This window comes from Streptomyces seoulensis, assembly GCF_004328625.1.
Classification (GTDB): Bacteria; Actinomycetota; Actinomycetes; order Streptomycetales; family Streptomycetaceae; genus Streptomyces; species Streptomyces seoulensis.
Window position 1 is genome coordinate 1,861,186 of the sequence record NZ_CP032229.1, and the last position, 56,212, is coordinate 1,917,397.

Below are 56,212 nucleotides of genomic sequence, written 5' to 3' on the forward strand. Positions count from 1 at the left end.
GGTACTGGCCGCCCTCCCCCCGCGTCCCACCACCCCCGAAAGGCCAGCATGACCCTCCGTTCCCGCATCCTGATCCTGGTATCGGCGCTCGTCGTCCTGGTAGGTGTCGCGGCGGCGTCCGTGCTGCACGCGTCCGCGCGGGCCGACCGGCGGGACGAGGCCCGTCCAGGCGGTCCCAGGATCACCGCCGGACGGGTCACGCTGACCGGAGGCGCCCGCCGTGTGGTCTTCCGGAACATGGCGTGGGGCCCGCACCGCGACGAGTTGGTGTCGGCCCCGGCCGCCGACCCGTCCGGCCCCCGTACCGCGTCCGGCGTCAAGTGCCTGCGTTTCTATGCCGCTTCGGGCACCGGGGTGTGCCTGCGGGCGGTGCACGGGCCGGTGCAGGACACCTACCGCGCGGTGATCCTGGACGCCCGGCTGAAGGAGCGGGCCCGCTACGACGTGCCCGGCATTCCCTCGCGCGCCCGGGTCTCCCCCAGCGGCCGGTTCGCCGCCTGGACGGCGTTCGTGGGCGGCGACTCGTATGCCGGTATCGCCTTCTCCACCCGGGCGGCGATCGTCGATACCCGTACCGGTCGGCTGACCCCCACCCTGGAGGCGTACCGGATCGTCAAGGACGGACGGCCCTACCAGGCGGCGGACGTGAACTTCTGGGGCGTCACCTTCGCGGCCGACGACCGCACCTTCTACGCCACCATGGCGACGCGCGGCAGCACCTACCTGGTCCGCGGCGACCTGAGCGCCCGCACGCTCACCACGGTGCACCCGAACGTCGAGTGCCCCTCACTCTCCCCGGACGGCACCCGCATCGCCTACAAGAAACGCGTCAAGGGCGCCCCGAAGGACGCCCCCTGGCACCTGTACGTCCTGACCCTGAGCACCGGCCACGAAACACCTCTCGCCGAACCCCGCAGCGTCGACGACCAGTTGGTCTGGCAGGACAACCACACCCTGACCTACGCCCTCCCGGGCGACTACGGCGCCGACCTCTACACCGTCCCGGCCAACGGCACGGGCGCAGCCCACCGCGTGACAACGGCGGCGGTGTCTCCGGCGTACGTGGACTAGACGTACGCCGGGTACTGGTTGCGGGCGGTTGAGCTTCAACGGGAAACCCACGGGCACACGAGCACGGCAGTAGGCGACTGCACGGAAGGGGCCCTGGATGGAGACATTTACTCGTCTGGCAAACAGTAGACCCGACGGACCTTCCTGGTCACCGTACTTAATGATCGGGATATTCACGGTCGTCGCCATCATCATGGCCACTCGATACATCAAGGACAAGAAGAACAAGTAGCCCTTAGGGGTGGGCGCCCGTTTCAGGCATCCGCCCCTAAGAATCCAAGGACTTCCTATGCGGCGAAGGAGGTCCGTGCTCCGGGTTTTCCGGCCTTGGTGGTGATGTCGCCCGGCTGGGCCGCGCCGAAGGCGGTGCAGTGACTGGTCCGTCAGGAGCCGGCACGCGCACCTGGCAGTCCGGGCAGCGGGCGGGGCCTCACACTCGCTGTGCGGACCCTTCGGATCGCATCGCTACTTTCGGACGGCCCATTCGATCGGCGAGCTTCCTCCAAGCTCATACGAGATACGGTCCGGCGTCTTCTTGCCGGGCACCGGAAAGGAAATCAGGCCGGCCGCGCATCGGCCGGGGCTGAGGGTCTTCTCCACGGGGAACTCCGGCTTCGGCATGTCCCCTCCGTTCAGGCCGGTCGTGGCAATGCTGGTGCCATCGGCATAGCTCAATGACCAGACAGACTGGTCCACGATGAGCGGTCCCCCGCTGCCGTCGCAAACCTTGGCCTTGACCGTGGCCCAGGTGTCGCCGCCCAGGCTGGCGTCCGGCTTCTCCGGCTGCGGTCCCTTGAAGGGCTGCTGGTACTCCAAAGCCTGCACGGTGAAGGTGACCCCCTGATCGTCCTGGAGAGTCTGTTCGGTGCCCATCTTCAGTGCGACGCCTTCGTCCTGAGCCGGCGGGCTGCTTGGGGCTGCGGTCACGGTCTGGGTGGTGGTTACGGTGACACGAGGTGCTGGCTCGCTGCTGCCGCACGCGCCGGCGGTGGCCGCAACGAGCAGGACTGCACCGGCTGCTGCGATTGCTCTGGTGATGTTCATGGTTCCCCCCTGGGCTCCTCCGAGCCAGGGAGATCATTCCGGTAGCTGGGCGGGGATGTGAACGCAGACGCAGGAGGGCGCCGTAATGCAGTCGGGCTACAGCCGGCCGCACTCCAGGCTGGTCTCGCCACCCAGCGGCGCATGCACCTCCCTCGCCAGTTCCGTTCGCAAGATCGCCGCGCGCCGTCCTCCACAGCCAAGGTCCCCAGCACGACGGTGAGCAATGACAGAGGCTCAGTCGGCGCGCGCAGCCGGAAGTTGCTCCTCGCTGTGCCGGTGCCCTCCCCGACGGGGGCTCGGCCGTGGGACCGTCACCCGACTCTTCCACGACACCGGGGTAGGAAAACCACAGGTCACAGCCGCACAGGTGGCATCCCGGGCGCATCTGAGCCGCCGTCTACCGCACAGCGTGCGGCGAGTACCGCATGCTCCGCACCCGCAAAAACCACGTTCCCGCAGGTCAAGCCACTACTACAGGTGGGGCGGGTGGGACTCGAACCCACGGCCGACGGATTATGAGTCCGCTGCTCTAACCGGCTGAGCTACCGCCCCTCGCGGCGTGTCGCGTACAACTGTGCGCGCCGTCTGCCGCAGCATAGCCGCTCATACGATCTCCTGCTTCGGATGGTCGGCTTCCGCGCTGCTTCCCTGACCTGGCACGACTCCCCGGATCCGGGACCGGACATGAAAAAGGACCCCGCAGGGTCCTCGTCCACCGTCTCGTCCAACGCGCTCCCCCGACTGGACTCGAACCAGTAACCTGCCGGTTAACAGCCGGCTGCTCTGCCAATTGAGCTACAGGGGACCGAAGCTCCCCCGACTGGACTCGAACCAGTAACCTGCCGGTTAACAGCCGGCTGCTCTGCCAATTGAGCTACAGGGGATCGCTTCGTCTGCATCGAACGCATCCACCTGGGTATTCGCCAGGGGGCGGGCGCTCGCTGCGACACATACATTAGCGCAAGCAGGGGGGTGCTCCGCCAATCGGTTCGCCTCCGGCGCCGGCACAGCACCACAGACCCCCGTCAGGGACTACGCAAGGAAGGGTGGCCCACATGCGCTACCGGCTCACGTTCGTCGCCGGACTGGCCGTCGGATACGTACTCGGAGCACGCGCCGGTCAGCAGCGCTACGAGCAGATCAAGAAGGCCGCTCGCGGGATCGCGCAGAACCCCGCCGTGCGCAACTCCGCCGAGACCGCCGCCCAGCAGGGCAAGGTCTACGCGGGCAAGGCGCTGCACACGGTGAGCGAGAAGGTCGGCGATCACGTCCCCGAGTCGTTCACCGACCGCGTCCGCGCCCGGCTCGGCCGCGGTGGCCACGGACGGCCGGCCGAGGACGACTGGGGCACCAGCCACCCCTGAACCGGCCACCCCGTACATGTGCCCCCTGAGCAGGCGCTCCAGGGGGCACAGGCGTCCCGGGCGGAGCAGCCCGCACTCTGCGGCAGAATTTGAGCCATGGGGATAGTCGCCGGGTTGGACAGTTCGCCCGCATTCACTCGCATCGTGGTCTGCGACACGGACACGGGGGCCGTGCTGCGTCAGGGGTATGCCCCGCATCCACTGGACGTGCCGGACGGCGCCCCGCGCCCCAGCGACGTCGATCCGCAGGCGTGGCTGCTCTCCCTGGGGGAGGCCGCGGGCGGCGGGCTGCTGGAGGGCGTGCAGGCCATCGGCGTCTCCACACAGGCCAACGCCGTGGTCCCGCTGGACGCGCAGGGCAACACCGTGCGCCCGGCGATGGCCGGGGCCGACAAGCGGGCCCAGGTGGCCGCGGCCGATCTGATCGACGCGCTCGGCGGCCGGGAGGCGTGGGCGCAGGCGGTGGGCTGTGTGCCGCAGGCCGCCCGGCCGGTGACCAAGCTGCGCTGGCTGGCGAAGAACGAGCCGGAGAACGCCAGCCGTACCGCCGTACTGCTCCAGGCGCACGACTGGCTCGTCTGGCAGCTGCTGGGGCGGCCGGTGCGCCGGACCACCGACCGGGGCGGCGCCTCGGGCACCGGGTACTGGTCCGCCGCGACCGGTGCCTACCGGCCCGACCTGGTCGAGCTGGCGCTCGGCCACCAGGTGGCGCTGCCCGAGGTGATCGGCCCCGCCGAGGCGGCGGGCACCACCCCGGAGGGGCTGCTGATCTCGGCCGGTACGGGCGAGACGATGGCCGCCGCCTTCGGCCTCGGGATCGGCCTGGGCGACGCGGTGGTCTCGCTGGGCGCGTCCGGGTCGGTGATGGCCGTGCACACCGAGGCGCTGGCCGACCAGACCGGGATGATCACCTCCCTCGCCGACGCCACCGGCATGCACCTGCCGGTCGTCACCACACTGAACGCGGTACGGGCCCTGCGCGGCACCGCCGAACTGCTGGGCCTGCCCGGCCTGGAGGCCCTCTCCGAGCTGGCGCTGACGTCCACTCCCGGCTCGCACGGCCTGGTGCTGCTCCCCTACCTGGAGGGCGAGCGCACCCCCAACCTGCCGCACACCGCGGGCACCCTGGCCGGTCTTCGCCGGGAGTCGATGAAGGCCGCGCACCTGGCGCGGGCCTCGTTCGAGGGCATGCTGTGCGGGCTCGCGGACGCGCTGGACGTGCTGCGTGGCCGGGGGGTCGCGGTGCGCCGGATCTTCCTGCTGGGGCAGGCCGCCGAGCTGCCCGCCGTACAGGCCATGGCGCCGTCGCTGTTCGGGGTGCAGGTGGTCGTGCCGCAGCCCGCCGACTACGCGGCGATCGGCGCCGCCCGGCAGGCCGCGTGGGCTCTCGGGGCCGCGCAGGGCACCCTGGACCCGCGTACGCCGCCCGCCTGGCACGGGGCGGCCGCGCAGGTGCTGGAGCCGGGCGACGACCTGGCCGTGGGGCAGGCGGTGCGCCAGCAGTACGTGGCGGTGCGGGAGCAGACGCATCCGGGGGCGTTCCGGGCGTAACGGTACGTACCGGACGGAGGCGACGGGGCACCCGATGGGTTAATCGGTTGAGGTAACACCGGTGGAGTGTCCGACGATAGGGCCATGGGCGGTTTCACCGTCCCACCGCCGACTCCGAGAGACAAGCGTGCTCATACGACTTCTGCGGACCTGTCTCAGGCCCTACAAGAAACCCATCGCCCTGCTGGTGGTGCTCCAGCTCCTCCAGACCAGCGCCACGCTGTACCTGCCCACCCTCAACGCGCACATCATCGACAACGGTGTCGTGAAGGGTGACACGGGTTACATCCTGTCGTTCGGCGCCCTGATGATCGGCATCTCGCTGGTCCAGGTCGTCTGCAACATCGGTGCCGTGTACTTCGGCGCCCGTACCGCCTCCGCGCTCGGCCGGGACCTGCGCGGCGCGGTCTTCGACCGGGTGCAGTCCTTCTCCTCGCGGGAGCTGGGCCACTTCGGCGCGCCGTCGCTGATCACCCGCACCACCAATGACGTGCAGCAGGTCCAGATGCTGGTCCTGATGACGTTCACCCTGCTGGTGTCGGCGCCCATCATGTGCGTCGGCGGCATCGTGCTGGCCCTCGGCCTGGACGTGCCGCTGTCCGCCGTGCTGATCGCGGTGGTGCCGGTGCTGGGCATCTGCGTGATGCTGATCGTGCGCCGGCTGCGGCCGCTGTTCCGGGCGATGCAGACCCGGCTGGACACCGTGAACCGGGTGCTGCGCGAGCAGATCACCGGCAACCGCGTGATCCGTGCCTTCGTCCGCGACGAGTACGAGCACGGGCGGTTCGGGAAGGCCAACGGCGACCTGACCGAGATGCAGCTCGCCACCGGCCGGATGCTGGCGTTGATGTTCCCGATGGTGATGACCGTGGTGAACGTGTCGTCCATCGCGGTGGTGTGGTTCGGCGCACACCGGATCGACAGCGGCGGGATGCAGATCGGTGACCTGACCGCGTTCCTGGCCTATCTGATGCAGATCGTCATGTCCGTGATGATGGCCACCTTCATGTTCATGATGGTGCCGCGCGCGGAGGTGTGTGCCGAGCGCATCCAGGAGGTGCTGGGCACCGAGTCCAGCGTCGTGCCGCCGGTGGCCCCGGTCACCGAGCTGCGCGGGCGCGGACACCTGGAGATCCGGAACGCCGGCTTCCGCTATCCGGGGGCCGAGGAGCCGGTGCTGCGCTCCATCGACCTGGTGGCGCGCGCGGGCGAGACCACGGCGGTGATCGGCTCGACCGGCAGCGGCAAGTCGACCCTGCTCGGCCTGGTCCCCCGGCTGTTCGACGCCACCGAGGGCGAGGTCCTGGTGGACGGCGTGGACGTCCGCGAGGCCGACCCGGCCCTGCTGGCCCGCACCGTGAGCATGGTCCCGCAGAAGCCGTACCTGTTCGCCGGCACCGTCGGCAGCAACCTGCGCTACGGCAAGCCGGACGCCACCGACGACGAGCTGTGGGCGGCGCTGGAGACCGCGCAGGCCAAGGAGTTCGTGGAGCGGCTGGAGGGCGGTCTGGAGGCGCCGATCTCGCAGGGCGGCACCAATGTGTCGGGCGGTCAGCGCCAGCGCCTGGCCATCGCCCGCACGCTGGTCCAGCGCCCGGAGATCTACCTCTTCGACGACTCGTTCTCCGCGCTCGACTACGCCACCGACGCGGCGCTCCGCGCGGCGCTCGGCCGGGAGACGGCGGACGCCACCGTGGTGATCGTGGCCCAGCGGGTGGCGACCATCCGCGACGCGGACCGGATCATCGTGCTGGACGAGGGCCGGGTGGTGGGCTCCGGCCGCCACCACGAGCTGATGGCGGGCAATGAGACGTACCGGGAGATCGTGCTCTCCCAGCTGACGGAAGCGGAGGCCGCCTGATGGCCGGTCCCATGGGACGCATGATGGCCGGGGGCGGCCCCGACCAGCGGTCGATGGACTTCAAGAACTCGGGCAAGCGGCTGGTGTCCCAGTTCCGGCCCGAACGGGTCACCATCTACGGCCTGCTGGCCTGCGTGGTGATCAGCGTCGCGCTGAACGTGATCGGCCCGAAGATCCTCGGCCAGGCCACCGACCTGGTGTTCGCCGGCATCGTGGGCCGGCGGATGCCCGCGGGGGCGTCCAAGGAGCAGGTGCTGGACTCGCTGCGCGCGCGGGGCCAGGGCTCGGTCGCGGACATGCTGCGCAGCACCGACTTCACGCCGGGCCAGGGCATCGACTTCGACGCGGTCGGCCGGGTGCTGCTGCTGGCGCTCGGGGTCTTCCTGGTCGCGGGTCTGCTGATGGCGGTGGCGACCCGGCTGGTGAACCGGGCCGTGAACCGCACGATGTACCGGCTGCGCGAGCAGGTGCAGGCCAAGCTGTCGCGGCTGCCGCTGTCCTACTTCGACAAGCGGCAGCGCGGCGAGGTACTCTCCCGCGCCACCAACGACATCGACAACATCGGGCAGACCCTCCAGCAGTCGATGGGGCAGCTGATCAACGCGGTGCTGACCATCATCGGCGTGCTGGTGATGATGTTCTACGTCTCCTGGCTGCTGGCGCTGGTCGCGCTGGTGACGGTGCCGCTGTCCTTCGTGGTGGCCACCCGGGTCGGCAAGCGGTCCCAGCCGCACTTCGTGCAGCAGTGGCGCGTCACCGGCACGCTGAACGCCCACATCGAGGAGATGTACACCGGGCACACCCTGGTGAAGGTGTTCGGCCGCCAGGAGCAGTCCGCGAAGCAGTTCGCCGAGCAGAACGACGAGCTGTACGAGGCCGCGTTCAAGGCGCAGTTCCACAGCGGGGTCATGCAGCCGCTGATGATGTTCGTGTCCAACCTGAACTACGTGCTGGTCGCCGTCGTCGGCGGGCTGCGGGTGGCCTCGGGCACGCTGTCCATCGGTGACGTGCAGGCGTTCATCCAGTACTCCCGCCAGTTCTCGATGCCGCTGACCCAGGTCGCCTCCATGGCCAACCTGGTGCAGTCCGGGGTCGCCTCGGCGGAGCGGGTGTTCGAGCTGCTGGACGCCGAGGAGCAGGAGGCGGACCCGGTGCCGGCGACGCGTCCCGCCGAGCGGCGCGGCCGGGTGGAGCTGGACCACGTGTCCTTCCGGTACGACCCGGAGAAGCCGCTAATCGAGGATCTCTCGCTCACCGTGGAGCCGGGTCAGACGGTGGCCATCGTCGGCCCGACCGGCGCGGGCAAGACCACGCTGGTCAACCTCCTGATGCGGTTCTACGACGTCACGGGCGGCCGGATCTCCCTCGACGGGGTGGACATCCGCACCATGTCCCGCGACGACCTCCGCGCCGGGATCGGCATGGTCCTCCAGGACACCTGGCTGTTCGGCGGCACCATCGCGGAGAACATCGCCTACGGGGCCTCGCGCGAGGTCACCCGGGGCGAGATCGAGGAGGCCGCGCGGGCGGCCCACGCGGACCGGTTCGTCCGTACGCTGCCCGAGGGGTACGACACGGTGATCGACGACGAGGGGACGGGGGTCAGCGCCGGTGAGAAGCAGCTCATCACCATCGCGCGGGCGTTCCTCTCCGAGCCGGTGATCCTCGTGCTGGACGAGGCGACGAGTTCCGTGGACACGCGGACCGAGGTCCTCATCCAGAAGGCGATGGCCAAACTGGCCGACGGCCGCACCTCGTTCGTCATCGCCCACCGTCTCTCCACGATCCGGGACGCGGACACGATCCTGGTGATGGAGAACGGCGCGATCGTCGAACAGGGCACGCACACCGATCTGTTGGCGGCGGACGGGGCGTATGCCCGGCTGTACAAGGCCCAGTTCGCGCAGGCGGTCGCCGAGGTCGACTGAACCGGGGCGGGGGTGGGCGCACTTGCCCGCGTCGGCGGGGTGCCGCTGCGCCCACCCGTGCCGCCCCTGCGGCACGACTGCCCGCAGTCCAAGGGGGGGTCAGTCCAGGTAGCCCCGGAGTTGGTCCGCGTACGCGTGATCCCGGAGCTTGCTCAAGGTCTTCGACTCGATCTGCCGTATCCGCTCGCGGGTGACCCCGAAGAGGCGACCGATCTCCTCCAGCGTGCGCGGGCGCCCGTCCGCGAGGCCGTACCGGAGCTGGACCACCTTCCGCTCGCGCTCCCCCAGCGTCGACAGCACAGCCTCCAGATGCTGCCGCAGCAGCAGAAACGCGGCCGATTCCACGGGACTTGCCGCGTCCCCGTCCTCGATCAGGTCACCGAGGGCGACCTCGTCCTCCTCCCCCACCGGGGCATGCAGGGACACCGGCTCCTGCGCCAGGCGCAGCACCTCCCGCACCCGCTCCGGCGGGAGTTCGAGCTGCGCCCCCACCTCCTCGGGCGTCGGCTCGTACCCCCGCTCCTGCAGCATGCGCCGCTGCACCCGGACGACCCGGTTGATCAGCTCCACCACATGCACCGGCACCCGTATCGTGCGGGCCTGGTCGGCGAGGGCACGTGACATCGCCTGCCGGATCCACCACGTCGCGTACGTCGAGAACTTGTACCCCCGCGCGTAGTCGAACTTCTCCACCGCGCGGATGAGTCCGAGGTTGCCCTCCTGGACGAGGTCGAGCATGGTCAGCCCGCGCCCCACGTACCGCTTGGCGACGGAGACGACGAGGCGGAGGTTGGCCTCGATGAGGCGGCGCTTGGCCATCCGGCCCATGACGACGATCCGGTCGAGGTCGAGCGCGAGCCCGCTGTCCAGCACCGGCGTGGTGCCGAGCTTCTCCTCGGCGAAGAGGCCGGCCTCCACCCGGCGGGCGAGTTCGACCTCCTCGGCGGCGGTGAGCAGAGGGATGCGGCCGATCTCGCGGAGGTACTGGCGGAACAGGTCGGCGGAGGGGCCGCCGCTCTCGGTGCGGGAGGCGCCGCGCACGGGGGTCACGGGCTCGTCGTCGCCGGTCAGCGCCTCGGCGGGGGGCTCGGCGGCGTCCGTGGTCTCCGGGGTGGATTCGGGGGCCGTCTCCGGGCCGCCATGGCTCTGCGCGGGCACGGCCCCGAGCAGGCCCGGCTCGGCACCGCCGTGGGCGCCACGGACCGACTGCGTGAGGGTGTGGGTCTGCACGGGGGCGACCTCCAGGATGATCGCTGCTCCGGGGGGGGTGTGCGGCAGCGGCGCGGCGGAGCGCGAATCGACGGCCTGCGCTCCGGGGACTCGGGCACCGCCCCCAGTGTGGGGTACGACACATCTTCGCCACGAGAGTCCTGCGGTGACTTTTTGCTTCCGGCCCGTGACCGCGTGGTGATCCCGGGACGCGGGGAACGGCTAGAGAGCGGTCGGACCCTCGTGCTGGAGTGCCCGGTCGTACCGGGTGAGCACCATCATCTCGTTCTGGACGGCCGCCGACTGGGCCGGATCGGTGTTGCCGAGGCGGGCGAGGGTGGACTGCAGCTCGGTGAGGCGGCGGGTGACCGCGCGGCGCCTGATCTGCACCAGCACCATGCCCGCGTACGTCTCGTCCACCGTGCGGCGCATGATCGTCTCCACGGCCAGCTCGGTGACCATGGCCCGGACGGTGTCGTCGGGGGCGGCCTCGCGGACGCGGACGACGTACTCCTGGGGGTCCTGGGTGCCGAACTCGGCGCCGCCGGCCTCCGCGATGGCCTGGCGGACGGCCGCGTAGGGGGGTGCGGTGAACTCGTCCAGGCCGTAGGCGTCGAAGGCGGGAGAGACCAACTCCGGGCGCTGGAGGGCGAGTTTGAGGAGTTCGCGCTCGGTGGCGTAGACCGGGTTGCGCAGGGTGAGGGCGGGGCCGCCGGCGACGCGGGGCGCGGCCTCCCAGCTCTGCTGGGGGGTGCGGGACTGCGCCTGCGGTGCGGGGCCCTTGCCGCCCCGGTCGCGGGCCCAGCGGGCGAGCTGGGCGACGCGCTTGACGACGAACTGGGTGTCGAGGATGCCGAGCATGCCCGCGAGGTCGACCGCGACCTCGTGCTGGGCGCCGCTGTTCTTGATCCGGGCGACGACCGGTGCGGCCTCGTCCAGGGCGGCGGCGCGGCCGGCCGGGGTGTCGAGGTCGTAGCGGGCGACGATCTGGCGCAGCGCGAACTCGAAGAGCGGAGTGCGGGGTTCGGTCAGCTCGGCGACGGCCTCGTCGCCCTTGGCGAGGCGGAGTTCGCAGGGGTCCATGCCGTCGGGGGCGACGGCGATGTAGGTCTCGGCGGCGAACTTCTGGTCGTCCTCGAAGGCGCGCAGCGCGGCCTTCTGCCCGGCCGCGTCGCCGTCGAAGGTGAAGATCACCCGGGCCGAGCCGTTGTCCATCAGCAGCCGGCGCAGGATCTTGATGTGGTCGCCGCCGAAGGCGGTGCCGCAGGTGGCGATGGCGGTGGTGACCCCGGCGAGGTGGCAGGCCATGACGTCGGTGTAGCCCTCGACGACGACGGCCCGGCTGGACTTGGCGATCTGCTGCTTGGCCAGGTCGATGCCGTACAGGACCTGGGACTTCTTGTAGATCGCGGTGTCGGGGGTGTTGAGGTACTTGGGCCCGTTGTCGGACTCGTGGAGCTTGCGGGCGCCGAAGCCGACGACCTCGCCGCCGATGTCCCGGATGGGCCACATCAGGCGGCCCCGGAAGCGGTCGATGGGGCCTCGGCGGCCGTCCTGGGCGAGGCCGGAGAGGATCAGTTCCTTGTCGCTGAAGCCCTTGCCGCGCAGGTAGCGGGTGAGGTGGTCCCAGCCCTGGGGGCTGTAGCCGACGCCGAAGTGGACGGCGGCGGCCTGGTCGAAGCCGCGCTCGGCGAGGAAGACCCGGCCGGTGTCGGCCTCGGGGCTGGTGGCGAGCTGCTCGGCGTACCACTGGGCGGCGATCTTGTGGGCCTCGACCAGGCGGATGCGTTCGCCGCGCTGGTGGGCGGGGTTGTAGCCGCCCTCCTCGTAGCGCAGGGTGATGCCGGCCTGGCCGGCGAGGCGCTCGACGGCCTCGGAGAAGGAGAGGTGGTCCACCTTCATCACGAAGGTGATGGTGTCGCCGCCCTCCTGGCAGCCGAAGCAGTGGAAGAGACCCTTGCTGGGGCTGACCTGGAAGGACGGCGACTTCTCGTCGTGGAAGGGGCAGAGGCCCTTGAGGTTGCCGCCGCCCGCGTTGCGCAGCTGGAGGTACTCGGAGACCACGGCGTCGATCGGGACCGCGTCCCGTACCGCCTTCACGTCCTCGTCGTTGATCCGTCCTGCCACGGATGAATTCTACGGGGGTCCGGGGACACTCCCCGCGCGCCCGCCCCTCAGGGCACCAGGTCCGCGAGGGGGACGTGCGGGTCGGCGAGGGCGTCGACGTCCACCTCGGCGCCGGAACGGATGAGGCGCTGGATGTGTTCTGTGACGTCCCACACGTTCACGTTCATCCCGGCGAGCACCCGGCCCTCGCGCACCCAGAAGGCGATGAACTCGCGCTTGCCCGCGTCGCCCCGGAGGACGACCTGGTCGTAGGAGCCGGGGGGCGCCCAGCCGCTGTACTCCAGCCCCAGGTCGTACTGGTCGGAGAAGAAGTAGGGCACGCGGTCGTAGGTGACGTCCTGGCCGAGCATCGCGCGGGCGGCCACCGGGCCGCCGTTCAGCGCGTTGGCCCAGTGCTCGACGCGCAGCCGGCCGCCGAGGAGCGGGAAGCTGGCCACGTCTCCGGCGGCGTGGATGTCGGGGTCGGAGGTGCGCAGACGCTCGTCCACCGCGATGCCGCCGCCGGAGGAGGGGTCGGCCAGTTCGAGGCCGGCCGCCTCGGCGAGGGCGGTGCGGGGGGCGGCTCCGATGGCGGCGAGCACGTCGTGCGCGGGGTGTTCCTCGCCGTCGTCGGTGCGGGCGGCGAGGACCATGCCGTCCTGGCCGATGATCTCGGTGAGCCGGACCCCGAAGTGGAAGCGGACGCCGCGTTCGCGGTGCACCTCGGCGAAGAGGTTGCCCAGCTCGGGGCCGAGGGCGCCGTACAGCGGGGCGGGCTCCGGTTCGATCACGGTGACCTCGGCGCCGTACTCGCGGGCGGCCGCGGCGACCTCCAGGCCGATCCAGCCGCCGCCCGCGATCACCAGGTGGCCGTTGTCCCGGCCGAGGGCGGCCAGCACGCCCCTGAGGCGCTCGGCGTGGGCGAGGCGGCGCAGGTGGTGGACGCCGGCGAGGTCGGTGCCGGGGACGTCGAGGCGGCGGGGTTCGGCGCCGGTGACCAGCAGCAGCTTGTCGTAACGGATCAGGGTGCCGTCGTCACCGAGGCGGACGGTGCGGGCCGCGCGGTCGATCGCGTCGACGGTCTGGCCGAGGTGCAGCTCGATGTCGTTCCGGGCGTACCAGGCGGGCTCGTGCACGAAGACGCTGTCGCGCTCCTCCTTGCCGAGCAGGTGTCCCTTGGACAGCGGCGGACGCTCGTAGGGGTGGTCCAGCTCGTCGCAGATCAGTATCACGCGGCCGGTGAACCCTTCCGCGCGGAGCGTCTCGGCCGCTTTCGCTCCGGCGAGCCCGCCTCCGACGATGACGAACGTCTGATCCGCGTCGACCACTTGATGCCTCCTCGTAACGATGCACCGCTGTCAGGCTTCAGGCGAGCGTCCCGCACGCGGCGTGGTGCGGGAAGAGGGGATGGCCGGAAACGGGCCACCCCCCGTCATTTTCCCGCTACATATGCCCGGTGAGCCTGGCGTGCAGGGTGCGGGCGGACGCGTCGGTCAGCGAGGCGATCTGGTCGACGATCACCCGCTTGCGCGCGTGGTCGCTCTCGGCCGCGTCGAACAGCGCCCTGAACTGCGGTTCCAGCCCGTCCGGCGCGCGCCGGGTGAGCGCCTCGGCCAGCTCGGCGACGACGATGCGCTGATCGGCGCGGAGCAGTTCCTGCTCGGCCCGCTGCATCACGTACCGGTCCGCGACCGCCTTGAGCACCGCGCACTCCATGCGCGCCTCGCGGGGTACGACGAGTTCGGCGCCGTACCGCGTGAGGCGGCCGGTGCCGTACGCGGCGCGGGTGGCGGTCTCGGCGGCGAGGCAGAAGCGGCCGATGAGCTGGCTGGTGGCGTCCTTGAGCCGGGACTGGGCGACCGCGGTGCCGTCGTAGCCGTGCGGCCACCACTCCTGGTCCTGGAGCCGGTCGAGGGCCTCGGCCAGCTCGGCGGGGTCGGTGCCGGCCGGGACGTAGCGGCCGATGGCGACCTCGAAGACCGCCTCCCGCTCGGGGGCGGCGTGCAGGCAGTCGGGGTCGACGTGGCCGGCGTGCAGGCCGTCCTCCACGTCGTGCACCGAGTACGCGACGTCGTCCGACCAGTCCATGACCTGCGCCTCGAAGCAGGTACGGGTGCCGGGGGCCTCCTTGCGGACCCAGTCGAAGACGGGGCGGTCGTCGTCGTAGACGCCGAACTTGGGGGACGCCGGGTCGGTGGGGTGGGCGCCGCGCGGCCAGGGGTACTTGGTGGCGGCGTCCAGGGTGGCGCGGGTGAGGTTGAGGCCGACGGAGCCCTCGGGGGTGAACCGCTTGGGCTCGATGCGGGTGAGGAGCCGGAGGGACTGGGCGTTGCCCTCGAAGCCGCCGATGTCGTCCGCGAACTCGTTCAGCGCCTGTTCGCCGTTGTGGCCGAAGGGGGGATGGCCGAGATCGTGCGCGAGGCAGGCGGCTTCGACGAGGTCGGGGTCGCAGCCGAGGGCCGCGCCCAGCTCACGGCCGACCTGGGCGCACTCCAGGGAGTGGGTGAGACGGGTACGGGGACTGGCGTCCCAGGCGTGGCCGCGCGTGCCCGGCGTGACGACCTGGGTCTTGCCCGCGAGGCGGCGCAGCGCGGCGGAGTGCAGGATGCGCGCGCGGTCGCGCTGGAAGGCGGTGCGGCCAGGGCGTTTGTCGGGTTCGGGTGCCCAGCGTTCGACGGAGGTCGGGTCGTAGGCCGAGGGGGGTGCGGTGCCTTCCATGCCTCGACAGTAAGCGCCGGTACGGACATCGCGCGGCAGGGGTGACGGAATTGTGGCGGTATGCGGGGTTGAGCAGGGGGTGAGTGGGGGTGAGCAGGGGGTGAGTGAACCACACGGGCGCGATTCACGTCCTCCGGGACGGGATCGAACAGGGGGGGCGGGATGAGGATCGGCCGACCGAGGCTGCCACGTACGGTGCGGGGGCGCCGACGGCTGGTGCGGGGCGTGGTCGGGGCGTGCGTACTCGCGCTGCTGCCGTCGACCTGGCTGTACGTCTCGACGGCGGACCGGCTGCGCACGGCGGCGGACGTGCCGCGCACCGAGGTCGCGGTCGTCTTCGGCGCGGGCCTGTGGAAGGGCGGCCCGTCCCCGTACCTGGCCCGGCGACTGGACGCGGCGGCCGGCCTGTACCGCGCCGGCCGCATCAAGGCGGTCCTGGTCACCGGCGACAACAGCCGCGAGGACTACGACGAACCGAGCGCGATGCGCGCCTACCTCAGCCGCCACGGCGTCCCCGCCGGACGCATCGTCAGCGACTACGCGGGTTTCGACACCTGGGACTCCTGCGTCCGCGCCCGCCGCATCTTCGGCGTCCGCCAGGCCGTCCTGATCAGCCAGACCTTCCACATCCGCCGAGCGGTCGCCCTCTGCGAGGCGGCGGGCGTCTCCTCCTACGGCCTCGGCGTGGACGACAAGCACGACGCCACCTGGTACTACGGCAGCACCCGGGAGGTCTTCGCGGCGGGCAAGGCGGCCCTGGACGCGACCTTCCACCCGTCCCCTGAGTTCCTGGGGCCGCGCGAGCGGGGCGTGCAGCGGGCGCTGGCGAGCGCCCCGTAGGGCGCCGGTCCCCTAAGGGATCTCCACGCGCCGTCACGCCCCGTGGGGGATCTCCACGAGAACGTCATCAGGCCCCCCGAAGGCGCTATGGACATGACATGTCATGCCCTCTTAAATCTCTAGGACATCAGCGCCACCCCCACGCCTCGTAGGCGCCTCACCCAAGGAGACCGATGAGCCGGATACGGCAGCACGTCCGCGGGTCCCGTCGTCTTGCCACCGCCACCGCCGCCGCCGCGACGGCGACGTTGCTGGTCACCGCCCTCTCCCCCGCCGCCCAGGCCGACACCGGGCCGAAGCGGGCGACCACGCTCGCGGACGCGGCCTCCGCCCTCGTGGCACACGCCGCGAGCCTCGGCCTCACCTCCGACCAGGGCACCAAGGTCCGGGACGTGATCGTCGACAAGGACGGTACGCAGCACGTCCGTTACGACCGCACGTACCGCAACCTCCCCGTGCTCGGCGGGGACTTCGTGGTGCACCTGAACTCCGGCGGCGTATACCGCGGCGCCGACCGCGCGACCCGCACCGCGCTCCGACTGCCCACCGTCACACCGAAGCTGACCGGTTCGAAGGCGGCCGGGATCGCCGTGGACGCACTGCGTTCCGCGAGCCCCCGGAAGCTGACGCGGGCGAAGGCCAAGCCGGAGCTGGTCGTCGACGCCCTGCACGGCAAGCCGAGACTGGCGTGGCGGACCAACGCGGTGGGCCAGGACACCCTGGGCAACCCGGTGGGCCGCACCGTGCTGACCGACGCCCGCACCGGCGCCCGCATCGACGCCTGGGACAGCATCGAGACGGCGGCCGGTGACGGCAAGTCGCTGTACAGCGGCACGGTTCCGCTCCAGACGACCCAGTCGGGGTCGTCGTACCAGCTCAAGGACGCCACGCGCGGCAACACGTACACCGGCGACGCGGCCAACAAGACCGACCTGTGCATCCTCGGGATCTGCCTGAGCCGCGCCCCCTCCACGGTGTTCACCGACGCCGACAACCACTGGGGCACCGGCGCCACCACCGACCGTGCCTCGGCGGCCGTCGACGCCCAGTACGGCACCGACCAGACCTGGGACTACTACAAGGACGTCCACGGCCGGAACGGCATCGCGGGCGACGGCAAGGGCTCGTACAACCGCGTCCACTACGGCAGCAACTACAACAACGCCTTCTGGGACGACAGTTGCTTCTGCATGACCTACGGCGACGGTGACGGCACCACCTTCGGCCCGCTGGTCGCGCTGGACGTGGCCGGGCACGAGATGACGCACGGCGTCACCTCCAAGACGGCCGCGCTGACGTACTCGGGCGAGTCCGGCGGCCTGAACGAGGCGACCTCGGACATCCTCGGCACGATGGTCGAGTGGCACGCGGACAACGCCACCGACAAGGGCGACTACCTCATCGGCGAGCGCATCGTGAAGCCCGGCTTCGGCAAGGCCGCGCTGCGCTTCATGGACAAGCCCTCCAAGGACGGCAACTCGGCCGACTACTGGTCCAGTTCGCTCGGCAACCTGGACGTGCACTACTCCTCAGGCGTCGCCAACCACTTCGCGTACCTCCTCGCCGAGGGCAGCGGCGCGAGGACCATCAACGGCGTCTCGTACGACTCCCCGACGGTGGGCGGCCAGTCGGTGGCCGGCATCGGCCGGGACAAGGTCGGCAAGATCTGGTACCGCGCGCTGACGGTGTACATGACTTCCTCCACCAAGTACGCGGGCGCCCGCACGGCGACCCTGAACGCGGCGAAGGACCTGTACGGGGCCGGGAGCGCGGAGTACAACGCGGTCGCGGCGGCATGGACCGCGGTGAACGTGAGCTGAGCCCTTTTCGGCGAGGGTGACTGACGGTGCGTCGGGGTTCCGGCGCACCGTCTTCGCGTTCCCCCCGGCCGCACGCCATTCGTGTGCACTTGGCCCGCTGTCCCTGCCACGCCCCTGACCTGCTGTTACGTCGTGCCGCCTCACCCGTGCGGGGGCGGCGGGCGCCACCCGTTCACCGCAGCGGAGGCGACGGCTCGGGAGGCGGGCCGGGCGCGGTGGCCTTTACCTCGGAAGAGCAGGGGCACGTCCCCCGCATCACACGAGTCGAGGACACGAGTCGGACAAGCTCTGGGGAGCACCATGCGACGCACCGCCCGTCTGCTGACCGGTACCGCGCTGGCCGTAGCCGCGGCCGGGCTCGGCACCGCAGCGGCCCACGCGGACGCGGCACATCTGGCGCCCGCGCGGGTCGGCAGCCTCCAGGTGTACCCGTCCACCGCTCTGCCCGGCAGCCAGGTCACGGTGAACACGGCGGCCTGCGGGGAGAAGGGCGCGGCGATCGGTGACGCGGGGACGGTGGGCGCGGGGACGTTCGCGCTGGCGCCGACCACGCACGAGGGCGAGGCGATCGGCCGGTTCCAGGTACCGGCGGGGGCTCAGCCGGGTACCTACGAGATCGTCGCGCGGTGCGCCGAGGGCGAGAAGCAGGTCACGGGGGACCTGATGGTGACCATGGCCGGGGCGCACGGGCAGGTGCAGCCGCACGGCAGTGTGAAGACGGGAGTCGGCGGCGCCCTGGGCCCCGGCCCCCTGCAGACCACGGCGGGTGTGGCGGCTCTGGCCGTCGCCGCCGCGGGCGGTACCTGGCTCCTGCATCGCCGGGCGAGAGGCGACGGGATCTGACGGACACCCTCCGCTGTCCGTCGCCGGTACCGCGAAGCCCGCCCCCCTTGGGTCCGATGCCCCTCGTGACCCTCAGGGGGCGGGCCTTCCCTCAAGGGTCGTCTCCGGGAAGGGGTTCCCATGCGCAGGATCGGCGACACCGCCATAGCCGCGGTCACGGTGGTCGCGCTCGGTACCGGTGTCTGGCTGCTCAGTACCAGTACCGATACCGGTACTCCCCCGCAGCCGTCCGCCGCCGAGGGCCGTCCCGATCCTGGTGGTGAACGCGGCGCGGCCCATCCCCTGATGGCGTCCCCGCCCACCCGTATCCGCATCCCCGCGATCCGGGTGAACGCTCCCCTGATGGGCCTCTCCCTGACCGCCTCGGGCAGCCTCGACGTCCCGCCCCCCGCCGAGAAGAACCTCGCCGGCTGGTACGAGACCGGCACCACCCCCGGCGACACCGGCACCGCCGTGGTGGCCGGCCACGTCGACAACACCGAGGGCCCCGCCGTCTTCTACGACCTCGGCGCCCTCAAGCGCGGCGCCACGATCGAGGTCGACCGCGAGGACGCCACGACTGCCGTCTTCACCGTGGACGCGGTCGAGGTCTACTCCGCGAAGAACTTCCCCGACGCCAAGGTCTACGGCGCCTCGCCCCGCCCCGAACTCCGGGTGATCACCTGCGGGGGCGGGTACTCCAGGTCGACTGGGTATCAGGGCAACGTGGTGGTCTTCGCGCATCTCACGGGCGCGCGCGGCACCTGATCGCACGCCTCGGGTCAGTCGATGCCGGAGCGCTCCACCCCCGTCACGATCCACCGCTGGAAGACCAGGAAGACCACGAGCAGCGGCAGGATCGACACGGCCGCCGCGACGAACAGCTCGTGCAGCCGGATCACCTGGGCGGTGGTGAAGGACGACAGGGCCACCTGGACCGTCCAGGCGCTCTGGTCCTGGCCGATGACCAGGGGCCACAGGAACGAGTTCCAGGCGCCGAGGAACACGATGGTGCCGACGGCGGCGAACACCGGCCGGGCGTTGGGTACCACGATCAGCCAGTACGTACGCCAGTATCCGAGCCCGTCGACCTGCGCCGCGTCCTCCAGCTCCTTCGGGAACCCGAGGAAGTACTGCCGGAAGACGAAGCAGGCGAACGCCGAGAACAGGGTCGGCACGATCAGACCGCGCAGGGTGGAGATCCAGCCCAGGGACGACACCAGCACGAAGCTGGGCACGAAGGTGACGGCGGCGGGGATCAGCAGGGTGCCGAGGATGCCGTAGAAGACCTTGTCCGCGTACCGGTAGGGGATGCGGGCGAGGCCGTAGCCCGCGAGGGAGGCGAGCAGGAGCGTGCCGAGGGTGGTGGCGACGGCGATCAGCGCGGAGTTCAGCAGGGAGCGGGCGAAGGGGACGGAGGTGTCCGCGAACAGCTCGTGGACGTTGTCCCAGCGCAGCTCGTGCGGGAAGAAGGTCCACTCGGGCGAGGTGATCTCCCGCTCGCTGGAGAGACCGTTGCGGAGCAGCAGGTAGAACGGGATCAGGAAGAGCAGCGCCAGCGCGATCAGCACCGCGAGCCGCAGGGCGCGTCCGGCCCTCACGAGGGCGTCATCCATCGGCGTCGGTCCTCCCGAGCTTCAGCCAGCGGGCCTGGGCGACGGTCACCACGGCGATGACCAGCGCGAGGATCACGGCACCGGCGCTGCCCAGTCCCAGGTTCTGCCCCTGGCCGAGGGCGGTGTAGTAGAGGTAGACGAGCGGGGGCCGGGCGTAGGGCGGGTAGCCGCGGGCGTCGGAGAGCAGGTTGTAGAACTCGTCGAACGCCTGGAAGGCGTTGACGACGAGCAGCAGCACCACCGCGACGGAGGTGGCGCGCAGCTGGGGCAGGGTGATGTGGCGCAGCACGGTCCAGCCCGGCCGGGCGCCGTCGACGGCGGCGGCCTCGTACAGCGCCGGGTCGATGCGCTGGAGCCCGGCGAGGAAGAGGATCATGTAGAAGCCGGCCTGGAGCCAGAGCCGTACCGTGATGAGGACCAGCCAGTACCAGGGTGGGTCGGGGGTGGCGAGCCAGGCCACGGAGTCGGTGCCGAACCAGCCGAGGACGGTGTTGGCGAGCCCGAACCGGACCCCGCTGAAGATCGACATCTTCCAGACCAGGGCCGCGACGACATAACTGCACGCGGCCGGCAGGAAGAACACCGACCGGAAGAAGGCCCGTGCCCAGCGGACCCGGTTGACCATCAGGGCGAGGGTCAGGGAGACCACGTAGGTGGTGGGCACGATGAACGCGGTGAAGACCAGGAAGGTCTTCAGACTGTCCCGGAAGGCGTCGTCCCGCAGCATCGCGGTGTAGTTGTCCAGGCCGACGAAGTGCGTGGGTGTGACGGTGTTCTGGGCGTCGAAGAAGCTCAGGCCGACGCTCCACAGCAGCGGGACGTAGGTGAACAGGGCGAGTCCGGCGGCGAAGGGGCCGACGAAGACCCAGAACCACAGTGCTGACCGGTGCTTCACCGCTTCTTCTTCACCCGGTCGAGTTCGGCGCCCACCTTCCGTACGACGGCCCGTACTTCACTCTCGGGGTTGGCGCCGCCCTTGATGATCCGGACCAGGGCGTCCTGGTAGGCCGTCTGGCTCGCCGGGGTCCACAACAGGGGCTGGGCGTGGCCGTGTTCGGTGGTGAGGCGGACGGCGTCGGCGGCGGGTCCGGACCGCAGCTTGGCCGCCTTGCGGGCGAGGGAGACGCGGGCCGGTATGTGGAAGCCGTAGGAGAGGGCGAAGTCCTCCTGGTGGTCGGTGCGTTCGACCCACAGCCACTTCACGTACTCCTTGGCGGCCTCCCGGTGCCGGCTGCGGGCGCTGACGGCCGAGCCGTACGCGCCGACGGGTACGGCCGGGGCTCCGTGCGGGCCGTCCTTCGGGAAGGGCAACACCCCGAAGTCGTCGCCGAGTTCCTTGCTGATCTGAGGCAGCGCCCACAGGCCCGACCACTGCATGGCGGTGAGCCCCTGGAGGAAGGCCGCGGGGTCCGACCAGTCGGTGGGGGCACCGAGGAGGAGGGACTTGTCGGTGTACAGGTGGTGGAGTTTGCCGAGGGTGCGGGCGGCCGCGGGGTCGTCGAAGCCGACCTTGCCGTCGTCGGTGACGAGCTGAAGTCCGGCCGCGTTGAGGGGTGTTCCGGCGAGAACGCCGGCGCCGCCGTCGTTGCCGAGGAAGAGTCCCTTGACCTTGGAGTCGGTGAGCCGCTTGGCGGCGTCGACGAGGGCGTCCAGGGTGGTGGGCGGCTCGACACCGGCGGCCTTCAGCAGGCTCTTGCGGTAGTAGAGCAGCTGCATGTCGATGACCTGCGGGATGCCCCAGATCTTGCCGTCGTACGTCTTGGGCGTGAGCACGGCCGGGTTGAAGTCGTCCTTCACCTCGTCCAGCAGGTCGGTGAGGTCGACGACCTGGCCGCCCTGGATCTGGTCGAGCGTGGGGCTGCCCTCGAACACGTCCGGCCCGGAGTCGGTGAGCAGCGCGGCGGCGGTCTGCCGGTCGTAGTCCCCGGGCCGCCACTGCACGCTGACGTCGGCCTTGTCGTACCCGGCGGCATACCGCTTGACGGCCTGCTCGGTACCGGCCTCCCCGTACTGGTGGTACCACTGCGCCAGCCTGGTACCGCCCTTGCCGTCCCCACGCCCGGTGTTGCCCCCGCAGGCGGCCAGCAACCCGACGCCCGCCCCCGCACCCAACAGTCCCCTGCGACTGACCGCCATCTGAGCACCTCCTCGCTTCCGTCATCGATGCCCGGCCCGGCGATCAACGATGCGGGACGAGTGCGAAGAGGGTGTTGCGACGGTGTGTCACCTCCCGGGGGGACCTTCCGTGCGGTGACTCGTTGTGCCTGTCGTACGAAAGGAGAGCTGATGGTCGGCTCGTCGCACGAGGCACTGCACCGCATCTTCCAGAAGGACCCCGCTCTGCTGACCCGCGCGTTGCAGCGCGTGCTGCACGTGCCCTTCCCCGAACCGCGCGAGATCGCCGCGCTGAACGTCGATCTCACCGAGATCGAGCCGGTGGAGCGCCGGGTGGACACGCTGCTGCGCGCGGAGACGGACGAGGGCACGTTTCTCCTCGTGGTCGAGTCCCAGGGCAAGGTGGACGACCGCAAGCGGGGCAGCTGGCCGCACTACCTCTCGTACCTGTATGAGAAGTACCGGTGTGAGCCCGTGCTCATCGTCATCACCCAGAACAGCGCGACCGCGCGCTGGGCCGCCCAGCCCATCCGCCTCGGCTTTCCCGGCTGGCACTCGCTGACCGTCCGGCCCCTGGTGCTGGGCCCGGACAACGTCCCCGTGATCACGGACGAGCGACAGGCCGAACGGGACGTACCGCTCGCGGTCCTTTCCGCCATGACACACGGACGCGGACCCCGGGCCGCGCCCATACTGGAATCACTCGCCACCGCCCTGAAGACCATCGACCCGGACAGCGCGGCGGTCTTCGTGCAGTTCGTCGACTCGTGCCTGGCCGATCCCCAGGCGAAGCAGATGTGGAGGGACCTGATGACCGCGATCCAGTACTTCTGGCGCCACCCGCTTGCGGAGCAGGTACGGGAGGAGGGGCGGGAGCAGGGCTTGGAGGAGGGCCGCGAGCAGGGCCGGGCCCAGGCCAAGGCGGAGATGGTGCTGCGCGTGCTGGAGTGGCGGGGGATCCCGGTCCCCGAGCACGTCGCCGAGCGGGTGATCGGTTCCGACGACCCCGCCCAACTCGAGCTCTGGGCCCAGCGGGCCGTACGGGCCACGTATGCGGAGGACCTGTTCGCCGAGGAGTGACCCCGGACCGGACACCCCAAGTCTCCGGCGGGGTAGTTGCCCGGGTATGACCGAGCGGCGGGGCTCAGGACTTTGGGCTGCGTAGGCGTCCACGCTGGATACAACTGTCGGTGGTGCTGACCGGCTTGTCGCTGTGGTGGGACTGGCCAGTGTCGTCTGGCACGCGGTGTCCGGCCACACGTGGGGCGACACCATGACCTTGATGGCAACCGTGGGCGTCAGCACGACCGCCGGCCAGTGGGCGGCCGTGCTGATCAGACGGAAGCGGGACGACCTTCGGGCTCCTGAGCGAGAACCCTGAACCTGCCCCGGCAGCGACATGGCGCCCAAAGAGGCGGCACCCCCGCACAGGGTGCCGCCTCTCTTTTGGTGCCGGGGCCCGTCGGCGATCGGTGGTGAGGGTCGGGGACCGACGAAGGGCTCCGGGGCCGGGAAGGGTCAGCGGTGGTCGCTGCCGGTGGACTGGGTGGCCGCGCGGCCGGCTTCCAGGCGGGCTACCGGGATGCGGAACGGGGAGCAGGAGACGTAGTCGAGGCCGACCTCGTGGAAGAAGTGGACGGACTCGGGGTCGCCGCCGTGCTCGCCGCAGACGCCGAGCTTGAGGTCGGGGCGGGTCGAACGGCCTGCCGCGGCGGCCGACTTGACCAGCGAGCCCACCCCGTCCTTGTCGATCGTCTCGAACGGGCTGACGCCGAAGATGCCCTTCTCCAGGTACGCCGTGAAGAAGCTCGCCTCCACGTCGTCCCGGCTGAAGCCCCACACCGTCTGGGTCAGGTCGTTCGTGCCGAAGGAGAAGAACTCCGCGGCCTCGGCGATCTGACCGGCGGTCAGCGCGGCGCGCGGCAGCTCGATCATGGTGCCGATCGCCAGCTTCAGCCGCGTACCCGTAGCCGCCTCGACCTCCGCGATGACCTGGTCGGCCTCGTCGCGGACGATCTCCAGCTCCTGGACCGTACCGACCAGCGGGATCATGATCTCGGCGCGCGGGTCGCCCTTGGCGGCCTTGCGCTCGGCGGCCGCCTCCGCGATCGCGCGGACCTGCATGGTGAACAGGCCCGGGATGACGAGGCCGAGACGCACACCGCGCAGGCCCAGCATCGGGTTCTGCTCGTGGAGGCGGTGGACCGCCTGGAGCAGGCGGAGTTCGTTCTCGTGCGGCTCCTGCCGGGACTCGGCGAGGGCCACCCGTACCGACAGCTCGGTGATGTCGGGCAGGAACTCGTGCAGCGGCGGGTCGAGCAGCCGTACCGTCACCGGCAGCCCGTCCATCGCCTCGAACAGCTCGACGAAGTCCCGCTTCTGCAACGGGAGCAGCTGCTTCAGCGACTCCTCGCGCTCCGCCTCCGTGTCGGCCAGGATCAGCCGCTCGACCAGCTCACGCCGGTCCCCGAGGAACATGTGCTCCGTACGGCACAGCCCGATGCCCTGCGCCCCGAACCGCCGCGCCCGCATCGCGTCTTCGGCGTTGTCGGCGTTGGCCCGTACCCGCAGCCGGCGCTTGCGGTCGGCGAAGGCCATCATCCGGTGCACGGCCTCGACCAGTTCGTCGGCGTCGTCGGCGCCCGGGTGCATCCGGCCCTCGAAGTACTCCACGACCGGAGACGGGACGACCGGGACCTCACCGAGGTACACCTTGCCGGAGGAGCCGTCGATGGAGATGACGTCGCCCTCCTCCACCACATGTCCGCCCGGCACGATCATCCGGCGCCGCTTGGTGTCGACCTCCAGCTCCTCGGCGCCGCAGACACAGGTCTTGCCCATGCCGCGCGCGACCACGGCCGCGTGGGAGGTCTTGCCGCCGCGCGAGGTGAGGATGCCCTCGGCGGCGATCATGCCGTCCAGGTCGTCGGGATTGGTCTCCCGGCGTACCAGGATGACCTTCTCGCCGGACCGGGACCACTTGACCGCGGTGTACGAGTCGAAGACCGCCTTGCCGACCGCCGCGCCCGGCGAGGCGGCGATGCCCCGCCCGACCTGCTCGGCCCGCGCGTCCTCGTCGAAGCGGGGGAACATGAGCTGTGCCAGCTGCGCGCCGTTGACCCGCTGGAGGGCCTCGGTCTCGTCGATCAGGCCCTGATCCACGAGCTGGGTGGCGATACGGAACGCCGCGCCCGCGGTGCGCTTGCCGACGCGGGTCTGGAGCATCCACAGCTTGCCGCGCTCGATGGTGAACTCGATGTCGCAGAGATCCAGGTAGTGGTTCTCCAGCGTTTCCATGATCTGCATGAGCTGGTCATAGGACGCCTTGTCGATGTTCTCCAGCTCCGCGAGCGGCACGGTGTTGCGGATGCCCGCGACGACGTCCTCGCCCTGCGCGTTCTGGAGGTAGTCGCCGTAGACACCCTGGTGTCCGGAGGCGGGGTCCCGGGTGAAGGCGACGCCGGTACCCGAATCAGGACCGAGGTTGCCGAAGACCATGGAACAGACGTTGACCGCGGTGCCCAGGTCGCCCGGGATGCGCTCCTGGCGGCGGTAGAGCTTGGCGCGGTCGGTGTTCCAGGAGTCGAAGACCGCGTGGATGGCGAGGTCCATCTGCTCGCGCGGGTCCTGCGGGAAGTCCCGGCCGGCCTCGGTCTTGACCGTCTTCTTGAAGGCGGTGACCAGCTTCTTCAGGTCGGCCGCGTCCAGCTCGGTGTCGACCTGGACGCCCTTGGCCTCCTTGGCCCTCTCCAGCGCCTCCTCGAACAGCTCGCCGTCGACGCCGAGGACGGTCTTGCCGAACATCTGGATCAGGCGCCGGTAGGAGTCCCACGCGAAGCGCTCATCGCCGGCCTGCTTGGCCAGGCCCTTCACCGACTTGTCGGACAGGCCGATGTTCAGGACGGTGTCCATCATGCCGGGCATCGAGAACTTGGCGCCGGAGCGGACGGAGACCAGCAGCGGGTCGTCGGCCTGGCCGAGCTTCTTGCCCATCCGCTGCTCCAGCGCGTCGAGGTGCGCACTCACCTCGTCACGCAGTGCCGGGGGCTCCTCGCCGCTGTCGAGGTAGACCTTGCACGCCTCGGTGGTGATGGTGAAGCCGGGAGGGACCGGCAGCCCGAGGTTGGTCATCTCGGCGAGGTTGGCGCCCTTGCCACCGAGCAGGTCCTTGAGGTCCTTGTTGCCCTCGGTGAAGTCGTAGACGAACTTCGCTACGTGAGGCTCTTTGTTTTCCGACACGGGTCTCGACTCCTTGAGGCCACGGTGGCTGCCCTGACGGCGAGGAACATACCCAGATCGAAGGCGCCTTGGTACGTCCAGTCGTGCGTCATAAGCCTGTAACCAGCCGTCTGCCACAGGATCTGAGGCAAAGGCATGGCAAGGCCAGGGCCACGCGAGTGTTCACTTCTTGAACGGACGGACGTACGGCGACGCCGCATCCTGCTCATGTGAGCGCCGATCGGCACGCTTGATTTCGATCATTGAACGCCGACGAGGTGGCACCGAGTGCCACCCCTTGGAGAAGTGCAGCCGCTCAAGATCCGCTCATCTGAGCGCGACCCTTATCAAGGGTGGCGAGAATCACGCTGCCACACGGCACCGGATTTCACCATGCGGACGCCGTTCCGGGCCGGAAACCGGGGCGTCACACACCGAGCGCGGCGAGCCGCTCCTCCACCCGCTCGGGGGCGTACAACTGCTCCACGACCAGCGCGCCCGCGCCGATCAGCCCCGCCCGCTCCCCCAGCCGCGCGGTGAGGACGTCGAGGTGGGCGGTGGAGCGGGGCAGCGCCCGCTGGTAGAGCAGTTCGCGCACCCCGGTCAGGAAGGGCGTCCCGGCGAGATCGCCCGCGATCATCAGCACACCGGGGTTGAGCAGGGTGACGACGGTCGCCAGTACGTCCCCGACCCGGCGTCCGGCCTCTCGCGCCAGGGCCGCCGCCTCCGGGTGCCCGGCGGCCAGCAGGTCCCGTACATCCGAGCCGGAGGCGGCCGGCACGCCCGCCTCCGTCAGCCGCCGGGCCACCGCGCCGCCGCTGGCGACGGCCGCGAGGCAGCCGTACGAGCCGCAGCGGCACAGTGCGTCGGTGCCGACGCGGATGTGCCCGAGGTCGCCTGCGCCGCCGTCCACACCCCGATAGAGCGCGCCGTCCACCACGACTCCGGCGCCGATACCGGTACTGACCTTGACCAGTACAAACGCCCGGCAATCCTGGTACCCGGTGCGCTGCTCCCCGTATGCCATCAGGTTGGCGTCGTTGTCCACGAATACCGGGACCGGGCTGGTACCGGTATCGATACCGGTACCAGCACTCGTGTGCTCGGCGAAGGCGCGGGAGAGGCGTCCCCTTATGTCGTAGCCGTCCCAGCCGGACATCATCGGCGGCTGGATCACCCGCCCGGTCTCACTGTCCACCGGACCCGGCACGCCGAGGCCGGTGCCGCAGACCGCCGCCGGGCTGTGCCCGGTCTCGGTGAGCAGCTCGGCGAACCAGCGGGCGAGTCCGTCCAGGACCACCTCGGGGCCGTCCTCGACCACGAGCGCACCGGAGCGCTCGGCGAGGATCTCGCCGGTCAGGGTGAGCAGGGCGGCGCGGGCGTGCCGGGTGTCGAGGTCGGCGGCGAGGACCACGGCGTGCGAGCCGTCGAACTCCAGGGTGATGGCGGGACGGCCGCCGAGTGGGGAGTCCACCGGGCCGCCCGCGCCCTCGCGCAGCCAGCCCGCGCGGAACAGCCGGTCCAGCCGCTGGCCGACCGTGGCACGGGAGAGCCCGGTCATCTGCTGGAGCGCGCCGCGCGTGACGGCCCGTCCGCTGCGCACCAGGTCGAGCAGGTCGCCCGCGCTCGTCTGAGCACCGCCCCTGGCCGTCCTGCCGGGCTTTCCGGTCATGCCACCCCCTTGTGTTCCTCAAGTTTGCATTACATATTGAGTTTTGCGTGTTAAATAGACGTAACCCTGCGATAGACACAACCGAACCAGGTCAGCCGGACGTCTTCGGGGAGCCCCGAGTGGATCGCACTGCCCAGCTCACGGCCCGTGTCACCGAGCGCGGGATCGCATACGATCCGCCCTCCGCCGCGCCGTCGGCCGCGTCACTGCACGTCAGAGCCGCCCGCGTGCTGGCCGCCAACTGGACGGGTACCTCGACCGTCCCCTCCCGGAACCTGTACCCGCACCAGTGGTCCTGGGACTCCGCGTTCATCGCCATCGGGCTGCGGCATCTGTCGCCGCTGCGGGCACAGCGGGAGCTGGAGACGCTGCTCGCGGCGCAGTGGGGGGACGGGCGGGTGCCGCACATCGTCTTCTCCCCCTCCGTGCCGCTCGACGCCTACTTCCCCAGCCCCGACTTCTGGCGCTCCTCCTCCGCCGGGCGGGCCGCGGGCGCCCCACGCACCGTACAGACGTCCGGCATCGTGCAGCCACCCGTGCACGCGCTGGCCGCCTGGCTGGTGCACCGGGCCGACCCGGGCCTGTCGTGGGCGCGCGGCTTCCTGGCGCGGGTGTACCCCCGGCTGGCCGCGTGGCACCGTTATCTGCTGCGCCGCCGGGACTTGGGCGGGGGCGGGCTGGTGTCGGTGGTGCACCCGTGGGAGCAGGGTATGGACAACAGCCCTTGCTGGGACGGCCCGTTGGCCCGCGTCACACCGGCTCCGGCCCACTCGTTCCGCCGCGCCGACCTCGCCCACGGCGCCCCCACGGACCGGCCGACCGATCTGGACTACGGGCGGTACGTGCGCCTCGCGGCCGACTACCGGGACCGTGGATACGCGGACGACGGCGGGGAGTTCGCGAGGGCCGACGGCGGTGGGGAGTTCGCCGTGGAGGACCCGTCCTTCAACGCCCTGCTCATCGCCTCCGAGCACGCACTCGCCCGTGTCGCAACCGAGTTGGGCGCCCCGGGCGCCGGCCGGCACGCCCGCGCCGAGCGGCTGACGGCGGCCCTGGTGGAGCGGCTGTGGGACGACGCGTCCGGGATGTTCCTCTGCCGGGACCTGCGCGGCGGCCCGATCCGGGAGCGGAGCGTGTCGGGCCTGGTCCCGCTGCTGCTGCCCGGCCTCCCCCGTGAGGTCTCCGGTGCCCTGCTGAGCACCCTGCGCGGACCGCACTTCGCGGCGCGTACCGGGCTCGTACCCAGCTACGACCTGCGCGGACCGGCCTTCGAGCCGAACCGGTACTGGCGCGGCCCAGCCTGGTTCAACACCGCCTGGCTGGTGGAACGCGGGCTGCGCGCGCACGGCGAGAAGGCGACGGCCGAGGACCTGCGCACCGCCTTCCTGCGTACGGCCGGGGACTCCGGGTTCGCGGAGTACGTCGACCCCGGCACCGGCGAGGCGTGCGGGGCGCCGGGGTTCGGCTGGACGGCCGCGCTGACGCTGGACCTGCTGCACGACGTGGACGGGGCTGTGGAGACAGGGGAAGAGGGAGGGGACCGGAGATGACTCAACTACTCGTACGGGGAGCCACGTTCGCGACAGTGGGCGACCGGGGCGACATCAGCGGGGTACGCGGCGGCGGCCAGGTGGAGGGGCTTTTCGTGCGCGACGCACGGCACTTGAGCCGCTGGCAGCTCACCGTCGACGGCGCGGTGCCGGAGGTGCTGAAGCCGGTCGGGGAGGGCGACACGGCACGGTGCGTACTGGTGCCGCGCGGTGGGCGTCAGGACCCGCCCGCGTACACGCTGTGGCGTGAACAGGCCGTGGGTGACAGCTCGTTCGTGGAGTCGGTGCGCGTCACCGGCAACCTCCCGACGGCCACCACGGTACGGCTCGCGCTCACCGTCGACGCCGACTTCACCGACCAGTTCGAGCTGCGCTCCGACCATCGCACCTACGTCAAGTCCGGTGCCGTACGCAGCCGCCAAATCCTGGACGACGGGATCGAGTTCGGTTACCGGCGTGGTGAGTGGCGGTCCTGTACGACCATCACCGCCGACCCTGCTCCGGAGGCGGTGGAGGAGACCGGCACCGGTGCCCGGAGGCTGGTGTGGACGCTCGAACTCGCCCCGCACGGCGAGGCGGAGCTGCTGCTGCGGGTGGTGGCCCGCCCGCACGGCGACCGGCACGCGGTTCGCGTACCCCGCTCCCCGGCCACCGTGAGCGGTGAACTCCGTTCGGTGGAAGAGGAGTTCATGGAGGGCGTCGCCTTCCCCACCGCCTGGCCGGAGTTGGCGGCCGCCTGTGTGCGCGGGCTGTCCGACCTGGCCGCGCTCCAGGTGCCGGCGCACGGACCGGACGGGGAGGGGCTGCGGGTGCCGGCCGGGGGCGCGCCCTGGTTCCTCACGCTGCTCGGCCGGGACGCCCTGCTCACCTCGCTGTTCGCCCTGCCGTACCGCCCGCAGCTGGCCGCCGCCACGCTCCCTGCGCTGGCCGCCACCCAGGCCACCGCCGGCAGCGCCTCCCCGGTCGCCCAGCCCGGCAAGATCGTGCACGAGGTCCGGCACGGCGAACTGGCCCACTTCGGGCAGGTGCCGTACGGGCGTTACTACGGCTCGGTCGACGCCACCCCGCTCTTCCTGGTCCTGCTCGGCGCCCATACCGAGCGCACCGGGGACGCGGCCCTGGCCCGGCGCCTGGAGCGGCACGCCCGCGCGGCGGTCGGCTGGATGCTGGACCACGGCGGGCTGACCGCGCGCGGCTACCTCGTGTACCGCGCCGACGAGGGCGGCCTCGCCAACCAGAACTGGAAGGACTCCCCCGGCGCGATCTGCCGCGCCGACGGCACCCGGCCGAGCGGCGCGGTGATGGCGGCGGGCGCGCAGGGGTACGCGTACGACGCGCTGCGCCGTACGGCATGGCTGGCGCGGACGGTGTGGGACGACGGGACGTACGCGGCGCTCCTGGAGCAGGCGGCCGCCGACCTGCGCGACCGCTTCCAGCGAGACTTCTGGCTGCCCGAACAAGGCTTCCCCGCACTTGCGTTGGACGGCGACGGCAACCGCATAGACGCGCTCGCCTCGGACGCCGGGCACCTGCTGTGGTCGGGGCTGCTGGACAAGGAGTACGGGGAGGCCGTCGGGCGCCGGCTGCTGGAGCCGGACTTCTTCTCCGGCTGGGGCGTCCGTACGCTCGCCGCCGGCCAGGCGGCCTACCACCCGCTCTCCTACCACCGGGGCTCGGTCTGGCCGCACGACAACGCGCTCATCACCCTCGGCCTCGCCCGCTACGGGCTGCACGACGAGGCCCGTGCGGTGGCCCGTGGTCTGGTGGACGCGGCGGCCAGCGCCGGGCACCGGCTTCCCGAAGTGCTGGCGGGTTACGGCCGTGACACCCACCCCGAGCCGGTACCGTACCCGCACGCGTGTGTGCGGGAGTCCCGTTCGGCTGCCGCACCGCTCGCCCTGCTCACCGCGGTCGGGGGCGCCTGAGACCGGCCTTGACCGGGCGTTTGCCCGGTATTTGCCGTAGGCCGTGAACACCGGCCCGCGGCGGACCGTACGGAAGGACGGCGGGCCAGGCGGACCGGCCTCCAACGGTTCTGCCCAGCCTCCCCAGCGTGGCCCGCCGCCTCCGTCGTCACCGGCCTCGCGCGGAAGGACCTCCGGGTTGCCTCAGCAGAAGAACACGCAAACGTCATCCGACGCGCCGGGGGGTGACCCCGGAGACGGGGCGGTGGGTACCGGGACTCTTGCCGAGCACGGGAAGAGTGGTGAGCGGGGGGCCGGTGCGGATACCGGGACTCCGGGGGTGACGGCTCATGGGACGGAGTCGGAGGGCGGGGTGGGTGCTGGTACTGGTACTGGAACCCGTATCGGTACCGGTACCGATGCCAGTACCGCCGATGCCGGTGCCGATGCCAGTACTGGGAGCGCCGACGCCAGTGCCGCCGACGCGAGTGCCGATACCAGTACCGGTACCAGCATTGGGAGCGCCGATACCAGGACCGCACCCACACCGGCCCCTGACGGCGGCACCGGTGAGAAGGCCGCCCCTGGGGCCGCCCCCGACACCCCCGCCAAGCCCCCCCGTTTCGCCCGCCTGACCCGCTGGCAAGCAGAGCACCCCCAAGGCGCCCGAGCCCTCTCCCGGACCATCACCGTCCTCGCCGCCATCCTGGTCGTCTGCACCCTGGTGATGCCCGCGACCATCGTCGACCTCGGCCCCGCCAGGTTCTTCCGGCTGCCCGGGGAGGCGATCGTCGGCGCGGCGATCCTGCTCGCGCTGCCCAGGAAGCCGAGGGTCGTGCTCGCCGCCGTCAGCGGGGTCGCGCTCGCCGCGCTGACGGTGCTGAACTGGCTGGACATGGGGTTCAAGCAGTACCTCGGCCGGACCTTCAACCTGGTGCTGGACTGGAGCCTGCTCGGCGACGCGCAGTCGTACCTCGAGGACTCGCTCGGCCGGACGGCGACCCTCGCCGCGACGGCCGGCCTGATCGTGCTCGTACTGCTGCTGTTCGCCTCGCTGGCCTACGCCGTCGTACGCCTGAGCAACGTGCTGGCCCGGCACTCAGCCACCGCGACCCGGGGCACGTTGATCGCGGGCGTCGTCTGGATCACCTGCTCCTCCTTCGGGGTGCAGCTCGCGGGCGTGCCGCTCGCCGCCGACAGCGCCGCCGTCACCCTGCAGAGCCAGACCGAGCGGGTGTCGGACACGCTGAAGGACGAGGCCGAGTTCCAGAAGGTCGCGAAGGTGGACGCGTTCGGCGCGACCCCGCCGGCCCAGCTCGTACCGGATCTGCGCGGCAAGGACATGATCTTCACCTTCATCGAGAGCTACGGCCGTAGCGCGATCGAGGACCCGATCATGGCGCCCGGCGTGGACAAGACCCTCGCCGTGCGCACCGAGGCGTTGAAGAAGGCGGGTTACCACGCCAAGAGCGGCTGGCTGACCTCCGCGACGTACGGCGGCAGCAGCTGGCTCGGCCACTCCACCACCCTGTCCGGCCTGTGGGTGAGCAACCAGCAGCGCTACCGCACGGTGATGGCGAGCGATCACCTCAGCCTGACCAAGGTGTTCAAGAAGTCCGGCGCCTGGGACACGGTCGGTGTGATGCCGGGCGTGCAGAAGGGCTGGCCCGAACAGAGCTTCTTCGGGCTGGACAAGGTCTACAACGCCTTCGAACTCGGCTACAAGGGACCGAAGTTCAGCTGGTCCACGATGCCGGACCAGTACACCCTGGAGCAGTTCCAGCGGCGCGTGCACAGCAAGAAGCACGACAAGCCGGTGATGTCGGAGGTCATCCTGACCTCAAGCCACCAGCCCTGGGGCCCGATCCCGAAGATGGTCGGCTGGGACGAGCTGGGTGACGGCTCGATCTTCAAGGGCATCGAGGCGGCGGGCAACAAGCCGGCCGACGTGATCGCGGACACCACCAAGTCCCGCCAGGAGTACGGCAAGTCGATCCAGTACTCGGTCACCGTGCTTACCGAGTGGCTGGAGCGCTACGGCTCCAAGGACACGGTGTTGGTCTTCCTCGGCGACCACCAGCCCATCGCCCGCGTCAGCGGCAACCACGCCAGCAGGGACGTACCGATCTCGATCGTCGCCAAGGACCCGAAGGTGCTGGACAAGATCAGTGCCTGGGGCTGGTCGGACGGCCTGCGGCCCGCGCACGACGCGCCGGTGTGGAAGATGAACCTCTTCCGCGACCGCTTCCTGACCGCGTACGGCTCGACCCCGCACCCGAAGAAGGGCTGACCCCCTAGGGTCTCTTGAGCGCAGGGCCGGTCCCTTAGGGGCCGGCCCTGCGGTCGTTCAGCCGCCGGAGGTGTCCAGCTCGGCGTCCTCGCTGACGCCCGCGCAGTCGTACGGGTCCTTCAGCCAGCCGTCCGGCAGGACCACCCGGTTGTTGCCGGAGGTGCGCCCGCGCGGGCCGTCGGCGCCGGTGGGCCACGCCTGATCGAGGTCCAACTCGTCCAGGCCGGCGCGCAGTTCCTCCAGCGAGGAGGTGATGGCGAGCCGCTTGCGCATCTCGGAGCCGACCGCGAAGCCCTTGAGGTACCAGGCGACGTGCTTGCGGAAGTCGATGACACCACGTGCCTCGTCGCCGAGCCACTCGCCGAGCAGCGTGGCGTGCCGGACCATCACGTCGGCGACCTGCCGCAGCACCGGCCGCTGGAAGTCGTCGCGGCCCTCGAAGGCGGCGACCAGGTCGGAGAAGAGCCAGGGCCGGCCGAGGCAGCCTCGGCCGACGACCACGCCGTCGCAGCCGGTCTCGCGGACCATGCGCAGCGCGTCCTCGGCGGACCAGATGTCGCCGTTGCCGAGTACCGGGATCTCCGGGACGTGCTCCTTCAACCGGGCGATGGCGCTCCAGTCGGCGGTGCCGCCGTAGTGCTGGGCGGCGGTACGTCCATGCAGGGCAATGGCGGTGACGCCCTCCTCGACGGCGATGCGGCCCGCGTCGAGGTAGGTGATGTGGTCGTCGTCGATGCCCTTGCGCATCTTCATGGTGACCGGCAGGTCGCCCGCGCCGGAGACGGCCTCGCGCAGGATGGCCCGCAGCAGGTTCCGCTTGTACGGCAGCGCGGAGCCGCCTCCCTTACGGGTGACCTTGGGGACCGGGCAGCCGAAGTTCAGGTCGATGTGGTCGGCCAGCCCCTCTTCCGCGATCATGCGGACGGCCTTGCCGACGGTGGCCGGGTCGACGCCGTACAGCTGGATCGAACGCGGCTTCTCGGTCTCGTCGAACCGGATGAGCTGCATGGTCTTCTCGTTGCGCTCGACCAGCGCCCGGGTGGTGATCATCTCGCTGACGAACAGCCCCTTGCCCCCGCTGAACTCCCGGCACAGGGTGCGGAAGGGGGCGTTGGTGATCCCGGCCATGGGTGCGAGCACGACGGGCGGCACCACGGCGTGCGGGCCGATGGACAGCGGCTGGGTCATCAGGGGGCTCCGGGACGGATGTACGGCAAGGGCGTCGTCCATTGTCCCTCACCTCACCGGTGCGTCTCTCCGTGCGGGGCGGATACGGGTACAGGGGCGGGTGCGCGCACAGGTACGGGTACCGGGTGCTGGTACCCGTACCGGTACCAGCACGGGGTACCGGTACCAGCACCAGCTGGGGTACCGGTACCGGACGATCAAGTACCAGGATGAGTACAGACCATGTAAGGGTCATTAGTTAGCCGCACTATCGAAGCGCGTACGATGGGACGCATGCCCGAGCTGAGTCACCGGCGGCGGATGCTGGTGCTCTCGATCTGCTGCATGAGCCTGCTGATCGTGAGCCTGGACAACACCGCCCTGAACGTCGCGCTGCCCTCGATGCAGCGCGAGCTGCACGCCACCACCTCCGGTCTCCAGTGGACGATCGACGCCTACACGCTGGTGCTCGCCTCGCTGCTGATGCTGGCGGGGTCCACGGCGGACCGGATCGGCCGCAAACGGGTCTTCATGGCGGGGCTGGTGATCTTCACCGCCGGTTCCCTGCTCTGCTCGCTCGCGCCGAACCTGGAACTCCTCGTGGTGTTCCGCATGGTCCAGGCGGTCGGCGGCTCCATGCTCAACCCGGTCGCCATGTCGATCATCACCAACACCTTCACCGACCCGCGCGAACGGGCGCGGGCGATCGGCGCCTGGGGTGCGGTGGTCGGCATCTCCATGGCCGCCGGTCCGCTGGCGGGCGGGCTGCTGGTGGAGTCGGTCGGCTGGCGCTCGATCTTCTGGGTCAACCTGCCGGTCGGCCTCGCCGCGCTGCTGCTCACCCTGCGCTTCGTCCCCGAGTCCCGCGCTCCCCGGCCGCGCCGCCCGGACCCGGTGGGCCAGGTGCTGGTGATCGCCCTCTTCGGCTCGCTGACGTACGCGATCATCGAGGCCCCCGACGCGAGCCTCGCCCAGGTGCTCCCCTTCGCCGCCGTGGCCGTCGCGGCCCTGCTGGCCCTCCTCGTCTACGAACCCCGGCGCGCCGAACCCCTCATCGACCTGCGCTTCTTCCATTCGGCGCCGTTCAGCGGGGCGACCGGGATAGCGGTGAGCGCCTTCGCCGCGCTGGGTGGGTTCCTCTTCCTGTCCACGCTGTACCTCCAGAACGTACGCGGCCTCGACGCCCTCCACGCCGGCCTGTGGATGCTCCCGATGGCGGTGCCGACCCTGCTGTGCGCCCCGCTGTCCGGACGGCTGGTCGGCAGCCGGGGGCCACGGCTGTCCCTGCTGATCGCGGGCGCGGCGATGACACTGAGCGGCCTGCTCTTCGCCCTCTTCGAGGCCGAGACCTCCGACGTCACCCTCTTCCTCGGCTACGTCCTCTTCGGCGTCGGCTTCGGCTTCGTCAACGCCCCGATCACCAACACCGCCGTCTCCGGCATGCCCCGCGCCCAGGCGGGCGTCGCGGCGGCGGTCGCCTCCACCAGCCGCCAGCTCGGCCAGACCCTCGGCGTCGCCGTCATCGGCGCGGTCCTGGCCGCTGGCATCGGCACCTCCCCCTACCGCGACACCTTCGTCTCCGCCGCCCGCCCCGGCTGGTGGATCCTCACCGCCTGCGGCGCGGCGGTCCTCCTCCTCGGCCTCCTCACCAGCGGCCGCTGGGCCCACCGGACGGCGGAGCGCACGGCGGAACGCCTGCAGACCGAGGAGGTCCGCCAGCCGGCGGGGGTGTCCTGACCTCAGACGGCCTCGGCCAGCTCGACCCACTGCCGGACGAGTCCCGCCCACCGGGCGGGCCCGGAGCTGCCAAGGGTGCTCGCCTCCGCCCAGCGCTCCCACGGCCCTTCGGGGGCGAGCAGTCCGCCCGAGACCATTCGGCCGAGCCGCTCTTCGACGACCAGCAGCGCCCCCAACAGCCACGGCTGGTAGCTCCGGTGCGCAGGATCACCGAGGTCGGCCGCCAGGCGGTGCGCCAGCACCTCCGCGTCGGCGGCCTCCCCGGACCGGGCCAGCACGAACGCGATCCCCTTCGACGCGCGCCCGGCCTCCCCCGCCAGGAGGCGCCGGCTCAGCTCGGGCCGGAATTCCCACCGCTGCGCGAATCCGATGAGCCAGCACGCGGTGCTGACCTCACGCCAGTCCCCCGCGAGCAGCCCCTCCAGCTCCGCCATGGACGCCCGGCGGCCGTCGTCCGCCATCGCCCGGCCGAACCGCAGCGCCTGCTCCCGGTCACCGCTCAGTACGTTCACGGAGAGGAGCTTCTTGTACCGGTTGCCGGGCAGGCAGTACCGCCGGAACAGGTCGTCCCGCCCGCTCATCCCTCCAGCGCCATCGCGTGCAGCTTCTCCAGGCGGGCTCGGGACTCCTCGTTCTTCGGGGGGTAGATGACGATGCGGGGGCCCTGGTCCGGGGAGAGCCAGAGGTCGGTGTGTTCCAGGGTGAGGTGGCCGACGTGGCGGTTGAGGAACTCCTTGGTCTTGGAGCGGCTGCCGACCACCTCGTAGCGCTCCCAGTGTTCGCGGAACTCGGGGTACGCCTGGAGGCGCTTGAGGAGCACCTTCCAGGCGGGCTCGCCGAGGTGTCCGGCGAGCGAGGCGCGCAGCCGGGCCGCCATGAGCCGCAGGGCCTCGTCCAGGTGGACGATGGACGAGCGCCACTCAGGGTTGGAGTAGGCGAGGAGAACGCAGTTGCGGTCCTCGGGCGGGATGGCGTCCATGTCGCACAGCAGCCGGGCGTAGGTGCGGTTGTAGGCCAGGATGTCGTACCGGCTGTTCTGCACCGCCGCCGGGAACGGCTCCATCTGGCGCAGGGTCGCGCGCAGCGCCGGGGTGATGCTGGGGCAGACCGCGGCGGGTGTCGGATCGGCGGCCCCGGCCAGCTGGAAGAGGTGGGCGCGCTCGCTGGGGTCCAGCATCAGAGTGCGCGCGAGGGCGTCGAGTACCTGCACGGACACCTGGATGTTGCGGGCCTGTTCGAGCCAGGTGTACCAGGTCACCCCCACCGCGGAGAGCTGTGCGACCTCCTCCCGGCGCAACCCGGGCGTGCGCCGCCGGGCCCCGCGTGGCAGCCCCACCTGTTCCGGGGTGATCCGCTCACGGCGGCTGCGCAGGAACGCGGCCAGCTCGTGGCGCCTGATCTCGGCGCCCTTCACCTCGGGGGCGACGCTTACCTGGGCCATGGTGGTCATGGTTCCAGGGTGCCTCCGCCCGGACCCCGTTGCCAGGTACTGCTGCCACCAGGATGAGCGCCCGCCACTACCAGGCTCCAGGCGGGACAAGGGGTCTCCGAGGGCATTGGCGGGTACTTCCGGTACCAGGATCGGCACACTCTGGTACCCGTCTGAGGGCGGGCGCACGCTCGGTGGCATGACCGAGACCACCCTCTCCACCGCGCCGTCCGTGCGCGCTCCGGCGGCGGCGCCTTCCCTGAGCGGGGCGGGCCTGGTGACCGTTCTGCTGGCCGCCTCGCTCCCCCTGGTCGACTTCTTCATCGTCAACGTCGCCCTCCCCGCCATCGGCAGCGACCTCTCCGCGAGCGAGTCCCTGCTGGAGCTGGTCGTGGCCGGATACGGCGTCACGTACGCCGTCCTGCTCGTGCTCGGCGGGCGCCTCGGTGACCTGTTCGGCCGGCGCCGGCTGTTCCTCGGCGGCATGGCCGCCTTCGGGCTGACCTCGCTGGCCTGCGGTCTGGCCCCGGACGCGTGGACCCTGGTCGCGGCGCGGGCCGCGCAGGGCGCCTCGGCCGCGCTGATGCTGCCGCAGGTACTCGCCACCATCCAGGCCACCACCACCGGTGGCCGCCGCGCACACGCGATGAGCCTGTACGGCGCGACGGCGGGCCTGTCCATGGTGGTGGGCCAGATCCTCGGCGGGGTTCTGGTCGCGGCGGACATCGCCGGCACCGGCTGGCGCTCGATCTTCCTGGTGAATGTGCCCGTGGTCGTGCTCGGCCTGATCCTCGCCGTCCGCCACGTCCCCGACACCCGCGCCCGGCACCCCGAGCCGGTCGACGTCCCCGGCACCGTTCTGCTGGCGGTGGCCCTGCTGGCGCTGCTCGCCCCGCTGACCGAGGGCCGGGCGACGGGCTGGCCGCTGTGGACGTGGGTCTCGCTGGCCGTGTTCCCGGTGGCGGGGTGGGCGTTCTGGACGGTGGAACGGCGCTTGGACCGGCTGGGCCGCACTCCTCTGCTGCCGCCGAGTCTGTTCGCCACCCTGTCGCTGCGACGGGGGCTGCTGATCGTGGTGCCGTTCTGCCTGGGATTCAGTGGGTTCATGTTCGTCATCGCGCTGAGCCTCCAACAGGGTGCGGGTCTGGGTCCGGTACGTGCGGGTCTGGCGCTGGCGCCGATGGCGGTCTCCTTCCTGCTCGTCTCGCTGGCCGGGCCCCGGCTAATCGCCCGCTTCGGTACGCGGGTGGTGGGCGCCGGGGCGGTGCTCCAGGGTGTGGGTGTGCTGCTGATCGTGCTGGCGGTGTGGCGGGACTGGCCCGGCCTGGGGCTCGCCGGACTGCTGCCCGGCGCCGCCGTCGCCGGGGCGGGCCAGGCGCTCCAGCTCCCCAATCTGCTGCGGATCGTGCTCTCCGAGGTCCCGGCCGCCCGTGCCGGGGTGGGCAGCGGGGTGCTGGCGACGACCCAGCAGGCGTCGTTCGCCCTGGGCGTGGCCACCCTGGGCGCCCTCTTCCTCACCCTGGTCCCGCACCTCGGCATGCGGGACGCCCTGCTGATCGCCCTCCTCACCCAGCTCACCGCGATCCTCGCCACCGGCCTGCTGAGCCTGCGCCTGCCCCGCGAGGTGGGCTGAGCCGGGACTCTGGAGGTGGGTTGAGCCGGAACCGTGTGATAGTTCCCACCCGGACTTCCACCCCTCGCCCCGCCCCGCGTGCCGCACACTCCGGGCATGACCGACAACAGAATCGGCACCAGCGTGCGCCGATGGGACCGGCACGGCCGGGAACACGTCGTACGGCTGGAACGGGCCGGACTCCAGCGGACCTTCGGCTGCGGCACCTGCGGCTGGCGCCGGGGCACCCGGCACCTGCCCTGGACGTCGACGGACGAGCACCCGGCGACGGAGCATCTGGCCGAGGCCCATCAGGCGACGCTGGACCCCGCCCGGCGATGATTTCCCGGCGCCGTGGGAGTCGTACCCCATGACGACCCGCGCCGACCGGAAGGCGAGCCCCATGACCGCACTGCACGACACCCTGCGCCGGCACGTGGACGACGGGAGCCTGCCCGGGGTGGTCGGTCTCGTCGCCCGGGGTGACGAGGTGGAGGCGGTGGCCGTCGGACACACGGACACCGGCAGGACCGTGCCGCTGGAGCGGGACTCGCTGTTCCGGCTCGCCTCCATCACCAAGCCGGTGACCGCCGCCGCGCTGATGATGCTGGTGGACGAGGGTCTGGTCGGGCTGGACGATCCGCTGTCGCGCTGGCTGCCCGAGCTGGCCGCGCCGATGGTGGTGCGCACGCCCGGTTCGCCGGTGGACGACCTGGTGCCGGCCGAGCGGCCCGTCACCGTGGAGCACGTGCTCAGTTCGCGGTGCGGCTGGGGTTTTCCGCCGGACTTCTCGCTGCCCGCCGTGGCCCCGCTGTTCGAGCTGCAGCGCGGCGGGTTCGCTCCGCACGCCGTGCCCGCCGTGGACGAGCTGCTGGCCGAACTCGCCAAGGTGCCGCTCCTCCACCAGCCCGGTGAAGCCTGGCTCTACAACACCTCCTCCGATCTTCAGGGCGCCCTGATCACACGGGCGACGGGCCAACCACTGCCGGACTTCCTGGCCGAGCGGATCTTCGAGCCACTCGGTATGAGGGACACGGGCTTCTCCGTGCCGGAACAGGACCTGCACCGGCTGCCCACCGCCTACCAGCCCGGTCCCGACGGCACCTTGAAGGTGGCGGAGACCTTCAACGATGGTTGGGACCGGCTCCCCGCCTTCCCCTCCGGCGCCGGTGGCCTGGTCTCCACCGCCGACGACTACCTGGCCTTCGCCCGGATGCTGCTGGCCAGGGGCGAAACGGCCGATGGCCGCAGGCTGCTCTCGCCGGAGTCCGTCGCCCGGATGACCAGCGACCAGCTCACCCCGGCCCAGCGCGAGAGCAGCCCGCTGTTCCTGGAGGGGCAGGGCTGGGGGTACGGCGGCTCGGTCGACATCGAACGCACCGAACCGTGGCACGTGCCCGGCCGCTACGGCTGGGTCGGCGGCACCGGCACCGCGGCCCATCTAATCCCGGCCACCGGCAAGGTGACCGTCCTGCTCACCCAGGTCGCCATGACCGGCCCGACCGCGCCCGAGGTGGTGCGGGACTTCTGGCGGGTCACGGCCTGACCGGGATCACACCCCGGCGCGGCTCATGGCCTGGCGGGTGCGCCCAGCCCGCGTATCAGCAGGTCCACGATCATCTTGAAGTCCTCCTCGATACCGGGCTGCTGCCATTCACGTGCGTAACAGGGGTCGTGGAAACGGGCGGTGGCCTGGAAGACGGCACGGGCCTCGGCGGCCGGGTCCTCGGCGCGGAAGGTGCCGGACTCGGCGCCGTCCTCGATGATCCGGGCGAGCTGGGCGGTGAGGTCGGTGATGTGCTCCCCGACCGTCGCCCCGCTCTCATCGGCCAGCACGCTGTAGGTGGCGAACAGTTCGGGATCGTCGCCCGCCTTGTGCCGCTTGGCCTCGAACAGGGCGGCGAGCCAGTCCCGCAGCCGCCGCTCGACGGGCGTCTCCTCGCCGGCGATGACCGCGAGCCGCTCCGAGGTGCGGTCCAGCCAGCGTTTGGTGACCGCCTCGCGCAGCGCCGCCTTGGTGCGGAAGTGGCGGTAGACGCTGCCGTGGCTGACGCCGAGCGCGCGGGCCACGTCCACCACGGTGGCCTTGGCCGGTCCGTGGCGGCGCAGCACCTCCTCGGTCGCTTCGAGGATGCGCTCGGCGGTCAGGGTCTCGGTCGCTGCCATGCCTAGACCGTACCCGGCGCGCCGGTCACCGGTTCCTGCTCATCGCTCGCTGTCCAGCATCGCCATCTGCGCGGGGGCGTAGCGCTCGCCGGCGGCCGCGTCCGCCGGGACGGCCTCCTCGATGGCGGCGAGGTCGGCCGCGTCCAAGGTGATGTCCAGGGCGCCCAGCGCCTCGGACAGCCGCTCGCGGGTGCGGGAGCCGATGACCGGGACGATGTCGGAACCCTGAGCGAGGACCCAGGCGATGGCGATCTGGGCGACCGTGGCCCCCTTCTGTTCCGCGATCTTGCGGAGGGAGTCGACCAGGCTCAGGTTGTGCCGGAAGTTGTCGCCCTGGAAGCGGGGCGAGAAGGCACGGAAGTCGGTGGCGGCGAAGTCGCGGTCGGCGGAGATGTGGTTGGAGAGGAGACCGCGGGAGAGCACGCCGTACGCGGTGACGCCGATGCCCAGCTCACGCAGGGTGGGGAGGATCTCCCGCTCGATGCCGCGCGAGATCAGCGCGTACTCGATCTGGAGGTCGGAGATCGGGGCGGTGGCGGCGGCCCGGCGGATGGTGTCGGGGCCGACCTCGCTGAGGCCGATGTGTTTGACCCATCCCTTCTCCACCAGTTCCGCGACCGCGCCGACCGTCTCCTCGATCGGGACGTCCGGGTCGAGGCGGGAGGGGCGGTAGATGTCGATGTGGTCGACGCCGAGGCGCTGGAGGGAGTAGGCGGCGAAGGTCTTCACCGCGGCGGGCCGGCCGTCGAAGCCGAGCCAGGCGCCGTCCGGGTCGCGCAGGGCGCCGAACTTCACGCTCAGCACCGCGTTGTCACGGAGGTGGGAGGGGGCGGTGCGCAGGGCTTCGCCGACCAGCATCTCGTTGTGACCCATGGCGTAGAAGTCGCCGGTGTCGAGGAGGGTGACGCCTGCTTCCAGAGCGGCGTGCACCGTGTGAACGGCCTCCGGGCGGTCCGCTTCTCCGTACATACCCGACATGCCCATGCAGCCGAGGCCGAGGGCGGAGACCTGGGGTCCGGTGGTTCCGAGATTTCGCGTGGGGATCGTCATGCGTCCAGCCTGGCACGTGGACTGACAGAATTCAATATCTGTCAGCTGTTAGTTGTCAGCGGATTCCGGGTAGACCCCGTCCAGACACGAGAAAGCCCACCCTCCGACCCGGAGGACCGGGCGGGAGGGTGGGCGGAAATGCGAAGGTCAGGCGCCGATCAGACGGGCGGCGAGGTAGCCCTCGATCTGGTCGAGGGAGACCCGCTCCTGCTTCATGGTGTCGCGCTCGCGCACGGTCACCGCGTTGTCCTCAAGCGTGTCGAAGTCGACCGTCACGCAGAAGGGGGTACCGATCTCGTCCTGACGGCGGTAGCGGCGGCCGATCGCGCCGGCGTCGTCGAAGTCGATGTTCCAGTTCTGGCGCAGCGCCTGGGCGAGACCCTTGGCCTTCGGAGACAGCTCCGGGTTGCGGGAGAGCGGGAGCACAGCGACCTTGACCGGCGCGAGGCGGTGGTCGAGGCGCAGCACGACGCGCTTCTCCATCTTGCCCTTGGCGTTGGGCGCCTCGTCCTCGGTGTAGGCGTCGAGGAGGAAGGCCAGCATGGTGCGGCCGACACCGGCGGCGGGCTCGATGACGTAGGGGGTCCAGCGCTCGCCGGCCTCCTGGTCGAAGTAGGAGAGGTCCTGGCCGGACGCCTTGGCGTGGGCGCCGAGGTCGTAGTCCGTGCGGTTGGCGACACCCTCCAGCTCGCCCCACTCCGAGCCGCCGAACGAGAAGCGGTACTCGATGTCGGCGGTGCGCTTGGAGTAGTGGGAGAGCTTCTCCTTCGGGTGCTCGAACCAGCGCATGTTCTCCTCGCGCAGACCGAGGCCCGTGTACCAGTTCCAGCGCTGCTGCATCCAGTACTCCTGCCACTCCTCGTCCTCGCCCGGCTTGACGAAGAACTCCATCTCCATCTGCTCGAACTCGCGGGTCCGGAAGATGAAGTTGCCAGGCGTGATCTCGTTGCGGAAGGACTTGCCCATCTGCGCGATGCCGAAAGGCGGCTTGCGGCGCGAAGTGGTCTGCACCTGGGCGAAGTTGGTGAAGATGCCCTGGGCGGTCTCGGGACGCAGGTAGGCGACGGAGCCGGAGTCCTGGGTCGGGCCGAGGTGGGTGGAGAGCAGGCCGGAGAACTGCTTGGGCTCGGTGAAGGTGCCCTTGTTGCCGCAGTTCGGGCAGTTGAGGTCGGCCAGGCCGTTCGCCGGGGCGTGGCCCTTCTTCTCCTCGTACGCCTCTTCCAGGTGGTCGGCGCGGAACCGCTTGTGACACGAGGTGCACTCGGTCAGCGGGTCCGTGAAGGTGGCGACGTGGCCGGAGGCGACCCAGACCTCGGGGGCCAGGATGACGGACGAGTCGATACCGACCACGTCCTCGCGCGACGTCACCATGTAGCGCCACCACTGACGCTTGATGTTCTCCTTGAGCTCGACACCCAGCGGTCCGTAGTCCCAGGCGGCACGCTGTCCGCCGTAGATCTCACTGCAGGGGAAAACGAAGCCACGGCGCTTGCTCAGGCTGACGATGGTGTCGATCTTGTCGGCGGCCACGGTGCTCTCTTCATTACGACGACGGGCGTTGAAGCGAGATGCTTCCAGCGAATGATTCAGGTTACCGGCGCATGCGTCCTCACGGCCAAATCGGCCCCCGTCGACCCCCCTCCCGAAGCCGTCGAAGCCCGCCCGAACCCTTACCAAGCCGACCCGGAGAATCCGCTTCGCCGGCTCCCGGCGGACAGCTTGTTGACAATCGTTTCCACCTTTGTTGAAAATGACTGTCATGAACGTACGACGACGCCTCATATCCGGGTCCGCGATAGCGGCCGTCACCGCGCTGGGGCTGGGGACGCTGTCCGCCTGCTCGGACAGCAGCGCCGCTTCGGGGGACACGGGGAAGTTCGACGTCGTCGCCTCCTTCTATCCGATGGCCTACCTCGCGGAGCGGATCGGCGGGGAGCACGTGCACGTGACCACCCTCACCTCGCCGGGCCAGGAGCCGCACGACCTGGAGATCAGCCCGCGGCAGATAGGCGGGCTGGAGCGCTCCGACGCCGTCCTCTATCTGAAGGGGCTCCAGCCGTCGGTGGACAAGGCGGTGGACCAGTCGCCGGTGAAGACGAAGATCGACGCGGCCGCGCTGACCACGCTGGAGGAGCACGGCACCGAGGTCGGGGGCCATGCCTCCGAGCACGAGGACGAGCACGCGGGCCACGACCACGAGGGGGAGAACGGCAAGGACCCGCACATCTGGCTCGACCCGGTGCGGTACGCGGAGGTCGCCCAGGGCGTCGGCCGGGCCTTCGAGAAGGCGGACCCGGACCACGCGGCGGACTACAAGAGGAACACCGCGGCCCTGGTGAAGCAGTTGGACGAGCTGAACACCGACTTCAAGGAGGGCCTGGCGCACACCCGGTCCAAGGTCTTCATCACGACCCACGCGGCTTTCGGTTACCTCGCCGAGCGCTACGGCCTCACCGAGGAGGCGATCAGCGGGCTGGACCCCGAGTCCGAGCCGAGCGGGGCCCGGGTGCGGGATCTGCAGAAGCTGGCCAAGGCGGACGGGGTCTCCACCGTGTTCTACGAGACGCTGGTCAGCGACAAGACCGCGAAGACCGTCGCCGGGGACGCGGGCCTCAAGACCGATGTGCTCGACCCGATCGAGGGCATCACGAAGAAGTCGCGCGGCCAGGACTACCTCGCCGTGCAGCGGGCCAACCTCAAGGCCCTCCAGAGCGCGCTGGGGTCCAAGTGACCAGCCGTGAGAGGGAGTCGACGCCCGTGCTGGCCCTGCGGGACGTGCGGGCCGAGCTGGGCGGGCGGCCGGTGCTGCGGGGCATCGACCTGAGTGTGCGGCCTGGTGAGGTCGTCGCGCTGCTGGGGGCAAACGGTTCGGGCAAGTCCACGGCCGTGCGGACCGCGATCGGGCAGGTGCCGGCCACCTCCGGTGCCGTCGAGCTGTTCGGGACGCCGTTGCGGTCCTTCCGGGACTGGGCCCGCGTCGGCTACGTGCCCCAGCGCACCTCGGCCGCCGGGGGCGTGCCGGCCACGGTGTCCGAGATCGTGTCGTCGGGGCGGCTGGCACGGACCCGCTTCGGCCTCTTCCGCAAGGCGGACCGGGAGGCGGTGGGGCGGGCGCTGGAGCTGGTCGGCATGGCGGACCGGGCCAAGGACTCGGTGACGGCGCTCTCCGGGGGCCAGCACCAGCGGGTGCTGATCGCTCGCGCGCTGGTGTCCGAGCCGGAGCTTTTGATCATGGACGAGCCGATGGCGGGCGTCGACCTCGCCAGCCAGGAGGTGCTGGCGGCGACCCTGCGCGAGCAGGTCGGCGCCGGGGCGACGGTTCTGCTGGTGCTGCACGAACTCGGGCCGCTGGAGCCGTTGATCGACCGGGCGGTGGTGCTGCGGGACGGCTGCGTGCTGCACGACGGGCCGCCGCCGAAGGCCGTCGGCCAGCACGCGTTGCCCGGCCACGACCACGTGCATCCGCACGAGGGCGCCGAACCGATCCGTACGGGACTGCTGAGCTGATGGACTTCCTTAACTACGCCTTCATGCAGCGGGCGCTGCTCGCGGCCGTCCTGGTCGGGATCATCGCGCCGGCGATCGGCATCTACCTCGTGCAGCGCCGCCAGCCCCTGATGGGGGACGGCATCGGGCACGTGGCGATGACCGGTGTCGGCCTCGGCTTCCTGCTGAACTCGTCGCCGGTGTGGATGGCGACGCTGGTCTCCGTGGCGGGGTCGGTGCTGATGGAGCTGATCCGGTGGTACGGCAGGACGCGGGGTGACATCGCGCTCGCCATGCTGTTCTACGGCGGTATGGCGGGCGGTGTGCTCTTCGTCAACCTCGCGCCGGGCGGGTCCAACGCCAACCTCACGTCGTATCTCTTCGGCTCGCTGTCCACGGTGGCGCCGGCCGACGTGACCGCGATCGTCGTGCTCGGGGCGGCGGTGGTCGCGGTGACGCTGGGGCTGCGGCGGCAGTTGTTCGCCGTCAGCCAGGACGAGGAGTTCGCGCGGGTCACCGGGCTGCCGGTACGGGCGCTGAACCTGCTCGTCGCGGTCACGGCGGCGGTCACCGTCACGGTGGCGATGCGGGTGGTCGGCCTGATCCTGGTGTCGGCGCTGATGGTCGTTCCGGTGGCCGCCGCCCAGCAGCTGACCCGCAGCTTCGCGGCGACGTTCGCGATAGCGGTGGCTCTGGGTGTGACGGTGTCCATCGGCGGCACGATCACCTCGTTCTACGAGGACGTGCCTCCGGGCGCCACGATCGTTCTCCTCACCATCGCCGCCTTCGCCCTCATGACCACCCTCGCCACTCCCCTGGCCCGCCGACGAGCCCGGACAACCCGGCCCACCGGGGACCCGGTCGAATGCGCGATCCCGGCGACGCGCCCGGCGGGTGACGAGGTCGGCGTCTGACCCCGGGTCGGTCAAAAGGGGCCGTACCAAGCCTTCCGGAGGCCGGGCGGCCGTGAGCCGCACGCGGGCGAGACGACCGGGACCGAGGCCAACCCCCGCTCGGGGCTCAGCTCGAGCACCCCGAACCGCCGGAGGCACTTTCGCGTCTGACCGACAGGGGTGCGGGCTGGCACAATGGGCCGGTCAGAGGCGCAGATGTGAGGAGGCACCCCGGTGACGACCGCTGGACCGCCCGTGAAGGGCCGTGCGACGAAGCAGCGCGCGGCGGTGGCGGCTGCCCTCGACGAGGTCGACGAGTTCCGCAGCGCGCAGGATCTCCACGACATGCTCAAGCACAAGGGCGACTCGGTCGGGCTCACCACCGTCTACCGCACCCTCCAGTCGCTGGCCGAGGCCGGTGAGGTCGACGTGCTGCGCACCTCGGACGGGGAGTCGGTGTACCGGCGCTGCTCGACGGGCGAGCACCATCACCACCTGGTCTGCCGCAGCTGCGGCAAGGCGGTCGAGGTGGAGGGCCCCGCCGTGGAGAAGTGGGCCGAGGCCATCGCCTCCGAACACGGCTTCGTGAACGTCGCCCACACGGTGGAGATCTTCGGCACCTGCGCGGACTGCGCGGCGGCGCCCCGCTGAGCAGGCGGCGCCTCCAGCGCACCTCGTCCCCCGGCCAGACTCAGCAGCGCGTGATGTTCCGGTCCAGAATCCCGCGCAACCGGTCCGCAGAAGCCCGGTCCGGCAGGCCGTGCTTGGGGAGGACCGTGAAGCCGGTGGCGTTGGGGTCGGCGCTGAGGAGGACGAAGAGGCGGGGGGTCTCCAGGTAGCGAGGGAGGGCCGCCCAGGTGAGGGACGAGGAGCTGGTGTCGTTGGCCAGGGTGAGGCCGTCCTCGGTGACGGTGGCCCGGAACACGCCCTGCGCGTCGCTGAGCCGCTGGAGCTGACGCCCCGACAGCCAGGGCGACAGCAGCAGCACGGCCAAGGCGAGGAGCAGCCCCACCGTCCAGCCCACCGGAGGACTCTCGCCCCGGGCGACGAACAGCGCGGCCCAGGCCACGAAGCCGACCCCCACCACGTAGGGCGCCCAGCGCTGGAGCCACCCCAGCCGGCCGACCTTGTGCCGCGCCCGCAGGGCGGCGGTGAAGTCCGCGGCCACTGGCCGGTACATCAGCTCCACCGTGTCCCCGGCCGCGTCCGGTATGCCATCGCCGACGGATTCCCCGCCCATGACGGTCCCTCCCCAATTTCATGATCGTGGAGAGGGATCGTAAGGGGCGCGGGGCGGTCAGGACGACGTCGAGTCGTCGCCCCTCATCGCCGCCTCCATCGCCAGCAGTTCCTCGTTCGGGACCGCGCCGCCGAAGCGGCGGTCGCGGGAGGCGAACTCGACGCAGGCCCGCCAGAGGTCGCGGCGGTCGAAGTCGGGCCAGAGGACGTCCTGGAAGACCATCTCCGCGTAGGCGCTCTGCCAGAGCAGGTAGTTGGAGGTGCGCTGTTCGCCGGAGGGGCGCAGGAAGAGGTCGACGTCGGGCATGTCCGGGTAGTACAGGTACTTCTGGATGGTCTTCTCGGTGACCTTGGCCGGGTCCAGACGGCCCGCCTTCACGTCCTCGGCGATGGCCTGCGCGGCGTCGGCGATCTCGGCGCGGCCGCCGTAGTTCATGCAGAAGTACAGGGTGAGACGGTCGTTGTCCTTGGTCTGCTCCTGCGCGACCTGGAGTTCCTTCGCCACCGACTTCCACAGCTTGGGCATCCGCCCGACCCAGCGCACCCGGATGCCCAGCGCGTCGAGCTGGTCGCGGGACTTGCGGATGAAGTCGCGGTTGAAGTTCATCAGGAAGCGGACCTCGTCGGGCGAGCGCTTCCAGTTCTCGGTGGAGAAGGCGTAGAGCGAGATGTTGCGGACGCCCGCCTCGATCGCCCCCTGGAGCACGTCGAGCACCTGCTCGGCGCCCACCTTGTGCCCCTCGGTACGCGGCAGCCCCCGCTCCTTGGCCCAGCGCCCGTTGCCGTCCATGACGATCGCCACGTGCTCGGGGACCAGCTCACCGGGAAGCTTCGGCGCGCGGGCGCCGGACGGGTGCGGTTCCGGCGCCTGGTACTCCCGGCGCCGGCCCCCCAGAAATCCGCGTACGACCATGCTTCTCGTCTCCTCAGCCGTGCTTGCTGCTTACTTCTCTACATAGCGCAGGGAGCGCAGTCCCCGTTCCAGGTGCCAGTGCAGGTAGGCCGACACCAGGCCGCTCCCCTCGCGGACGTGCCGCGCCTCGGCCGCGTCCGCGGTCTCCCAGTCTCCCGTAAGCAGCGCGCCCAGCAGCATCAGGGTCTGCGGGGAGGGGACCACGCTGCCCGGCACCCGGCAGTCCACGCACACCGAGCCGCCCGAGGCGACCGAGAAGAACCGGTTCGGCCCCGGCATCCCGCACCGGGCGCAGTCGCCGAAGGTCGGCGCGTAGCCGTTGACCGCGAGCGAGCGGAGCAGGAAGGCGTCGAGGACCAGGTTGGAGGCGTGTTCGCCGCGCGCGAGGGTGCGCAGGCCGCCGACCAGGAGCAGGTACTGCTGTACGGCGGGCTCGCCCTCGTGGTCGGTGAACCGCTCGGCCGTCTCCAGCATGGCGGTGCCGGCGGTGTAGCGGGAGTAGTCGGTGACGATGCCGCCGCCGTACGGGGCGATCGTCTCGCTCTGGGTGCACAGCGGCAGCCCGCGCCCGATCAGCTCGCTGCCGCGCGCGAAGAACTGCACGTCGACGTGGGAGAACGGTTCCAGGCGGGCGCCGAACTTGGACTTCGTGCGCCGTACGCCGCGCGCGACGGCCCGTACCCGGCCGTGGCCCCGGGTCAGCAGGGTGATGATCCGGTCCGCCTCGCCCAGCTTCTGGGTGCGCAGCACGATGCCGTCGTCGCGGAACAGACTCATGCCGTCCATTCTCGCGCACGCCCGGACCCGCGAAGGCGTCACTCCGGTTATCCGGCCCCGGCTGTGACGGTCCCCACGCCCGGCTCTACGATCCCGCTGGACGTGACGCATGTGTGCGCACGGGCCGCCTGTGGCGGCAAGGGGAGAGGCTGGACATGAGAACAGAGGCAGGCGGCGCGCGGGCGCCGCGGGGGAGACGGGCCAGGACATGGCTCGCCGCCGGGACCGTGCTGGTGGCGGGGACAGGCGCGGTCGTCGCCCTCCGCGCCACCTCGGACAGCGGTACGGCGGCGGAAGGGCCGCAGGTCGTGCACACCTCGGTGGACTCGCTGGACCTGACCGGTTCGGCGGGCGAGCGCGTACTCGCGGCCCGCTCGACCAAGACCTTCCGGATGCTCGCGGTGAGCTGGCAGGACCCGGGTGTCCGCCTCGACGGGACGGTACGGGTCCGCACCCGCTCCTCGGCGACCGGCACATGGTCCGGCTGGCAGGCGCTCGGCGCCGGGGACGCGCAGCCCGACCCCGCCGAGCGTGACCGGGCCGGAGTGCGCGGCGGCACCGCCCCGCTGTGGGCCGGACCCTCCGACGGTGTGCAGGTGAAGGCGGACGGCAAGACGCTGCCGAAGGGTCTGACCGTCGATCTGGTGGACCCCGGCAAGGGCGGCTCCACCACCCCCGCCATGGACGCGGCCGCCTACGCGATGCCCGCCGACGGCGACGAGACCCCGACCGACCGGCCGACCGACCCCGAGACGACGTCCGCCCCGGAGCAGACCCCCTCGGACGACCCGGCGGAGAGCACCCCCGCGCCCACCGACTCCGCCACGGAGCCTCCGGCCGAGAGCACACCGCCGGCCAGTCCGACCGCAGAGCCCTCCCAGAGCACCGACGCCGGGACGACCGCCCCCGCGTCGCCCACCGCGCCCATCTCGACGGCGTCGCCCACCAGCGCCTCGCCCACCGCGCCGGGCTATCTGCCCTCGCTGTCGGCCGCGTACCCCTCGTGCGCGAGCGCCTCTGCCGTGCCGCAGACGATGCCGAGCCCGCTGCCCGCACAGCCGCCGGCGACGAAGGTGCCCGCTCCCCCGTTCGTCACGCGGGCGGGCTGGGGCGCGGACGAGTGCGCGCGGGACACCGGTTACCCGGACTACGGCCGCACGGTGAAGGCGGTGTTCGTCCACCACACCGACACCACCAACACCTACTCGTGCGCCGACTCGCCCTCGATCGTGCGCAGCCTGTACGCGCTGCATCTGCACCAGGGCTGGCGCGACCTCGGCTACAACTTCCTGGTCGACAAGTGCGGCACGATCTTCGAGGGCCGCTTCGGCGGTGCCGCCATGCCGGTGATCGGCGCGCAGACCTACGGGTTCAACACCGACTCGATGGGCATCGCCGCGATCGGCACGTACACCGACCTCACCGGCGGTGACTCCAAGGCGAGCACCATTGTCGGGGCCGCGCCGAGCCAGGCCATGGTGACGGCGATCTCCCGGATCGCCGCGTGGAAGCTCGGGATGTCCGGGGTCAGCCCGACCGGCACCAGCTCGCTGACCGAGGGCGCCAAGGACAGCTACGGTTTCACCTTCGGCAAGGCGTACACCCTGAACGCCGTCTCCGGGCACCGCAACGGCTTCGCCACCGACTGCCCCGGCAACCAGCTCTACGCCAAGCTCGACACCGTCCGCTCCTACGCGGCCGGTCCCCCGGCCGGGGTCGGGGTCACCAGCGTGGACACCCCGTCGGGCGCGGTGCGTTCGGGCACCGGGTATGTCACCGGCACCACGGCGACCGTGCGCTGGTCCACGTCGACGCCTACTTCGCTGCTCTCGGGCGCGGAGGTCCTCGTGGACGGCACCTCCGTGGCGAAGGTCGCGGGCACCGCCACGTCGGCCCCGGTCAAGCTGGCCTCGGGACGGCACACCGTCCAGGTGCGGGCCACCCACGTCTCCGGCAGGACCACCACCTCGGCCGCCGTCACGGTGACCGCCGACACCACGCGGCCCACCTACCCGACCGCGCCGAGCGTGCAGCTCGGCAAGGGCACGGTCAACACGGCGGGCGTGCCGGTGACGGTGAACTGGAAGGCGGCCGACGACAACGGGCTGCGCTCGCAGGCCGCCACCTCGCCCACCGCGAAGACCCTGACGGCCACCTCCACCAGCTGGCCCACCACCGCCAAGTCGGCGACGGCGACCAAGTTCGGTCTCACCGCCACCGACCTGGCCGGCAACACGGCGACCGCGTCGGTCACGGGGACGGCCACCCTGGTCCAGGAGAGTTCTGCGAAGGCCACCGGCACCTGGACCAAGCGGTCCAGCAGCAGCTACCTGGGCGGCTACTCCACCAGCTCCGGCACCAAGAACGCCTCGCTGACCTGGACCTTCAAGGGCCGTTCGGTCGCGTGGATCGCCTCGCGCGCGAGCACCTCGGGCGCGGTCCAGATCTACGTCGACGGCACCTTGCAGACCACCGTCGACCTGAAGTCGGCCACCACGGCCTACCGTCAGGCGATGTGGACCAAGTCCTGGAGCGGCGCGGCCCAGCACACCCTGAAGATCGTGGTCGTCGGCACGTCAGGCCGTCCCACGGTCACGACGGACGGCATCGCGGTCCTCAACTGAGCTGATCCCGAAGGGCAGCGGCCTCCCCGGACTCCGGCCCGGTGGAGGCCGCTCTCCGTCTCAGCCCTCAGGGCACCTCGCCTCTGCTGCGGGCGTTCGCGTACGCCGTCGCCGCGCTGATCCGCTCCGCGGGCGTCGCCGCCCGCACCCGGTCCGGCGCCACGTCCCACTCCCTGCCACCGCCCAGCGGTCTGAGCTGCACATACGGTCCCTGGTGTCCCATGACCACCCCCACTCTGTTCGTCCCCGTGTCCAAGGCGTACGAGCCCAGCGGCGGTCGCAGCGCGTTCATCGCAGCGCCGCTGCGAGCCGCACGGCCGTCTGCACCGAGCACCGCCCCAGCTCCACCAACGGAATCGGGGCCTCGCAGGCCAGCGAGATGGGATCAAGCCCGAGCGAAGGCAACTTGATCCCGACCTTCTCCAATGCGGTCCGCAACTCCTCGAGGGTTCGCTCCGCTTCCTCGACCCGGTCCGCTGAATCCTGTGTGTTCACTGTCCGCATCACTTCCCTTCCGTCACGATCTTCACGCTTCGTGTCCTCACGGTGACGCTCCACAACTAGACTCGGAAGAGGGCTGGGCCCTACAAGCGCGTGGCAGCACAAGGGGGTTGGCAGTGGCCAACGGTTCACGTCAGGCGGTCTGGGAGTTCTTCGGCACGGAGCTGAAGCGTCGCCGCGAGGAGGCGGGCCTGACTCAAACGGAGTTGGGCGCGAAGGTATTCGTCTCCGGCGGCTACATCGGCCAGTTCGAGCAGGCGATCAGGAAGCCGCAACTGGATGTGGCCAAGCGGATCGACCAGGTGCTGCAAACCGACGGTATTTTCGAGCGGCTGTGCAGAAAGCTGATCGATGATCCTAGGTATGCGGATTACTTCGCGCAGGTGGTGGAGCTGGAGCGCCTGGCCACGCTGATCTGCGAGTTCGCTCCCACGGTGGTGCCGGGCCTGCTCCAGACAAAGGAGTACGCCCGTGCGGTCACCATCGCGGCCAACCCCTTCCAGGCCGACGAGCACGTGGACGAGATCGTCACCGCCCGACTGGAGCGCTCGCTGATCCTCAGCGACGCTACAAGGCCGGAGTATTGGGTGGCGCTGCATGAGAATGTGCTGCGCAGTCCGGTGGGAGGTCCGACGGCCATGGCTGCTCAACTGGACCACATTGCCAGCCTGATGCGAGCCCGCACGGCCATAGTGACGGTGCTTCCGTATAAGGCCGGAGCGCACGCGGCCATGGGCGGGATGCTCCAGCTCATGGAGTTCGAGGACGCACCGCCAATCGCCTATACAGAGACCTCGTTCTCCGGGACGCTGGTGGACGTTCCGGTCGTGGTGAAGCGGGCCCAGCGCGCATACGATCTACTCAGGGTCGCCACGCTGTCGCCGGAGGCGTCCCTGACTCTGATCGAATCGGCGGCGGAGGACTTCAGACGATGCGCGAGTACGACCTGACCAACGCCCGCTGGCACAAGAGCAGCTACAGCAACGGCGAGGGTGGTAGCTGCGTAGAGGTCGTCGCCGATTTCCCCGGCGTAGTCCCCGTGCGGGACAGCAAGGTCGCGAACGGCGCCGTACTCATCATCGGCGCTTCCGCGTGGGCTCACTTCATCGACTCGGCTGTAGCGGAGAACTCCCGATGCGCGAGCACGATCTGAGCAACGTCCACTGGCGCAAGAGCAGTTACAGCAACGGCGAGGGCGGCGACTGCGTCGAGGTCGACGAAGGCATCCGCGTACGGGACAGCAAGGTCGAGGACAGTCCCGTACTCGTCCTGAACCCCTCCGCCTGGGCCGACTTCCTTGACGCCCTCCGGCGCTGACATCCGCACCGCACGGCTCGACCTGCTCCCCCTGCGGGTCGAGCATGCCGACGAGATGGCCGGGGTGCTGGCCGACCCCGCCCTGCACCACTTCATCGGCGGGACCCCGTACACCCCGGACGCGCTCACGGCCCGGTACCGCCGACTCGTCGCCGGCTCGCCCGACCCCGAGGAGACCTGGCTCAACTGGGTGCTCCGGCTGCGCGAGGACTCCCGCCTGACCGGCACCGTCCAGGCGACCCTCGGCGCAGCGCACGGCACCGCCGAGATCGCGTGGGTGGTGGGCACCCCCTGGCAGGGGCGGGGCCTCGCCAAGGAGGCGGCCGTGGCGCTGGTCGCGTGGCTCACCGCGTACCCCGTGCGCAGCATCACCGCGCACATCCACCCCGACCACCACGCCTCGGCGGCCGTCGCGAGGGCGGCGGGCCTCGCACCCACCCCGGAACGCCAGGGCGGCGAGATCCGCTGGGTGTGTGCGTGCCGCGCCGGGGGAACCGGGGGGCTCAGGGAGGGTACTGGTCATACGGGTCCTGGCAGGTGACGAAGGGCGCTTCATCGTCTCCTCGGCCGGCTTCTGCGCCCTGTTCGCCGTGCTGCTCGCCGGTAACCGGGCGGCCCGGCGCAAGCGGTCGACACCCACGCGCTAGACCAGCGGCTCGCTCAGTTCGAGCGCCCGCAGCGCCGCCGCGCAGGCACGCTCGTCGCCCACGTCCAGTGCCGTGTCCGTCAGTTTGATCACGTGCTCGTCGCCGTGGGCGAGGGCTCGCTCGGAGAGTTCCTCGGGGGCGAGGGGGCCCGGCGGGGCGTAGGCGGCCGGCTCGTCGGGGGCGTACATCGCCGTGACCGCCGCTGAGGCCGTCCACGCGGCGCGCATGCTGGGGACCCACAGGTCTCTCGGGAGCGCGGGCAGGGTGCGGAGTACCGCGTTGGGGGCCGTCGCCGCGTGCACCAGCATCGTGGGCTCGCCGTGGGCGTGCGTGGCGTACCGGTGGGTGGCGGCCCGTACGAGGTCGGTGAGGCTGCGGTGGGCCTCCTCCGGCTCGGTGACGTCCGCCGCCCAGACGGGCAGGCCCGTGAGGCGGTCCAGCCGCGCGGGGAAGCCGCCGTCCCGTACCGCGATGGGCCGTACCGCCTCCAGCGCGGCGGCGGCGCTGTCCGCACCGGGCAGCGGGGTGAGCCCGGCTACGGGCCGGTGCCGAGCGGCCCAGTAACCCAGCCCGTGCGCAAGCTCGTTCACCCGTGGTCCGGTCTCCCCCGCCAGCAGTGTCCGCACCGCGTGGCCGACCCGGATCACCGGATGCGTGGACCCCCCGTACATGCCGGGCAGCAGCCTTGGCCACCACACGGCAAGTACCTCACGCCACCCCCGCTCCCCCACCTCCCCCTGGAAGTACCCGACCCAGTCGGCGACCCTGCGCGCATCCCCCAGCGCGGAAGCCCAGTTGGCGTCGGTCACCCGCTCAACCCCGGCCGGGAACTCCTCCAGCTTCCCCGCGTACCGGCCCACCCACCGGTGCACGCCCCCCGCCTGCCCTCGCGCGACCAACGCCTCCACGGCCATGGGCGCGTGGTTGGTCAGCCGGCCCCTCCGCTCCGGCCCCG

General features: G+C 71.0%; 47 protein-coding genes, 3 tRNA genes and 1 pseudogene (1 of these 51 cut by a window edge). 26 read left to right on the plus strand and 25 right to left on the minus strand.

The features are described 5' to 3' along the window. Positions 1-48: 48 nt before the first annotated feature. A complete protein-coding gene (locus D0Z67_RS08735; protein WP_031179674.1) occupies positions 49-1,071 on the plus strand; it encodes a TolB family protein in 1,023 nt (340 codons plus the stop codon). A 465-nt stretch (positions 1,072-1,536) separates the two neighbouring features. On the opposite strand, the gene D0Z67_RS08740 is transcribed toward D0Z67_RS08735, so the two are convergent. From D0Z67_RS08740 to D0Z67_RS08755, 4 genes are all read right to left on the minus strand, one after another. Continuing rightward, entirely contained in the window at positions 1,537-2,115 is a 579-nt protein-coding gene (locus tag D0Z67_RS08740; protein WP_234312632.1) for a DUF4352 domain-containing protein, read from the minus strand. A gap of 478 nt (positions 2,116-2,593) precedes the next feature. After that, positions 2,594-2,667, minus strand: a tRNA-Ile gene (locus D0Z67_RS08745). Between the two features lie 180 nt (positions 2,668-2,847). After that, positions 2,848-2,920: transfer RNA gene (locus D0Z67_RS08750), tRNA-Asn, on the minus strand. A gap of 6 nt (positions 2,921-2,926) precedes the next feature. Further along, a tRNA-Asn gene (locus D0Z67_RS08755) sits at positions 2,927-2,999 on the minus strand. 171 nt (positions 3,000-3,170) lie between these two features. On the opposite strand from D0Z67_RS08755, the gene D0Z67_RS08760 reads away from it, so the two are divergent. The 4 genes from D0Z67_RS08760 (at position 3,171) to D0Z67_RS08775 (ending at position 8,819) form a co-directional block, all read left to right on the plus strand. Continuing rightward, entirely contained in the window at positions 3,171-3,479 is a 309-nt protein-coding gene (locus tag D0Z67_RS08760) for a hypothetical protein (protein WP_031179672.1), read from the plus strand. 96 nt (positions 3,480-3,575) lie between these two features. Continuing rightward, complete coding sequence (locus tag D0Z67_RS08765) at positions 3,576-5,030, plus strand: xylulokinase (RefSeq protein ID WP_031179671.1); 1,455 nt, start codon at positions 3,576-3,578, stop codon at positions 5,028-5,030. 127 nt (positions 5,031-5,157) lie between these two features. Next, positions 5,158-6,891 (plus strand): ABC transporter ATP-binding protein, encoded by a 1,734-nt coding sequence (locus D0Z67_RS08770; RefSeq protein WP_031179670.1) that lies wholly within the window; start codon positions 5,158-5,160, stop codon positions 6,889-6,891. After that, positions 6,891-8,819, plus strand: a complete 1,929-nt coding sequence (locus tag D0Z67_RS08775) for an ABC transporter ATP-binding protein (protein WP_031179669.1) — start codon at positions 6,891-6,893, stop codon at positions 8,817-8,819. The genes D0Z67_RS08770 and D0Z67_RS08775 overlap by 1 nt, the downstream gene beginning before the upstream one ends. A gap of 99 nt (positions 8,820-8,918) precedes the next feature. Here the strand turns inward: D0Z67_RS08775 and D0Z67_RS08780 are convergent. The 4 genes and pseudogenes from D0Z67_RS08780 to D0Z67_RS08795 all read right to left on the minus strand — a co-directional run. Then, positions 8,919-10,127 (minus strand): annotated as a pseudogene (locus D0Z67_RS08780) (RNA polymerase sigma factor); the annotation flags it as partial. Between the two features lie 123 nt (positions 10,128-10,250). Then, positions 10,251-12,155, minus strand: coding sequence for a DNA primase (dnaG, locus tag D0Z67_RS08785; RefSeq protein WP_031179667.1), 1,905 nt, complete (start codon positions 12,153-12,155; stop codon positions 10,251-10,253). A 47-nt stretch (positions 12,156-12,202) separates the two neighbouring features. Next, the gene (locus tag D0Z67_RS08790; protein ID WP_031179666.1) at positions 12,203-13,462 is read right to left on the minus strand and encodes an NAD(P)/FAD-dependent oxidoreductase; all 1,260 of its coding nucleotides are present in this window, start codon (positions 13,460-13,462) and stop codon (positions 12,203-12,205) included. Between the two features lie 115 nt (positions 13,463-13,577). Then, a complete protein-coding gene (locus tag D0Z67_RS08795; protein ID WP_031179665.1) occupies positions 13,578-14,852 on the minus strand; it encodes a deoxyguanosinetriphosphate triphosphohydrolase in 1,275 nt (424 codons plus the stop codon). A 162-nt stretch (positions 14,853-15,014) separates the two neighbouring features. On the opposite strand from D0Z67_RS08795, the gene D0Z67_RS08800 reads away from it, so the two are divergent. From D0Z67_RS08800 to D0Z67_RS08815, 4 genes are all read left to right on the plus strand, one after another. Continuing rightward, positions 15,015-15,692, plus strand: a complete 678-nt coding sequence (locus D0Z67_RS08800; protein WP_031179664.1) for a SanA/YdcF family protein — start codon at positions 15,015-15,017, stop codon at positions 15,690-15,692. Positions 15,693-15,865: 173 nt separating this feature from the next. Next, positions 15,866-17,512, plus strand: a complete 1,647-nt coding sequence (locus D0Z67_RS08805; protein ID WP_031179663.1) for a M4 family metallopeptidase — start codon at positions 15,866-15,868, stop codon at positions 17,510-17,512. Positions 17,513-17,812: 300 nt separating this feature from the next. Then, entirely contained in the window at positions 17,813-18,355 is a 543-nt protein-coding gene (locus D0Z67_RS08810) for a hypothetical protein (protein ID WP_031179662.1), read from the plus strand. Positions 18,356-18,475: 120 nt separating this feature from the next. After that, entirely contained in the window at positions 18,476-19,102 is a 627-nt protein-coding gene (locus D0Z67_RS08815) for a class F sortase (RefSeq protein WP_031179661.1), read from the plus strand. 14 nt (positions 19,103-19,116) lie between these two features. Here D0Z67_RS08815 and D0Z67_RS08820 read toward each other — a convergent pair whose 3' ends face one another. Genes D0Z67_RS08820 through D0Z67_RS08830 form a run of 3 tightly spaced genes read right to left on the minus strand, consistent with a single transcriptional unit; the run spans position 19,117 to position 22,086 of the window. Further along, on the minus strand, positions 19,117-19,950 hold the full coding sequence (locus D0Z67_RS08820) for a carbohydrate ABC transporter permease (RefSeq protein ID WP_031179660.1): 834 nt from the start codon (positions 19,948-19,950) through the stop codon (positions 19,117-19,119). Continuing rightward, a complete protein-coding gene (locus D0Z67_RS08825; protein ID WP_031179659.1) occupies positions 19,943-20,845 on the minus strand; it encodes a carbohydrate ABC transporter permease in 903 nt (300 codons plus the stop codon). Before D0Z67_RS08825 ends, D0Z67_RS08820 begins: the two co-directional genes overlap by 8 nt. Beyond that, positions 20,842-22,086 (minus strand): ABC transporter substrate-binding protein, encoded by a 1,245-nt coding sequence (locus D0Z67_RS08830; protein WP_031179658.1) that lies wholly within the window; start codon positions 22,084-22,086, stop codon positions 20,842-20,844. The genes D0Z67_RS08825 and D0Z67_RS08830 overlap by 4 nt, the downstream gene beginning before the upstream one ends. 150 nt (positions 22,087-22,236) lie before the next feature. On the opposite strand from D0Z67_RS08830, the gene D0Z67_RS08835 reads away from it, so the two are divergent. Then, positions 22,237-23,145: an RpnC/YadD family protein gene (locus D0Z67_RS08835; RefSeq protein WP_031179657.1), complete on the plus strand. Its 909-nt coding sequence runs from the start codon at positions 22,237-22,239 to the stop codon at positions 23,143-23,145. A 438-nt stretch (positions 23,146-23,583) separates the two neighbouring features. Here the strand turns inward: D0Z67_RS08835 and ppdK are convergent, their stop codons facing one another. After that, positions 23,584-26,304 carry a pyruvate, phosphate dikinase gene (gene ppdK, locus D0Z67_RS08840; protein ID WP_031179656.1) on the minus strand — a complete coding sequence of 907 codons (2,721 nt, stop codon included), beginning with the start codon at positions 26,302-26,304 and terminating at the stop codon, positions 23,584-23,586. A 406-nt stretch (positions 26,305-26,710) separates the two neighbouring features. After that, positions 26,711-27,955 carry an ROK family protein gene (locus D0Z67_RS08845; RefSeq protein WP_031179655.1) on the minus strand — a complete coding sequence of 415 codons (1,245 nt, stop codon included), beginning with the start codon at positions 27,953-27,955 and terminating at the stop codon, positions 26,711-26,713. Between the two features lie 119 nt (positions 27,956-28,074). On the opposite strand from D0Z67_RS08845, the gene D0Z67_RS08850 reads away from it, so the two are divergent. The 3 genes from D0Z67_RS08850 to D0Z67_RS08860 all read left to right on the plus strand — a co-directional run bounded on the left by D0Z67_RS08850 (position 28,075) and on the right by D0Z67_RS08860 (position 33,699). After that, positions 28,075-29,505 (plus strand): MGH1-like glycoside hydrolase domain-containing protein, encoded by a 1,431-nt coding sequence (locus D0Z67_RS08850; RefSeq protein WP_031179654.1) that lies wholly within the window; start codon positions 28,075-28,077, stop codon positions 29,503-29,505. Continuing rightward, positions 29,502-31,430: an amylo-alpha-1,6-glucosidase gene (locus D0Z67_RS08855; RefSeq protein WP_031179653.1), complete on the plus strand. Its 1,929-nt coding sequence runs from the start codon at positions 29,502-29,504 to the stop codon at positions 31,428-31,430. Before D0Z67_RS08850 ends, D0Z67_RS08855 begins: the two co-directional genes overlap by 4 nt. Before the next feature lie 706 nt (positions 31,431-32,136). After that, complete coding sequence (locus D0Z67_RS08860) at positions 32,137-33,699, plus strand: sulfatase-like hydrolase/transferase (RefSeq protein ID WP_051887498.1); 1,563 nt, start codon at positions 32,137-32,139, stop codon at positions 33,697-33,699. 57 nt (positions 33,700-33,756) lie between these two features. Here the strand turns inward: D0Z67_RS08860 and dusB are convergent, their stop codons facing one another. Further along, positions 33,757-34,887, minus strand: a complete 1,131-nt coding sequence (gene dusB, locus D0Z67_RS08865; RefSeq protein ID WP_031179651.1) for a tRNA dihydrouridine synthase DusB — start codon at positions 34,885-34,887, stop codon at positions 33,757-33,759. Between the two features lie 273 nt (positions 34,888-35,160). Here dusB and D0Z67_RS08870 point away from each other — a divergent pair, with 273 nt between their 5' ends. Continuing rightward, the gene (locus D0Z67_RS08870; protein WP_031179650.1) at positions 35,161-36,603 is read left to right on the plus strand and encodes an MFS transporter; all 1,443 of its coding nucleotides are present in this window, start codon (positions 35,161-35,163) and stop codon (positions 36,601-36,603) included. A gap of 2 nt (positions 36,604-36,605) precedes the next feature. Here the strand turns inward: D0Z67_RS08870 and D0Z67_RS08875 are convergent, their stop codons facing one another. Beyond that, positions 36,606-37,184 carry a DUF6000 family protein gene (locus D0Z67_RS08875; RefSeq protein ID WP_051887497.1) on the minus strand — a complete coding sequence of 193 codons (579 nt, stop codon included), beginning with the start codon at positions 37,182-37,184 and terminating at the stop codon, positions 36,606-36,608. Then, positions 37,181-38,053 carry a helix-turn-helix transcriptional regulator gene (locus tag D0Z67_RS08880; RefSeq protein ID WP_051887496.1) on the minus strand — a complete coding sequence of 291 codons (873 nt, stop codon included), beginning with the start codon at positions 38,051-38,053 and terminating at the stop codon, positions 37,181-37,183. The genes D0Z67_RS08875 and D0Z67_RS08880 overlap by 4 nt, the downstream gene beginning before the upstream one ends. Positions 38,054-38,231: 178 nt before the next feature. Here D0Z67_RS08880 and D0Z67_RS08885 point away from each other — a divergent pair, with 178 nt between their 5' ends. From D0Z67_RS08885 to D0Z67_RS08895, 3 genes are all read left to right on the plus strand, one after another. Further along, on the plus strand, positions 38,232-39,665 hold the full coding sequence (locus tag D0Z67_RS08885; RefSeq protein WP_031179647.1) for an MFS transporter: 1,434 nt from the start codon (positions 38,232-38,234) through the stop codon (positions 39,663-39,665). Positions 39,666-39,761: 96 nt separating this feature from the next. Further along, positions 39,762-39,986 carry a hypothetical protein gene (locus D0Z67_RS08890; protein WP_031179646.1) on the plus strand — a complete coding sequence of 75 codons (225 nt, stop codon included), beginning with the start codon at positions 39,762-39,764 and terminating at the stop codon, positions 39,984-39,986. Between the two features lie 61 nt (positions 39,987-40,047). Further along, positions 40,048-41,190 (plus strand): serine hydrolase domain-containing protein, encoded by a 1,143-nt coding sequence (locus tag D0Z67_RS08895; RefSeq protein WP_031179645.1) that lies wholly within the window; start codon positions 40,048-40,050, stop codon positions 41,188-41,190. 23 nt (positions 41,191-41,213) lie between these two features. On the opposite strand, the gene D0Z67_RS08900 is transcribed toward D0Z67_RS08895, so the two are convergent. From D0Z67_RS08900 to D0Z67_RS08910, 3 genes are all read right to left on the minus strand, one after another. Further along, a complete protein-coding gene (locus tag D0Z67_RS08900; RefSeq protein ID WP_031179644.1) occupies positions 41,214-41,810 on the minus strand; it encodes a TetR/AcrR family transcriptional regulator in 597 nt (198 codons plus the stop codon). Between the two features lie 39 nt (positions 41,811-41,849). Further along, positions 41,850-42,860, minus strand: coding sequence for an aldo/keto reductase (locus D0Z67_RS08905; protein WP_031179643.1), 1,011 nt, complete (start codon positions 42,858-42,860; stop codon positions 41,850-41,852). 147 nt (positions 42,861-43,007) lie between these two features. Next, positions 43,008-44,390 carry a glycine--tRNA ligase gene (locus tag D0Z67_RS08910; RefSeq protein ID WP_018545240.1) on the minus strand — a complete coding sequence of 461 codons (1,383 nt, stop codon included), beginning with the start codon at positions 44,388-44,390 and terminating at the stop codon, positions 43,008-43,010. Positions 44,391-44,619: 229 nt separating this feature from the next. Between D0Z67_RS08910 and D0Z67_RS08915 the strand changes: the two genes are divergently transcribed. From D0Z67_RS08915 to D0Z67_RS08930, 4 genes are all read left to right on the plus strand, one after another. After that, positions 44,620-45,591, plus strand: a complete 972-nt coding sequence (locus D0Z67_RS08915) for a metal ABC transporter substrate-binding protein (protein ID WP_031179642.1) — start codon at positions 44,620-44,622, stop codon at positions 45,589-45,591. After that, on the plus strand, positions 45,588-46,367 hold the full coding sequence (locus D0Z67_RS08920) for a metal ABC transporter ATP-binding protein (protein WP_031179641.1): 780 nt from the start codon (positions 45,588-45,590) through the stop codon (positions 46,365-46,367). The genes D0Z67_RS08915 and D0Z67_RS08920 overlap by 4 nt, the downstream gene beginning before the upstream one ends. Continuing rightward, entirely contained in the window at positions 46,367-47,260 is an 894-nt protein-coding gene (locus D0Z67_RS08925) for a metal ABC transporter permease (RefSeq protein WP_031179640.1), read from the plus strand. Before D0Z67_RS08920 ends, D0Z67_RS08925 begins: the two co-directional genes overlap by 1 nt. A 213-nt stretch (positions 47,261-47,473) precedes the next feature. Next, complete coding sequence (locus tag D0Z67_RS08930; RefSeq protein ID WP_031179639.1) at positions 47,474-47,890, plus strand: Fur family transcriptional regulator; 417 nt, start codon at positions 47,474-47,476, stop codon at positions 47,888-47,890. Positions 47,891-47,930: 40 nt separating this feature from the next. On the opposite strand, the gene D0Z67_RS08935 is transcribed toward D0Z67_RS08930, so the two are convergent. From D0Z67_RS08935 to recO, 3 genes are read right to left on the minus strand one after another with little or no spacing between them, the layout of a single operon-like run. Then, on the minus strand, positions 47,931-48,479 hold the full coding sequence (locus D0Z67_RS08935; protein WP_031179638.1) for a YcxB family protein: 549 nt from the start codon (positions 48,477-48,479) through the stop codon (positions 47,931-47,933). Between the two features lie 57 nt (positions 48,480-48,536). Continuing rightward, positions 48,537-49,391: an isoprenyl transferase gene (locus tag D0Z67_RS08940; protein WP_031179637.1), complete on the minus strand. Its 855-nt coding sequence runs from the start codon at positions 49,389-49,391 to the stop codon at positions 48,537-48,539. Between the two features lie 30 nt (positions 49,392-49,421). Next, the gene (gene recO, locus D0Z67_RS08945) at positions 49,422-50,168 is read right to left on the minus strand and encodes a DNA repair protein RecO (protein ID WP_031179636.1); all 747 of its coding nucleotides are present in this window, start codon (positions 50,166-50,168) and stop codon (positions 49,422-49,424) included. Positions 50,169-50,323: 155 nt separating this feature from the next. Here recO and D0Z67_RS08950 point away from each other — a divergent pair, with 155 nt between their 5' ends. Continuing rightward, entirely contained in the window at positions 50,324-52,792 is a 2,469-nt protein-coding gene (locus D0Z67_RS08950) for an N-acetylmuramoyl-L-alanine amidase (protein ID WP_051887495.1), read from the plus strand. 67 nt (positions 52,793-52,859) lie between these two features. On the opposite strand, the gene D0Z67_RS08955 is transcribed toward D0Z67_RS08950, so the two are convergent. Together D0Z67_RS08955 and D0Z67_RS08960 are read right to left on the minus strand one after the other, a co-directional pair. Beyond that, entirely contained in the window at positions 52,860-53,075 is a 216-nt protein-coding gene (locus D0Z67_RS08955) for a hypothetical protein (protein ID WP_031179634.1), read from the minus strand. 5 nt (positions 53,076-53,080) lie between these two features. Continuing rightward, positions 53,081-53,296, minus strand: a complete 216-nt coding sequence (locus D0Z67_RS08960; RefSeq protein ID WP_031179633.1) for a hypothetical protein — start codon at positions 53,294-53,296, stop codon at positions 53,081-53,083. Between the two features lie 113 nt (positions 53,297-53,409). On the opposite strand from D0Z67_RS08960, the gene D0Z67_RS08965 reads away from it, so the two are divergent. The 4 genes from D0Z67_RS08965 to D0Z67_RS08980 are packed head-to-tail and all read left to right on the plus strand — an operon-like array spanning position 53,410 to position 55,151. Beyond that, entirely contained in the window at positions 53,410-54,243 is an 834-nt protein-coding gene (locus D0Z67_RS08965; RefSeq protein ID WP_031179632.1) for a helix-turn-helix domain-containing protein, read from the plus strand. Further along, on the plus strand, positions 54,225-54,446 hold the full coding sequence (locus tag D0Z67_RS08970) for a DUF397 domain-containing protein (RefSeq protein ID WP_031179631.1): 222 nt from the start codon (positions 54,225-54,227) through the stop codon (positions 54,444-54,446). Before D0Z67_RS08965 ends, D0Z67_RS08970 begins: the two co-directional genes overlap by 19 nt. Beyond that, complete coding sequence (locus D0Z67_RS08975) at positions 54,428-54,610, plus strand: DUF397 domain-containing protein (protein WP_031179630.1); 183 nt, start codon at positions 54,428-54,430, stop codon at positions 54,608-54,610. The genes D0Z67_RS08970 and D0Z67_RS08975 overlap by 19 nt, the downstream gene beginning before the upstream one ends. After that, positions 54,591-55,151: a GNAT family N-acetyltransferase gene (locus D0Z67_RS08980; protein WP_051887494.1), complete on the plus strand. Its 561-nt coding sequence runs from the start codon at positions 54,591-54,593 to the stop codon at positions 55,149-55,151. Before D0Z67_RS08975 ends, D0Z67_RS08980 begins: the two co-directional genes overlap by 20 nt. 102 nt (positions 55,152-55,253) lie before the next feature. Here the strand turns inward: D0Z67_RS08980 and D0Z67_RS08985 are convergent, their stop codons facing one another. Further along, a protein-coding gene (locus D0Z67_RS08985) for a questin oxidase family protein (RefSeq protein WP_031179628.1) crosses the window boundary here: on the minus strand, positions 55,254-56,212 show its 3' portion. The gene runs 49 nt beyond the window's last position; the window shows 959 of its 1,008 coding nt (coding positions 50-1,008); the start codon falls outside the window, past its right edge; it ends in the stop codon at positions 55,254-55,256.

Bases quoted from the DNA above. Each gene is read 5' to 3' on its own strand.
- D0Z67_RS08735 (WP_031179674.1), top strand. From the start codon at position 49: ATGACCCTCCGTTCCCGCATCCTGATCCTGGTATCGGCGCTCGTCGTC.
- D0Z67_RS08740 (WP_234312632.1), bottom strand. From the start codon at position 2,115: ATGAACATCACCAGAGCAATCGCAGCAGCCGGTGCAGTCCTGCTCGTT.
- D0Z67_RS08760 (WP_031179672.1), top strand. From the start codon at position 3,171: ATGCGCTACCGGCTCACGTTCGTCGCCGGACTGGCCGTCGGATACGTA.
- D0Z67_RS08765 (WP_031179671.1), top strand. From the start codon at position 3,576: ATGGGGATAGTCGCCGGGTTGGACAGTTCGCCCGCATTCACTCGCATC.
- D0Z67_RS08775 (WP_031179669.1), top strand. From the start codon at position 6,891: ATGGCCGGTCCCATGGGACGCATGATGGCCGGGGGCGGCCCCGACCAG.
- D0Z67_RS08795 (WP_031179665.1), bottom strand. From the start codon at position 14,852: ATGGAAGGCACCGCACCCCCCTCGGCCTACGACCCGACCTCCGTCGAA.
- D0Z67_RS08800 (WP_031179664.1), top strand. From the start codon at position 15,015: ATGAGGATCGGCCGACCGAGGCTGCCACGTACGGTGCGGGGGCGCCGA.
- D0Z67_RS08805 (WP_031179663.1), top strand. From the start codon at position 15,866: ATGAGCCGGATACGGCAGCACGTCCGCGGGTCCCGTCGTCTTGCCACC.
- D0Z67_RS08810 (WP_031179662.1), top strand. From the start codon at position 17,813: ATGCGACGCACCGCCCGTCTGCTGACCGGTACCGCGCTGGCCGTAGCC.
- D0Z67_RS08815 (WP_031179661.1), top strand. From the start codon at position 18,476: ATGCGCAGGATCGGCGACACCGCCATAGCCGCGGTCACGGTGGTCGCG.
- D0Z67_RS08820 (WP_031179660.1), bottom strand. From the start codon at position 19,950: ATGGATGACGCCCTCGTGAGGGCCGGACGCGCCCTGCGGCTCGCGGTG.
- D0Z67_RS08830 (WP_031179658.1), bottom strand. From the start codon at position 22,086: ATGGCGGTCAGTCGCAGGGGACTGTTGGGTGCGGGGGCGGGCGTCGGG.
- D0Z67_RS08835 (WP_031179657.1), top strand. From the start codon at position 22,237: ATGGTCGGCTCGTCGCACGAGGCACTGCACCGCATCTTCCAGAAGGAC.
- D0Z67_RS08845 (WP_031179655.1), bottom strand. From the start codon at position 27,955: ATGACCGGAAAGCCCGGCAGGACGGCCAGGGGCGGTGCTCAGACGAGC.
- D0Z67_RS08855 (WP_031179653.1), top strand. From the start codon at position 29,502: ATGACTCAACTACTCGTACGGGGAGCCACGTTCGCGACAGTGGGCGAC.
- D0Z67_RS08860 (WP_051887498.1), top strand. From the start codon at position 32,137: ATGCCCGCGACCATCGTCGACCTCGGCCCCGCCAGGTTCTTCCGGCTG.
- dusB (WP_031179651.1), bottom strand. From the start codon at position 34,887: ATGACCCAGCCGCTGTCCATCGGCCCGCACGCCGTGGTGCCGCCCGTC.
- D0Z67_RS08870 (WP_031179650.1), top strand. From the start codon at position 35,161: ATGCCCGAGCTGAGTCACCGGCGGCGGATGCTGGTGCTCTCGATCTGC.
- D0Z67_RS08875 (WP_051887497.1), bottom strand. From the start codon at position 37,184: ATGAGCGGGCGGGACGACCTGTTCCGGCGGTACTGCCTGCCCGGCAAC.
- D0Z67_RS08880 (WP_051887496.1), bottom strand. From the start codon at position 38,053: ATGACCACCATGGCCCAGGTAAGCGTCGCCCCCGAGGTGAAGGGCGCC.
- D0Z67_RS08885 (WP_031179647.1), top strand. From the start codon at position 38,232: ATGACCGAGACCACCCTCTCCACCGCGCCGTCCGTGCGCGCTCCGGCG.
- D0Z67_RS08890 (WP_031179646.1), top strand. From the start codon at position 39,762: ATGACCGACAACAGAATCGGCACCAGCGTGCGCCGATGGGACCGGCAC.
- D0Z67_RS08895 (WP_031179645.1), top strand. From the start codon at position 40,048: ATGACCGCACTGCACGACACCCTGCGCCGGCACGTGGACGACGGGAGC.
- D0Z67_RS08900 (WP_031179644.1), bottom strand. From the start codon at position 41,810: ATGGCAGCGACCGAGACCCTGACCGCCGAGCGCATCCTCGAAGCGACC.
- D0Z67_RS08905 (WP_031179643.1), bottom strand. From the start codon at position 42,860: ATGACGATCCCCACGCGAAATCTCGGAACCACCGGACCCCAGGTCTCC.
- D0Z67_RS08915 (WP_031179642.1), top strand. From the start codon at position 44,620: ATGAACGTACGACGACGCCTCATATCCGGGTCCGCGATAGCGGCCGTC.
- D0Z67_RS08925 (WP_031179640.1), top strand. From the start codon at position 46,367: ATGGACTTCCTTAACTACGCCTTCATGCAGCGGGCGCTGCTCGCGGCC.
- D0Z67_RS08935 (WP_031179638.1), bottom strand. From the start codon at position 48,479: ATGGGCGGGGAATCCGTCGGCGATGGCATACCGGACGCGGCCGGGGAC.
- D0Z67_RS08940 (WP_031179637.1), bottom strand. From the start codon at position 49,391: ATGGTCGTACGCGGATTTCTGGGGGGCCGGCGCCGGGAGTACCAGGCG.
- recO (WP_031179636.1), bottom strand. From the start codon at position 50,168: ATGAGTCTGTTCCGCGACGACGGCATCGTGCTGCGCACCCAGAAGCTG.
- D0Z67_RS08950 (WP_051887495.1), top strand. From the start codon at position 50,324: ATGAGAACAGAGGCAGGCGGCGCGCGGGCGCCGCGGGGGAGACGGGCC.
- D0Z67_RS08960 (WP_031179633.1), bottom strand. From the start codon at position 53,296: ATGCGGACAGTGAACACACAGGATTCAGCGGACCGGGTCGAGGAAGCG.
- D0Z67_RS08970 (WP_031179631.1), top strand. From the start codon at position 54,225: ATGCGCGAGTACGACCTGACCAACGCCCGCTGGCACAAGAGCAGCTAC.
- D0Z67_RS08975 (WP_031179630.1), top strand. From the start codon at position 54,428: ATGCGCGAGCACGATCTGAGCAACGTCCACTGGCGCAAGAGCAGTTAC.